This window comes from Moorena sp. SIO3I6, assembly GCF_010672095.1.
Genome location: NZ_JAAHHU010000013.1, coordinates 1 through 57671 on the forward strand (window position 1 = coordinate 1; position 57671 = coordinate 57671).

A 57671-nucleotide genomic window follows, 5' to 3' on the forward strand; every position below is an offset into this window, starting at 1 on the left:
AACTCCTCAGTTTGATAACTGATACAATTGTTTCAACTGTAACTCCCAAACCAACTACGAACAAAGGATCTTTTCCACATCTGCTCATCCTTTTGTAAACAAATATTAATTTCGCCAGCCGTATCAACTTTGGGGGACTTTAAGAGTTTTGTTCCCCCCAAAATTGGGGGGCTAGGGGGGCTCAATCATACCCAGAATCAGCAACACCGAAAATTGAATGGGTAACTAAGTAGTCAGGGGTCAGCTATCAGCTATCAGCCAAAGGCCAATGACTGACCGCTGACCGCTGACCGCTGACTGCTTTAGGTTTGTTATGATCACCTTTTGGACAAATGTTGTTGAAACGGAAACCAGATGAGTGACTTGGATTCAGGGAAGTATCGAGAGCTACTAGTAGAAGTCAAGCAGCGCATTCGCCAGGCCCAGTACCAATCCCTCAAAGCAGTAAACAAAGAATTAATTACTCTTTATTGGGATATTGGACGGTTAATTGTTACCCGTCAACAGGGAGAAACCTGGGGTAAATCAGTCGTAGAACAATTAGCAAAAGACTTACAAGCTGAGTTTCCAGGTATCAGTGGCTTTTCGGTTCGTAATATCTGGAATATGCGCAATTTATATCTCACATACTTTCAAAATGAAAAACTGCAACCATTGGTGGCAGAAATTGCTTGGAGTCATAATTTGGTTATTATTCAAAAGTGTAAAGATGACTTAGAGCGAGAGTTTTATAGTAAGCCGTCAGCCGTCAGCCGTCAGCCGTCAGCCGTCAGCCGTCAGCTTAAAATAAACCTCTAACGGGAGAATTGAATCTTGATAGATTAATGATAATTGAAAGTCTGAAAAAAAGTCCATTGCGCATTAGCTGATAGCTGATAGCTGATAGCTGACTCGCTTATAAATTAGCAACAAAGAGTATTTTATTGATTTGCTGTTATTTCATCGCCATCTCAAATGTTTGGTAGCCATCGATTTAAAAATCGGGGAGTTTTTGCCGGAATATATAGGCAAGATGCAGTTTTATTTGGCAGCGTTAGATGACAAAGTGAGGCTAGAAGAGGAGAATTCTGCCATAGGAATTATTCTTTGCAAGTCTAAGGATAAGACCATTGTGGAATATGCCTTGAAGGAGTCAAACAAACCGATTGGTTTTGCTACTTATCGAATAGTTTCAACGTTACCACAACAATTGCAGAATCAACTTCCTGCACCTGAACAAGTAGCTCTGTTATTGGAGGGTGTGGAGTAAGCTCATAAGGGTAGGTTTTTTACTTTGACCTCAGGTGTGGGGTGTAGGGGGTGGGGTGTGGGGTGTGGGGCATAAGAAAGCGATGCATCGCTTTGCGTCAATTCTTGTCCACTGTTCCCTGTTCCCTGTTCCCTGTTCCCTGTTCCCGACTTCTGCAAGAAGTCTAGTAAAAAGGTTCAATCCTCCAAAAATCCACTTTCTCTAAAGTAGCAGAGGTAAGTTTTAAATAAATCCTGATTAACCTCCGGTAACTGGATACCACTTTCCCTTAAACCATCAATCACATTGCGACAATCGTACTCAATTAAGTTTGTTATGTTCGACGGTGATTCCGGGAAGTTAGGTAAGTAAGGGTAGAGAGGATTTTCCATATCCTCTATCAACTTAGAACGCCAATGAGTATAGTCAATTTCTTGTAAGCTATAGCCCAGGGAGCGCACCCAGTCAAAAATCTCCCTCAGATGCACCGATTTGGGATTAATTAAATGGAATGCCTTCCCAAATAAACTCTTTTGTTGAGACAGACAAACAATAGCTCGGCTGACATAATCTACTGGGACAAGGTTTTCTGCTAAACCACTCCAGCTGGGAAAACATTTGAGTCGAATACATCCTTTCACCCGTCGCGAGAGTAAGTCATCGAAACTAGACACACCGGTTTGACTGTGACCACTAATCCTCGAAGGTCGATAGATAGTTATGGGCAAACCGCGCTTGGCAGCTTCCCAAACTAACTGCTCTGCTACCCACTTGGTCTGAACATAGCCTACTTTTGGTAAATCATAATAATTGGCAGTAGCTGACTCGAGAATGGGTTGATCAGTTTGGGATGTTGATAACACGCTGATGGTAGAAACGTAATGAACCGGTTTGAGCTTCCCTAGACTGGCCAGTCTCAACACGTCTTGGGTTCCCAAAACATTCGCATCTTTTAAAATAGGGTAAGACCACACATGATTAACATAGGCTCCAGCGTGATAAACAACATCAATTTCTTGGCATAAATTATTATACTCAGTTGCTGAGAGTCCAAAACGACTGCTTCCTAAATCTCCGATGATGGGAATAATTCGAGATGTAAAATTCTCACTCCATAATCCAGTTGCTTCTAACTTGCTCAATAGTCTTTCTTTGCCAGCATCACGATTATCAGCCCGAACCAAGCAATAGACAATAGCATCCGTTGTGGTCAATATTTCAGAAAGTAAATGAATTCCCAAGAAACCTGTGGCACCGGTTAGGAAAATTCGTTCCATTGGACTGACGATTGGCGCGATCGCAGTTAATGGCTGAATATCTGGATCTAAAGCAGCTTCTGCTTCTAAATCCCAAGTCTGGGATTGATAGTCTCCAGTCACTAAAGCTTGGTCGATTGCACTAGCCAAATCAGAAACAGAGGGATAATCAAACAATGCCCTTAGGGATAAATTAATCTCGAAGGCTTCACGAATCCGAAACATCAGTTGAGTGGCCAATAGGGAATGACCACCTAACTCAAAGAAACTATCATCAAGGCTAATGCTCTGAGGGTGCAGGGAGAGAATTTCGGCAAAAAGACTAGCGATCCGAATTTGACTCTCTGTCTTTGGTGCAACGAAGTCACTACTTTGGCTGAAGGCAGCAGAGGGGGCAGGTAATGCTTTGCGGTCTATTTTACCACTGGGAGACAGGGGTAATGACGTCAGGGGCACCACTACACTGGGAACCATGTAGTCTGGTAAGTGCTGTCTGGCATACTCTTTCAGGGCGCTGATGTCAAGATCATCATCCCCAACTACATAGGCTACCAGGCGCTTGTTTCCTGGGGTATCTTCCCGGCAGATAACGACGCATTCCTGCACGTGCTGGTAGTCACTGAGCACCGATTCAATTTCCCCGAGTTCGATACGGAAGCCTCGGATTTTGACTTGATGGTCAATGCGACCGAGGAATTCAATAGTGCCATCTGGTAAATACCGAGCTAAGTCCCCAGTTTTGTAGAGTCGAGCCGATGGATTATCAGTGACATACTCCCACACTGACTCTTTGAGTTCAGTGTGGGCTTCTTACCAACTCCACCCAACGGTATCGGCTTTCGCCGACGCTGCGCGAACGGATACTCGGTAAGCTTTATTAACGACACGGGATGCCCCTCCGCGCCGGAACAATACAATAAGTTGTATTTTTGATTAGTAGGTGGCTGACAAACCAGCATTTAAGGCCTTTGGCCACGCTTCGCGAACGGCTTTGTTTATCAGTAAATATATTATAGCAATTTTTTAATACCCTGTGCAAAATTCATCCCACACCTATGCTACGCATATTTGTGTGGGGCTTCTTTTGCCGGACAGCTAAATGGATGCTGAATAAATCGCTCTGCCGTTAGCTCAGGGCGATTAAAATAACCCCGAGCAAGCCCCACCCCGCCAATGTATAGCTCACCGGCAACCCCAATCGGAACTGGCTGGAAAGCTTGGTTTAGCAAATAGATTTGACAATTAGAGATGGGTTTTCCAATCGGGGGCAGGGCTGGCCATTGAGCAACGTCTTCTGGCAGGGTAAAGGCTGTCACCACATGACTCTCAGAAGGCCCATAGTGGTTATGGAGAGTACATCCTGGCAAACGCTCCATCAAATTGCGAATGGCATTAGAGATTTGTAATTGTTCTCCTGCGGTAATGATGTCTTGCAAGTGGATGGGCAGTGATGGTGATGTTTTCGCTACAGTTGCTAACTGTTGTAACCCAACAAAGGGTAAGAATAAACGAGCAATGTTTTCCTGGTTGAGTTTGGACAACAGTGCCATGGGGTCAGTGCGTATGTCCTCTGAGATTAAAACTAAGGTTCCTCCAGCACACAAGGTCGAGAAGATTTCCTGGAAGGAAACATCAAAGCTAATCGGGGCAAATTGGAGGGTGCGACCAGTGTTAGATGCTAAGGTCTGCTGAAGTTGCCAAGCAATCAGATTCAGTGACATACTCCCACACGCTCATCAGAGATTACAGTGTGGGCTTCTTGCCAACTCCACCCAACGGTATCGGCTTTCGCCGACGCTGCGCGAACGGATACTCGGCAAGCTTTATTGACGACACGGGATGCCCCTCCGCACCGGAACAATACAATAAGTTCTATTTTTTAGGAACGTAGGTGGCTGACAAACCAGCATTTAAGGCCTTTGGCCACGCTTCGCGAACGGCTTTGTTTATCAGTAGATATATTATAGCAATTTTATAATACCCTGTGCAAAATTCATCCCACACCTAATGCTACGCATTAGGTGTGGGATGAATTTTGCCGGACAGCTAAAGCTTGGTGGGGCATGGCAACCCCTTTCGGTTGCCCAGTTGAGCCAGAAGTATAGATAATATAAGCCAGGTGATCTGGTGTAGTCTGGCCATTGAGGTTGGTGGGTAGATGTTGGGCAATGGTTGGCCAATCCTTATCTAGACAAAGGGTATGCTCTGCCATTAGCTGCACCTGGGATATTAAACACTCTTGGGTGAGTAGAATGGAAACTTGAGCAGTTTTCATCATGTAGGCCAGCCGTTTCTGGGGATAGCCAGGGTCTAGGGGAACATAAGCTCCCCCGGCTTTGAGAATTGCTAGCAGCGCGATCACCATCTCCAAGGAGCGCTCCAGACAAATTCCCACCGGAACATCTCGGCCAACACCCAAAGAAAGCAAGTAATGGGCAAGTTGGTTAGCCTTTTGATTCAACTGGTGATAGGTCAGAGCTTGTTCGGCAAAACGTAATGCTACTGCATCTGGTGTCTTTTGGACTTGGGTTTCAAATAACTGGTGAACACAGGCATTACGAGGATAATCGGTTTGGGTTTGATTCCACTCCACTAATAATTGCTGTTGTTCAGCAGCACTCAAAATCGGCAATTGAGCAATGGTTTGTTCTGGAAATACAGTGATCCCCTCTACAAAAATTTGGAAATTTCTTGTCATCCGCTCAATCGTTGCGGAATCAAACAGGTTGGCATTGTATTCAAAAGCGCCAATCAGTTCTGTATCGCTTTGAGTCAGGGATAAGGTTAAATCAAAGGTAGCCCCAGCAGTGGGTTTATCTAAAGACTTAGCACTGACAGTCAGCCCCGACAACTCTAGGGTTTCCTTCGGGAGATTTTGCAAGGTAAACATCACCTGAAAGAGGGGACTAACCCCTGGCAGCCGTTCCGGTTTCAGTTGCTCTACCAGCAGGTCAAAGGGGATATCGCCATGAGCATAAGCATCTAAGGCCACTTGACGAACTTGGGAAAGCAACTCAATGAAGGTATGCTGTTGCTTCGGTCGAGTGCGTAAGACTAAGGTATTAACGAAGAAGCCAATCAAAGCCTCTGTTATGGCTGGGTTTCGGTTGGCGATGGGAGTCCCCACCACAATATCGTCTTGATGGCAATAGCGAGACAGAAAACCGGAAAAGGCCGCAAAAAGGGTAATGAATAGGGTTGTTCCCTTACCCTGGCTTAAGACATTGAGTTGATCAGTTAGGTCAGCATTGAGGCCAAATGGCACCCGGCCAGATTTGAAGGGTTGAGTTGTGCGGGGGCGATCCAGGGGGAGGTTAAGCACTGGGGGAGCATCCGCTAATTGCTCTTGCCAGTATTTAATTTGGCTATCTCTAAACTCCCCGGTGAATCGGCGGCGTTGCCAAGTCGCATAATCAACATACTGAATGGGCAGAGGGGGTAATGATGGCGATGTTTGAGTTAAACCAGCCGTATAAAGCCATGAGAGTTCTCTGAGCAAAACTTGTATTGACCAGTCATCACTAATGATGTGGTGCATGGTCAGTAGTAAAATTTGCTTTTCCTGTGAATTGCAAATTAGCGTAAATCGCAGCAGAGGGCCAACAGTTACATCGAAGGGGCGATTTTGTTCTTGGAAAATCACTTCCTCAATCCCATCCAACCCCTCAGTGGTCAAGTCTACCATAGATAGGGGTAACCGAATCTGGGATGAAATCCTTTGGTTTGGTATGCCCTCGCCAGCTGAAAAGGTGGTTCGTAGGATTTCGTGGCGGTCTATGAGGGTTGCGATCGCATTTTCTAAACTCGTTCTGTCTAATGACCCGGTAATCACAAACGCTCTCACCAAGTTATAGGCAGCACGATTGTCTTCCAGTTGAGCCAGAAACCAGAGACCTTGTTGGGTTAAGGATAGAGGAATTTCTGCCTCTCTTGCCGTGGGGGTGGGAACTAAGGGATAGTCACCAGTGCTACAAGTGCTAGTGTTTACGGATTCTAGGTATTCTGAGAGCAGGCTAATTGTTGGTGCTTCAAAAATCTGCTTCAATGGGATTTCAATGCCTAGTCTCTGGGAAATACGAGCCACAACTTGGCTGGCATGAAGGGAGTGTCCCCCTAATTCAAAGAAATTATGCTCAATGCCAATCGGCTCAATTTTTAGGACTTCAGACCAAATTTTGACTAAGGTTTCTTCTATTTCCGTACGGGGGGCAATAACGTTTAATTCTAATTGTGATGTTGATAGAATTGATTCCGGTTTTGGTAAAGCCCGTCGGTCAATTTTACCAGTTACAGTTAAAGGTAATGACTCTAGCCAAATAAAACAAGCGGGAACCATGTAACTGGGTAATTTGTCTCCCAACGCAGCTTTTAATTCGTTGGCTGTCGGTTTGTTTTGGGAATTTACCGGAGTCAGATAAGCCACTAGCTGTTGATCCCCAACTGCTCCCCCTGCTTCTGTCTGGGCGACTACAACCGCCTCTTGAACAGCGTCTAAGTTCAACAAACTGGCTTCCACTTCACTGGTTTCAACCCGATAACCTCGGATCTTGACCTGAAAATCTTTACGACCCAGGTGCAGCAAACAACCATCCGGTAATAACTTACCTAAATCACCGGTTTTGAAATATCGATGCTCCCCATCTGTGATAAACACTTGCTCGGTTCGCTCAGGCTGTTGCCAGTAGCCATTAGCCACTTGGCGAGAACGAACCACAATTTCACCAACCTCTCCCGGAGGCACCTCCTGCCCCGATTCATCCCAAAGGAAAACCTCGGTGCCCTCAACACCATAGCCCGCAGGCACGGTGGCACCAGTGAGCACGGTTTTTTTGGTAATGGGAAATTGTCGGACTGGACTAATCTCTGTACCTCCAAGATTCACCATTAAGGTGCATTGGTCGGAAAAGTTTTCCTGGAAAAGTTCCGCATCCTGTCGGTAAACCGTTTCACTGCCAATTTGGATCAGTCGTAACTTAGGAAAATTTCCAAGCCCATCTAATTTTGAAACAAAGTGACGAAACAATGTCGCCACCGCAAACATAATGGTGATTTCGTTATCTCGCAACCATCGGCCTAACTGATGTAACCCAATTTGCTTGACATCCAAGGGGAATAGGGCTGCTCCATTCAACAGGGCACAGTAAATATCTCGCACTGCACCACCAAAAGCGGCTGAGTACAACAGTGAAAAGCGATCGCAAAAGCTAATCTTACTGCTGTTAGTATAGTTCCGGCATAGATTCAGGACATACCGATGGTTTTGGATCACACCCTTGGGGCGTCCTGTAGAACCAGAAGTGTAAAGAATATAGGCTTTATCGTCAGGATGATACTGAATTTCTAAGTTCTCGTCTGAAATCCCTGGTTCTAGGCTGTCAATCCTTAAAATATCTTGGCTCAAAACATCTTGGCTCAAAATCCTCTGCTCAAACCCTGAAGCATCGAGATGGTAGCGATCGCTTAAAATTAACCTAGCCTTTGAGTCCTTAAGAATCAGGCTAAGGCGAGACTCTGGCAACGATATATCTATCGGAACATAAAATTTCCCAGCCTTGAGTACCCCCAACATCCCTGCAATCATGCTTGGTCCGGTCTCAAATAACAGAGCAACCGGTTCAGACCCAGCCCCAAGCTTGGTTAAGATTGCTCGTGCAATCCGGTTAGCCCATTGGTTTAAGGCGTTGTAGGTTAGCTCTTGTCCAGGAAAACCGATGGCAAGACGATTCCCATGACGTGAAACCTGTTGTTCAAATTGCTCTACAATTGACCGTTCAACATTTTCTAAGGGGAAAGGCTTAAAGGTCTGGTTGGGACTATCGTTGTCGTTCAGGGTCAGGGGTTTTACAGAGGGATTCATCGTTTGAGCTTTGGTGTTTGAGCTTTGGTGTTTGAGCTTTGGTGGTTTGGGCTGACATCAATGGGATATAGCAGTAGGTACTAAGGTTAGGACAACTCTTACTTCTAAAACCTTTTTAGAGTCAACTTCTGCCTTCTGCCCTCAGCATAGCTGCCTTGCGCGTAGCGCTATAAAACCTGTCTCGTCACAGGTTCAGTTCCATGGCTGCCATCGGCTGAAGGGTTTCAGCGGCATGGTTCAAAGCCAGTTGAACCGGATTAATCACCTCGATCGCCGACAAAAACTGCCCGACAGCACCGGTACTTCTTCCTTGCAGCAACTCCAGCAAACAGGGAATTTCACTACAGCCTGCGATGATACAGTCCAGGTCAGGTTGGGTTTTGAGCAGCTCAACAAAGAAGCGTTCCCCTAAGAAGCAGGTGATATCCTGATTAGAGGCTTTTACCCCCTGATAAATGCAGTCCATCAGGGTTAACTGCAAAGCATCGTTTGGTTCGATCAGGTCAATTCCATTGGCTTGAAGGGGATGGGCGTAGACCTTTCCCCATCGCGTGGCACTGGTGCATAGGAGTAACGGTCGCTGCCAATGCCCATCTCTGAGATGCTTCACCACAGATTCAATTAATGAAATCCACTGGAGTTTAATCGCCATTTGGGGATGATTGTTCAAGAGCCGTTGCCAGGCAAAAGGAAGGAAGTAATGGGCAGCATTACACAGGACAATCACTTGGATCGGAGTATGGCGTGTATAACATTGTGCAACTCCCACTCGAATTGCCATCTCTAGCATCGCCACTAACTCCTCTTCGGCCAAGGTTTTCCTCAAGGTTTTGCTGCCAGCTTGCCTTTTCTCGGTCATAACTGTTGTTCGATTCGGCACTGCACAGGCCTGTAACAACACAATTTCCCGAGTGTTTTGAAACATCTCACAGGCTTGCTCAAATCCCTCCACCCCTGGGATAGGACCCATCCCACCAATTAAGAGTAAGGGGGGAGCTTTGGTGTGCTGAGGCCGGAGTACCATCACCTCTGTGGGATAGTCTTGATCCGCAATCACTTCTCCCAAGTCATAGTGGAGCCTGGCGATGTCAGCTAATTTTCGCCGATAGCCTGGGAGCGCCGTAATCGCCTGTTGAGCTGTTTGAAAAACGTACTGATGCTCTGGGTTAAGACGCGCAGATAAGGGGTTCGTTGGCATGAATTTCTTGACTCATACTGTTAGTTAATTCTACCATTAAACTACCTAAACGAGTCAAATATTCCACAAATAAGTTCCGATCCTGTTCGTAATCAATGGATGTGTTTGTCCCTTGACAATAGGCATTCAAGGCTTTGACCACTACCAAAAAGTGATCCACTTCCGTCTCATCAGCCACATGGGCGTGGATATAGGTCAGGGCTTGCTCTTTTTCTGGAGCCGAGAAGGAGTAATGACGATCAATGAGATCACTAAAAGCTTTTAGGGCGATGGTATACTCACCGTGGTTATAGATCTCAGAAAACATATTGGTGAACAATCCCTTGGGGATATCATTCACTACCATGTTCTGATAAATCCATTGTTTAAACTCTCTGGCTTTCGGTAAGCAATACTGCTCTAATTGCCAGGAATCGTTATCCAAAAACACCCCAGCCGGTGATACAGCTCAGCATGGGTTTGACATCCATAGTCTAAACCGAGGTCTTCATAACTGGTCTCAGCGTTGAAGGCTCCCGCCATGAATAACTGTTCCCTGACTGAATAGGGATTTGCCAAAGCCAGCCGTTGTAAGCGACAAGATAGACCATAGATCGCCAACATCTTGAGGTGAGTCGCCTTCCAGGAGTTAAAGAAATGAGCCAGAAATGACTTAGACCAACGATGGGTAGGAACCAGTGCAAAGAAATTATCAATCTTGCTTACTGCCTCCGTTGCTTCCGAGAAACCTTGAGTCAATTACTGCCTCAACTGGGCGTCATCCACCATATTGATTAGAGGATTTACCGTCTCTAACAAGGAAATAGTCATACCAAAAATTGCTACCCACAATTGCCTGTTATTTATAATACCTCATCCGGCTCGCGTGTCAACATTTAATTTTATTTTTAAAGTGATTTTAATGTGAATTTAAGAAACCAGATTTTGCAATTCAAGTTGTAGTATTTTTTTAAAAAATGTAGTATGTTGCGATAAATTATTTGGGCAGGATTAGGGCTGGTGGGACGGTTAGGCTTTCCTTCTGAGGCTGTAGTCTGGAATCTACCGGATTCTGTATTAATCGCGCACATTGATCCCAACCCATAAGGGTTATAATTCCCTCAAATGTTAGACAATGCAGCCTTACGGTTTGGTTCCCTTGACTCTCCTAATCCTAGAAATGAGGTCACATCAACCGTTCATAGTTCCAGTCGTTCTCTAAGTCCGTGTTCTCTAGGTTTCCTGATCTTCTTAGTTAACTACCTTAACTAGCAGAACACAGCTTATTCATAGCATAGCTGATTTACCTAAAACTTGACATTATTCAATTATTTCCACCGCTTATATCATAAAATGCCAATTTTTTTTTAACTTGTTATCAAATTTTATATAAGTAATACTTAATCAACTTAATTAATGTATAAGGCTTTATTATAAATATAGTTATTATAGTTATAGCGGTTTTAATAGTAATGAGTTATTAAGAATTTTTTCCCATTGTTCCTCTAGGAAATAGGTCAGCAGTCAGCAGTCAGCAGTCAGCTTGAAATAAATGTCAGCTTAATGAGCGATCGCAAACTGCTGCAGCAATACGGACTCCTGCAATTGCCCAATTGGACAGCATATCTCCAAAAAACTCAGTACGTGCAGGAGTTAAGTGCCAACGCCTCTTCTCAATCCAAGCTTTTGATTCAGCCAGCCTATTCTCAGTATTTAGATCAGATCACCGATGATGGCTGGCTAGCTGTTGGTGATGCAGCTTGTACCCTAGATCCCCTATCGTCGGCTGGTATTCACAAGGCGTTGCAATCGGCAATTAAAGCAGCTGATGCGATCGCAAATTATGTTAAAGGTAAATCTCAAGCTTTGATCACCTACGAATCTCAAGCACTTCACCAGTTTGAACTGTATTTATAAGACCGGCGCAAATACTATTCTTATTCAAGGACAGATTGGGTTTGAACTACTTGTGTCAGGCAGTCAGGACTGTATCTTGGAGCTGGCTAGGTGGTCAGCAATCACCTTGTGATAGATCTTGATCATGTGATCTACCTTAACTTCCCAATCAAAATGTTGCATAACTTTCTTTTGGCCCATTCTTCCCATATCAAGGCGTTTTTGGGGTGAGTGGGCCAGGGTCAGCATTGCATTGGCAAGACTATCAATAAACTCCTCTCGAGAGGAGGGTTCTACAAGAATTCCACAAGAAGTATCGAGATAATCTGCTGGGCCTCCCCAATTACTGGCAATCACTGGAAGTCCCTTTGCCATTGCCTCAAGCACCACTGCCCCACCACACTCTAAAAGACTCGGTAAAACAAACACATCAGACTGCTGTAATTGCTCTGAACACTTTTCCTGAGAAAGCCAACCAGCAAAAAATACTTTACCAGTATTGTGGATAGTTGTGGATAAAATATTGAGTTCTTGTGCTTGTTTCTCTAATTTATCCCGCTCTGTACCATCACCAATAATAGTTAAGCTAATCGGAAAGTTTAGGGATGCTTTTTTAAATGAAAGCAGCAATAAATCAACGCTTTTCCAGTCCACAAGCCTACCGATAAAAACATCTTATGTTTTTATCGGTAGGCTTGTGGACGCAGATTTCAGAGGTTTAAATATAGATAAATTTACACCGTTTTCTACTATTTCAATGACTTGTTTACAGGCGACTTGAGGTAGTGCTTTTCGGGTTCGCTCATTTGCCACTATTAGTAATGCTGCCTGTTTCTTTCCAGGTATCAATTGGTTCATAATATTCGAAAACTTCCGTCCCAAAAATATGGTAAAGTTGACAGTTTTATTTGGGAGTTTCTGAAAACCTGGAGGATAGTCCATACCACCATTCATAGGACCAATAATTATCGGTACACCCATTCCAAACAGCATAGATGGTTCTTTGGGGGATACTGGAATCGGTTGATGAATTATATTGATCTGCTCCTGCTTAACAATACGGCGAATGATTTGTCGCTGGGTCAGCTGGGTCAAAAGACGCATAACCAGCCCTAGCGTAAAGTAGGATAAACGGGTAGGCAGTAGACGACCTAACTGCCACAACATACGATGCCAAATGGTGTCAGGAACATAAGCAATATGTTGATCTTGGGGAAATAATGCCTCTAATTCTGCACGAGTGCGTTCGTGTACGACTAACCAGGTAGGAATTCCTCGTTGGCGCAAAATTCGATAGTAATGTAATGGAAGAGCTGCTTCACCACCAAACTTTGCAGATGCATGTTCCGCTGCAATCAATACTCGAAGGTTCATCTTATATACCCTATGTTCTGTGATCTGTTTATGCACTAGCACCCGGGATTGACCTTTGGTCACGCTACGCGATGCGACCTAGGAGCCGCTAAAAGCGATCGACTACGCTTACTTTGTCACTCTAATTACCTATACAGGGTAAATCTATATTGTCAATAAACTACTAATATTTCTTAATAAACCCGGCCTTATTGTGCTTGTTGACAATGGATTTTCCACATATAGTGTTTATTTAATTACAAAAAAACTAAGCTGTTGCAGATTTAAATTGGATATTATTCAGTTATCAAAAAAAACCGTCAAACCCTCTCCCGTGCTCCCATTCCCCCCTTACTAAGCAGGGCGGTTTTTTGCGTCCTGCTAAAATTTAATTGGTGGGGAAGTGGGCAGATAGGGAGATCGGGAGATAGCGGTGCGCGTGAACGCGCACCGTGGGGAATTTTTATTAATAAAAAGTATTGCATAACCTGAAAAAAACCCTCTCCCCATTACCTATTACCTATTACCTATTACCTATTACCTATTACCTATTACCTATCTCCAAAGTAAAAAACCTACCCCTGTGAGCTACTCCCTACTCCCTACTCCCTACTCCCTACTCCCTTTTCCCTTTCCTAAAACCACCTTTAATACCACGGTTTGGATCGCGAAGTTGGATATTATCTTCTAGTTCAAATGCACAAGGTAGTTTGGCAGACCAGCATAGCTCATAGTCTTCTGGAGAGATATCTTGTGGAGAAAAATAATTAATACCATTGACTTGTTTTTTTACTAAATCTGACGTCATCAGATGGGGAGTTATAATCAGTCTAAAGGTCGCCATTTTGCCTTGATTTTTGCCTTGAAGTAGCTGAGCAAAATAACCAGACTGTTAATGATGCCTAGATTCGATAGGGTGTTAAAGATTGAGAGGGGATAGTCGTAGAATTTACCCTGGTAATAAATGCGTGACATGCGGGGAACTTTGATAAAGTCTTGCCCTAAAACCTCTTGCCAACGTTGATGCGCTGCTTCTACTTTGGTATAGAAGCGATGACCACCAATATCGAAGCGATAGCCTTTGTAGACTTCGGTGCGAGCAATACCACCGACTTTATTGGATTTTTCTAGAACGATAGGTTTAATGCCTTGTTTAACCAGGTCATAGGCAGCAGTAAGACCAGCCGGTCCTGCGCCTGTAATCACTACGGGATAATGTTCCATTGATTAAAAATAGTGCGTCAGTGGTGAGTGTTGAGTGCTTAGTAGGAGAATATCGATTTTTATTCCATAGCGATCGCAATTCTAGGTTAACCCTAAAATTAAACCTTATATTTAACGTTATTTTAGATTAATGATTCAGCAATATATCAGGCTTCAATAATGATTTAAGCCTGATATATTAGGCAAGTCGATCAGAGTTTTTATGTACTTTTTAAACCAATAACGAACTATACCAATGGCAAACGCAAGTCCGCTGTAAAAGTAATACAGCCAGTGCCATGGAACGGTTCGTATAGTGAATAGTAGACCACGCTTTTGATAAAAGAATTGGTAGACAGGTCTGTTGAGTACTAGCAGGGCGAGACTAAACACACAGGTAGCCATAGCAATCAGAGTACTAGACCACCAATAAGCTGTAACTAAAACACCTAGTAGAGCATAGACCAACACCACACTAATACGACTAGACAGTTTTAGGTTCAAGTCACTGATAAACTCACGACAGTTTTCCGGACTTGCGTCGTGAACCTTGAGAATTACGGCAGTCCAGGGCAAGGCGCGGTAGAAAAAGTCAGCTCTAAGCAGAGAAATTATGCCCCAGCGCTTGAGATGTTTCACCCGTAGAGTCTTACACAGCTTAATCCTGTAACCTTTTTCCTTGAGTCGATAGCCTAACTCAATATCTTCAATACAGGGTTGACGATAATTTTCCTCAAAGCCACCCATGGCAATAAAGATGTCACGACGGATTGCGCCACAGGCACCCCAGAAGGTCGATGCTTGTTCAGATGCGGTTTGGTGAGTGTAGTGGTGGAGTAAATTTTTGTACTGGGAAAGGAAATTAGCAGCACCGGGAGCATCGTCATAGGAACCAATTAAAGCGGTTAAATTAGGTTCATTGTTAAAGATTTTCAGCACTTGAGCAATAGTATCCCGATAGATTGCTACATCAGCATCTATAAAGAACAGGATATCGCTCTGTGCTACTTTCGCTCCCAGGTTTCGGGCTTTAGCCGGACCCCCTGCTGTGGGCAATCGAATTACCGTGGCTCCAAAGTCTTGGGCTAGACGCCATGAGCCATCAGTATCGCCGTCAGCTACTACAATCACTTGATCGGGAGGGGATGCAGCTTGAGATAGTCTGGCAAGACATTGGTGAAAGTCTTCCCCTCCGTTGTATACGGGGATAATGACGGAGATAGTTAGTCTAGCAGAGTCAACCATTCTTTAGAAAATTTACCTTCAATTACTGATTGATATTTTGAGATTAAATCGTTACTCTGCATCTCAATAATACCCTCCAATAGTTTAACATTAGTTTAGTTAAAATTATCAGTTGATAATAAATTAAACTAACTCGTTGATTGGCTTTAACAAAACTACCGAATAATCCCTAGTAGGGATTTTTTTTTCAAAAAGTCCTGAATTGACTGAGTAACTCTGTACTTGTAATAGAGGTTGTGTCTACAGGTTGAGCAGTCAGCAATCCGGTATCAGCAGTCAGCGGATAGTCAGCCCATTTGATATAGCTAAACGCTGATAGCTAAATTAAAAACTCAGTTTATCTCTGTGAAAAGTATAGATATAAAATTTAAATCACCAAATGTCGGTTGTTAAAACAGTTGATAGCTTACCACTGGTTTCAGTGATTATCCCTGCCTATAATACAGAGCAGTTTATTGAAATCACATTACAGTTTGTTCTTTCTCAGACCTATAAAAACCTGGAAGTGATAGTGGTAGATGACGGTTCTCAAGACCGCACAGCTGAGAGGTTGTCTGAGAAGTCCCATTTGCTACATCCAAGCCCCCTAAATCCCCCAATTTTGGGGGACTTTTAGAAGCAAATGGACTCTTCCCCCAAAGTTGGGGGGCTAGGGGGGCAAAATTCAGTATCAAAAAACTTTTCAGATATCCTCTGAGATTGTTCAATCTATTGCTGAGGACGATCAGCGTGTTATTTTACTACAACAACCAAATTTAGGGGTGGCTGCTGCTCGTAATTTAGGGATTAAAAACGCGAAGGGAGATTATATTGCTCCCCTGGATGCTGATGATATTTGGTATCCGCAAAATTTAGAAAAGCAAGTTAAACGCTTTTTGGCAACAAAGCCATCGGTAGGGTTGGTTTATGCTTGGTCGGTGGATATTAATGAAGAAAATTCACTGACTGGAGATTTCCGTGCTTCAACTATAGAGGGAAAGGTTTATAAAACTCTGGTATGTCATAACTTTTTAGGCAATGCTAGTGCATCTGTGATTCGCGCCTGTTGTTTTGAAACCGTGGGTGGCTACAACTGTCAATTGAAGGCACAACAGGCTCAGGGGTGTGAGGATTGGGAGCTTTATCTGGGCATTGCAGAACATTATGAATTTGCTGTTGTGCCAGAATTTATGATTGGCTATCGCAAGATTGTTAGTAGTATGTCTCGCGACTACAGCCAAATGGCTAAGTCTCATGGTTTGATGCTACGTGAGGTTCAACAAAGGCATCCAGAGATTCCAGCAGCACTTTATCGATTGTCTAAGAGTAGTTTTTATATGTATTGGGCACGACAAAGTAGTCAGTGTAGTAGCGATCGCAGTACGTTATTTTGGCTATCTCAAGCTTTGAAAGCGGATTTTATTACGCCTATTTTTCGCTATGGGTTGTATATCTTGTTCATTAAAAGCGTATTTAGAATGATCACTAAGCTTAAATCTGATAATTATGTTAATAAACCGGGTTTATCAGTCAGTTATGCGGATTTAACGAAACGCCGAGGTAGTCTATATTTCAAGCTCTTGCTTGGAAATTTATTACACCGTTCACTGCTGATGATATAAGAGATTTTTGGTTATGCTTTATCCAATCAAAATAGTGGACATTGAGTTGAGCCGCCCCCTGACTACTCTTGATGGTTTGGATGGCTATATGGGAGTCCTTGGACTGGTTCGCTTCCATGGTGCGCCCATTGGATATGTTAAAGCACCGATTACTAATGGTCACTGCACAGCACAAACCTTAAGTAAACGTATTCTGGAAGACCATAGTGAGACGATTATCAATCGTCTTTTGTACAATGGATTATCCTTACCCCTCGGACGGGAAAGCTTGTGTCTTGAGGATTTGTTTGATGTGCCACCACCGGAGTATAAGGGCAAGTTGCCGTTAGTAACGGTTGCGGTTTGTACTCGCGATCGCACTCCTAATCTTTCTCTATGTTTAGATGCTATCAATCAACTCGATTATCCTTACTTAGATATTATAGTTGTTGATAATGCCCCTACCAATGATAGCACAAAAAAACTAGTAGAAACTTATGCTAATATTCGTTATATCTGTGAACCTCGTCCGGGTTTAGATTGGGCGAGGAACAGAGCTGTTCTTGAAGCTAAAGGAGACATTATTGCCTATACTGATGATGATGTAGTAGTTGATTCAGCATGGGTAAAAGCCTTAGCCCTAGTGTTTATTAAACATCCTGACGTTATGGCAGTGACTGGGTTAGTTGTGCCTTATGAATTGGAAACCGAAACACAAGTGCTGTTTGAAATGTATGGTGGCTTCGGGCGAGGCATGAGCCGTAAATGGTATCAGGTTAATCGAGGCAACAAAATCCATTGGAGACTCCTAGGTACTGGAGAATTCGGTACAGGGGCAAACATGGCTTATCGCCGCTCAGTCTTTGATGATATTGGTTTCTTTGACCCTGCCTTGGATGTGGGTACTGTGACTAATGGTGGTGGTGATTTAGAAATGTTTTTCCGGGTGGTGAAGGAAGGACATACCCTGGTCTATGAGCCTAGTGCCATAGTGCGCCATCGACATCGACGGGATTATGCTAAGTTGCGCACGCAAATTACTAATAACAGTATTGGTCTGTTTTCTTACTGTATCCGTAGCCTCTTTGCCTATCCAGATGAGTGTCTTTCTTTCTTGTGGATTTTGCTCTGGTGGATAGTGTATTGGAATTTAAGACGTCTGTGGCTTGGTTTCAAAAATCCCACTCGCTTCCCACAGGATTTAATTCTGGCTGAATTCAAAGGCTGCTTCACTGGTTTAACTCGCTATCACAAAGCTCGCCACACTGCTGCTGAGATTACTCAATCTTTCGGTAACCAAGAACGAAAAACAGAAGTTGATATAAATAGTGTTCCCTACCCGATTTTTTCTGACCATATATTTCCTGCTCTGACTAAGGAAGAAATCCCAAGGATTAAAACCAATCCAGGTATAGCAGTGCGGACTGTCGATCTACGGGAACCTTTACAGGCATTAACTGATGTCAAAGAGTACTCATCAGTACGAGTCTTTGTAAAATGGCATGATCACCTTTTAGGTAGCGTTGATATTGCTAACCCTGATCGAGGGATTAGCAAGAATCGCTTAATTGAAGTTATTGTCAATCAGTTTGGTCATAAGCTGCTGCAAGTAGACGTTAACTTCAGCAGGGATTACTATCATAATAAAGCACTATCTATCTTAAGTAATCACTATAAATCCAAGGATAACGAGACTGATTTACTAACCTCTTTACCAAAGACTATACCAGTTTCTATTATCATCGCTACCTATGACCGACCCCAAGATTTGCGGAAGTGTTTGTCGAGCCTAGTTGCCCAAGAGTCTACTCGACAATTGGAAATTATTGTAGTTGATAATCATCCCGCTTCTGGTTGGACTCCACCAGTGGTTGCTGAGTTTCCTGATGTTGTCTTAGTTAATGAATCCCGTCAGGGATCAGCTTATGCTCGCAATGTTGGCGTTGTTGCTAGTACCGGGGATATCGTGGTTACGATAGATGATGATGTTACTGTACCACCAGATTGGTTAGAAAAGCTGATCACTCCTTTTGCTAGACCGGATGTAATGATTGTCACAGGTAATGTTTTGCCCTTACAGTTGGAAAGCAATGCCCAGCAGTGTTTTGAAAATTATGGCGGCTTGGGACGGGGCTTTGAACAGGTGGAGGTTAATGGAGATTGGTTTGAATCCTTTTTCTACAAGCCTGTACCAACTTGGACTTTAGGAGCAACGGCTAATGTTGCTTTTCGTAGCAGTATCTTTCGCCATCCCAAGATTGGCCTGATGAACGAAGTCCTCGGTGCTGGTATGCCTTCAGGAGTTGGTGAAGATACTTACTTATTTTATAAGGTACTTAAAGCTGGCTACACCCTGGTCTATGAGCCAAACGCTTATGTCTGGCATAAGCATCGCACTGAGATGGCAGAGCTACATCGTCAGCTTTACAACTACAGTAAAGGTCATGTTGCTTACAATCTCACCACATTACTAGAAGATGGGGATTGGCGAGGATTGGTGCAAATAGTGCTGGGATTGCCACTTGCTCATTTATGGCGCATCTTTGAACGGCTAAAAGGTTCGAGCAATTATCCGATCTCCCTAATCTGCTTGGAAATTACAGGTAATCTGGCTGGAGTTTGGTCTTTGTGGCAATCTCATCTACGGGTTAAACGTGAAGGTCGTATAGCAATGGGAACAGGGAGTAGGGAATAGGGAACAGGGAATCGGGAACAGGGAATCGGGAACAGGGAACAGGGAACAGGGAACAGGGAACAGGGAACAGGGAACAGGGAACAGGGAACAGGGAACAGGGAGTAGGGAACAAAAATTATCACAATATTTTTTCACTCTCGTAAAACAATAATCTCAGCCAAAGACTGAAACTTTTATTTAATCAAGGTTTGACTATTTTTTGAATAACTAAAAATTTAAATCACAATGGGTTAAAAAAAGCCCGATCAAGCTTTAATTTACTGCTTGATTACAGTCGAAAAAAAAATAGGGCTATAGCATTTTAAAATAGATCATAAAATAATTGGATATATTTCCTACTATTCCCGATTACCGATTACCGATTACCGATTACCGATTCCCGATTCCCGATTCCCGATTCCCGATTACCGATTCCCGATTCCCGATTCCCTTTTATCAAAAATTTACCAAATCTAAAACTAGTGAAAAAAACAGTATATAGATTATTAAAACTGATTCAATCACTAAGTTTAGCTATCTTGATTGTTAGTGTTTCTGTACTTCCCGTATTTGCTGAGGAATCCTTGAGTGTATCTAACCGGGATTTGCCGATGGTATCTACAACCGATGATTCCCAGGTAGAACTAACTAAATTCCAGGATATAGAAGAATTTAGTGACAATTTTTTTGTCAATCAAATGACAGAAAATAATATTCCTGGAGCGGTATTTACCTTAGTAAAAGATGACAAGATTATATTCTCGAAAGGCTACGGCTACGCCAACCTTGAGGATAAGATACCGGTTATTCCTAACAAAACTCTGTTTCGTGTAGGCTCTGTCTCTAAACTAGTTACCTCTACAGCAGTAATGCAACTAGTCGAGCAAGGCAAGCTTAAGCTACATGAAGATATTAACCAGTATCTTAAGGAATTTCAAATCAAGACTAATAAATTTAAGCCAATCACAGTTGATCATCTCTTAACTCATACTCATGGATTTGATGTAGCTTGGGCGATTGGCGGAGCCACTCTTTGCCAGTCTCAGCTGCCATCCTTAGAAAAATTTCTCACAGAAAATTTACCAGAGCGAGTGCGACCACCAGGTCAATTATATGTTTATAGTGATGTGGGATTAGCATTGGCAGGTTACTTAGTCGAAGTAGTTGCTGGAATTCCTTTCAGTCAATATATTGACCAAAGTATCCTACAACCTTTGGATATGAGTCAAAGTAGTTTTCAGCAACCATTACCGTCTGAGCTGGCAGCTAACTTAGCTGTGGGATATCGGTACCAAAATGACAATTATATAAAGCAACCCTTTACCTGTAATAAAAGTGTTCCTACTACAGCTTTAACTACTACTGCTGAAGACATGGCTCACTTTATGATTGCTAATTTACAGGGAGGTCGTTATGGTACACAGCGTATCCTGAATCACACTACAGTACAGGAGATGCACCGCCAACACTATACTAATTTTCCGAACATTCCTCAAGCCGCAGGATCTACTTATGGTTTTTTTGAGCGCTTTGTGAATAATCAACGGATAATTGAACATGGCGGTAGCATGTCAGGGTATACTAATTTGGTGTTTTTAATCCCAGAACAAAAATTAGGTTTCTATATTGCTTACAATCGTAACAGTCTTAATGAAAATTTGCGAGACGACTTGGTTCAACAGTTTTTAGATCGTTATTCTCCTGTACAGGAGACCATTGCATCACCTACCGAAATTATTACTAAAGCTATCCCTGAAGCTATCCCTGAAGCTAATATTACCCAGCAATATAAACAGCAAGATCAACAAATTAATGGCGGCTATCGCTTTATTCGATATCCTCGAAAATCCCTGGTTAAGTTAGCAATTTTTTTGCTGGAATCTGGACGATTATTTACTATTAAAACTAATCAAGACCACACCTTAACTATATTTCCAGGAAGAAGTAAATGGTAAGAATTCGAGCCACTCCTATTTCGCGCTACTGATAGCAATATGTATATAAATTTTCGGCCAGATAGTCAGGGTAAAATTACTGGTATGTCTATGAGTAGTCATGTCCATTTAACCTATGAAAAGTTACCCTGGTACGAAGCTCCTGTTTTACAGGTTGGACTGGCAGGATTTTCTGTAATAATCTTCCTATGGGGATGTTTAGTTTGGCTAATTAGACCATTAATGAGCCGCAAAAATAAAACTTTAGCTCTAGTTTCACGACATACTCGTCTAGTGGAGTTGAACATTGGTCTGATTAGTGTTTTAAATTTATGCTTTTTGATGGGAATGGGGATAGCTATTAGTACAATAGATTTCTGGGAATTTTTCTTCGGAATGCCCCCTGTGATGATTGCGTTACTTTATCTACCCATTGTGACCACAGGCTTGACTACTCTAGTATCGATTATTGGTTTACTGGCTTGGAGAGACAAAAACTGGTCTGTGGTCAGACGAGGGTATTATTGTTTGAGTATGCTAGCGGCATGGCTATTTATCTGGCTCCTAAATTCTTGGAATTTATTAGGATTTAAATTTTAGGTGAACTGTAAGGTCTGACTTACCACTGTAACTGCTGCTTGTCAACTAAAGATTACTAACCATCAGCTTCAGCCGCCAAAGCCTGATCAATGCAAGTTTTTAACCTCTCTGCTAACACCCGCACATGAGGTTCAGTTCGCATACTATAATGGTCCCCAGGAACTCTGATTAGATCGACAACGTGTTCCTCCCAACCCATTAACGGAAACAGCCAACGCTGAATTTTAATGTGGTGGCGACCAGCAACCCGAGCCAGGAAGAGTGTAATTTTACCCGAGTAGCCTTGCATCAGATACTCTCCTTGATTAGCTCCCACAGCAGACATAGACTTTTGTGCTGTTAAATTGTTTTTTACTTCCCAGAGCAACGAGCCTAACTGTTGAGCAAAACTCAGCAACGAACCACGTAATAATTTCTTTTTCATTGCCACCAGAGCTGACTGTATTGTTTGGACATAGTAGCGATACATCTGTCCCGAACCCGAAGTATCTAATATAGCTATAAAAGCCACTTTCTTTCCGCGCTCTTGTAGTTGCTTGGCGACTTCATAAGCTACATTTTTACCAAAAGAATATCCGGTTAACAGTATTGGTCCAGTGGGATATACCTCCAGGATATCGCGAACGTGACTAGCGGCGATCGCTTTAATATTAGCCTCTGTCGGTTGGCCTTTTTTCCCGATAACCACGTAACCAGATTCTAGGAAATAAACTGGTTGCTCCTCACCTAAATAGCGGGCAAGAGTAGATATTTCCCCGACACCATTAGCGCAATAAAACAGCGGTGGCTTCACCCCTGTGGGACGGATAGTAACCATTAGAGAATCCGGTCTGGGTCGTGCTCCTTCTCGACCAGCTACAATAGTTAACAAGGCGCGAAGGTCATCTGTATCCAGTGGTAACAACTCTGGAGATAGATTAGGGTTAGGGTTATCTGCTACTTCTGGTTCTTTGAGAAGACTGGCAATTTCCTCAATGGTTGTAAATTGAAATAGGGCAGCCAACGGCAGTTTGGTCTGAGTAACTTTTTCTATTTCTGCAACTAAGCGCACTGCCAGCAAGGAGTGACCGCCCAACTCAAAGAAGTTATCTGTTACTCCTATGGGTTGGATACCAAGAACTTGTGACCAGATTTGGGCTAGTTGCAGTTCAATTGAGTCTCTGGGTGCAACAAAGGTTTCAGTTCCCGACTGCCTGGAAGTATCCGGTGCGGGTAGGCCACGCCGATCTACTTTGCCGTTGGGTGTTAGAGGCAAAGCATCTAATACTACAAAGGCATTGGGTATCATGTATTGAGGTAATTTTTGTTTGAGAAAGCCCCGTAGCTTGGTGGTGAGAATGTCGGCCTTTTCCCCAGGAGAAACAACGTAGGCTACTAGGCGTTTGTCACCAGGTAGAGCTTCCCTTACTATGACTACAGCTTCTTGGATTTGGGGGTGTTGAGTTAGAGTTGCTTCAATTTCTGATAGTTCGATGCGGAAGCCACGAATTTTGACTTGGTTGTCGATGCGACCAAGGAATTCGATATTACCATCAGGGAGGTAGCGGGCTAAGTCACCTGTTTTGTATAATTTTGAATTACCAAAGGGATTAGTAATAAATCTTTCTGAAGTTAATTCAGGACGGTTGAGATAACCTCTGGCAACACCAGCACCACCGATATACAATTCACCTATAACTCCAATAGTTACTGGTTGTAAATATTTATCTAAAATATATAATTTGGTGTTATAAATTGGACGACCAATAGGAATATTTGTTAGATGATATAATGTGTTTTTTTTTACTTCATAAATACAACATCCCACCACCGTTTCGGTGGGGCCATATTCGTTAATTAATCTAATATTAGGCGCGTATTGTTGCCAAAATAAAGTATGTTTTTCTGATAAGGCTTCTCCACCGATAATAAATGCTTGGGTTTTAATTTCTACTTGTTCTTGAGCGAGTAAATTACTGAGTATTTCTAAATGTGATGGAGTTATTTTAACCAAGCTAAATTTAGTATCACAACACAAAGCTTTTTTAAGTGATTGTATTTCTGTTTGTTCTGGCAAAAATACTACTTTTTTCCCTACAAATATAGGAGAAAATAAACTGGTAATAGTCGCATCAAAACCAATAGAAGAATTGACAGTAGAACCTTCAAATTCAGCAACATTATAAGCTTTTGTACACCAATTTAAATAATTCACAAGACCACTGTGGACAATCATTGTTCCTTTGGGTTTTCCTGTAGAACCGGAGGTATAAATGATGTAAGCTAAGTTTTCAGATGTAACTGCACTGTAGGGATTATCTTGAGATTGTTCTGCGAATTCTTGCCAATTTTTATCTAAATAAATTGTTTGTGCTTGGTGCACTGGAAGTTGTTTAATTAAGTGTTGTTGAGTAAGTAGTATTTTTAAGTTGGAATCTGAGAACATATAAGCCAGACGTTGTTGAGGATAATTGGGATCAAGAGGTACATATGCACCACCAGCCTTGAGTATTCCCAAAAGTCCCACCAACATCTCAACAGAACGCTCTACACAAATCCCCACCAAAACTTCGGGGCCTACTCCTAGAGAACATAAATAATGGGCTAGTTGATTCGCCCGACTATTTAACTGCCGGTAAGTCAATTGCTCATTTTCAAACACTACTGCTACTGCATCGGGAGTGAGTTCTACTTGTTCTTCAAATAACTGATGAATACACTTGTCTTGGGGATAATCTGTCGCGGTATTGTTCCATTCAACTAATAATTGATGGCGTTCTGCTTCACTCAGTAGAGGTAATTGTGATATGCGCTGCTCTTGATTTGCCACAATCCCTGACAACAAGGTCTGGAAATGACCAGCCATCCGCTCAATAGTTGACCCATCAAACAAATCCCGATTGTATTCAAATACACAACATAGCCCTTCGGTTCTATCAACAATATCCAGGGTTAAATCAAACTGTGTAATACCTCTATCAAACTGGAAGTCTTGAAATTTTAAACCTTGTACTTCTACTACCTCACTTGGGAAATTTCTCAGTTGGAATAACACCTGAAATATGGGAGTATGACTTAAGTCTCGCTCTGGTTGCAATTCTTCCACCAACTTCTCGAAGGGAATATCCTGGTGAGCATATGCTCCTAAAGCTACCTCGCGCACCTGAGCCAACAATTCTGAAAAAGTGAAGTTGCCATTTAGTTGAGTACGTAAGACTAAGGTGTTTATAAACACACCAATTAGTTGTTCTATTTCTATGCGATCGCGACCTGCTATCGGAGTTCCAACTATAATATCTTCCTCACCCGTATAGCGATAAAGTAATATTTGGAAAGCCGCTAACAAGGTCATAAACAGCGTCACCCCTGCCCTCAGACTCAGTTCCTTGAGAGAGTTACTCAGGTTTTGGGGTAACAATAAATTTTGCTTAGCTCCCTGGAAAGTTTGCACCGGCCTTCGCGGTCGATCTGTGGGTAACTCCAGCACTGGCAAGCTGCCGCCTAATTGTTTTTTCCAATAGGCAAGCTGAGACTCTAACTTTTCCCCTTGCAGTCGCTGTCGCTGCCAAATGGCAAAGTCGGCATATTGAATCGGTAGTGGTGGGAGAGGTGATGACTTTCCAGTAGCAAAAGCTTCATAATGTACTGCGAGTTCTTTGAGCAAAACTCCTGCTGACCAACCATCAAAAATAATGTGGTGCATCGTCAGGAGCAGGATATTTTCTTCCTCACTCAGTCGCAGTAACTTGGCTTGAATTAGGGGTAATTTAGATAAGTCGAATCTCTGTTGTGCTTCCTCAACGGCGATGCGTTCGACCTCTATTTCTTGTTCGTTGCTCGGTAAATGACTCAATTCTATGATCAGCAACTTTACAGTCAAACTGGGAGCGATCGCCTGTATTGGTTGGCCATCTACTGGGATAAAACTGGTGCGAAACACTTCATGGCGACCCACGATTTCGTTAATCGCTCTTTCTAATGCCTCTACATTCAGCGAACCTGTGAGACGAATATTTGTAGGACGATTGTAAGCGGGATTTCCCGGTTCTAACCGATCTAATATCCACATCCGTTCCTCAGAAAAGGACAGAGGTATCGACTGTGGATTTTCTCTCGGAGTAATTGTCGGTTGGTAGTTAGTATTTTTGAGGTTTTGCTTGAGTTGATGCTCTAGTAATTTCCGTTTAGCTGGTGAAAGTTTAGCAATTCGTTGATTAATGTCACTCATCATGATTAGGAAAAATATTTTTACTAAAACTATGAGATACACCCTGAAAAGTAGTTGTTAGCGTTTATTTCTCAAAGCCAGATTTTCCTGCAAAAGAGCAGTACATTCAGGCACACCCACTTGTTGTTTTAGTAATAATCCATCTTTTTCTTTCAGGGATTGCATGTACCGTTCAATTCCCTCTTGCGCCGTAAACAAACAAGGAGTACTGTAGTTCACCAGAGAAACCCCTGCATCCTTCAGTTCTGTCAGACTGCAAGCTGGAGATTTTCCTCCAGCTATTTGATTAAATACTAATGGTTTATCTACTTTAGTCTTTAAAGTTCTGATTACCTCTAAATCCTTGATACCATCAGCCAATATCGCATCAGCACCCACTTCCGCAAATGCCTGAGCTCTTCTGATAATTTCATCGAGTTCGCTGGCATCGGTTCGCGCCACTACAAATAACTCTTTTCGAGTTGCCAAAACTTTTTTTAGTTTATCGATAAACTCCTCTAAATCCATCAAGAGTTTACCCTCAAAATGACCGCATCTTCTCGGTCTTTTTTGGTCTTCAATAATTACCCCAGCTGCCCCGATGGACTCCAACATAGTAACGACATGACAAGCCACTTCAGTATCGACATAGCCATCATCAATATCGACGAGAATATAGGCATGGGGAAGGACAGTTTTTATCCTTTGAACAAAAGCAATAATATCAGACCAGGCAATAAATCCAATATCTGGTAACCCATAAAAACTGGCCGCAAAACTAAAACCGCTGATAAATATACCGTCGTAATATTTGGCGGCGATTGAGGCGGAAAAAACATCGTAAACTCCTATAAAGGGAAAGATGTCTCTTTGTTTCAATTGTTCTTGTAAGCTTTGGCCGTTATTGGTTCCCATTTTTATATATAAAAAAGCTAATTTTTTATTTTTTTTTAAAGCAGATCTTCGGCTTCTGAATCCGACAGAGATTCTAGTTGGTATAACATGGCATATATCTCGGTATCCTCAACTATTTCTGCCTGCTGTTCAGTAATTAAATCTGCCATTATCGCCAGAGTAGGTTCCTGAAAAAAGAAGAGAAACGATAATTCAACCTTAGTGACTTTTCTGACCTGATTTACGATTCTTGTCGCCAAAATAGAATCTCCTCCTAATTGGAAGAAGTGGTCATAAATGCCAACCCGATCTACTCCTAAAATCTCCGACCAAATTTGCACCAACTCTTTTTGTATTGGTGTCTTTGGTGGGGCATAGTCTGCCCTTGGCATTGTCGGGTCGGAAGCAGTTAAGCATAATTTTTGGGCTAAACCTATCCGTTGCCGTTTGCCAGTGGGACCTTTGGGAATTTCATCGATAAAAACCACCACACGCGGAACTTTAAAATCAGCCAATCGAGTAGCAGCAAACTCTTTAATTTCTTGCTCTGTTACTGATGCTCCTTCCTGCAAAACCACCGCAACAGCCACATCTTCCCCTAATAAAGTATGGGGTGTGGCAAAAGTGACAACCTGCGCGATCGCTGGATGGTCTAAAAGCACTTCATCTACTTCTCGCGGGGAAATTTTCTCGCCCCCACGATTGATAATTTCTTTAATCCGACCTTTGAGGAAAAGATAGTTGTCCCTATCTAAATAACCCAGGTCTCCCGTGCGAAACCAGCCGTTGGTAAAAGCACTTTGGTTGGCATCAGGATTGTTGTGATAGCCAGAAGTGACATTCTCACCCCGGATCACGACTTCTCCTACCTCACCAACTGGTAGTAAGTTGCCCTGTTCATCCATAATCGCGACTTCCGGTCCTGCAGCGACTCCCACCGAACCGGGTTTGCGAGTTTTAGGCGGCAGGGGATTACTTGCCATCTGATGGGAAGCTTCAGTCATGCCATAGGATTCGATCACCGGGGCGTTGAATTCTGCTTCTAACGAAGCCATGACCTGGGGTGGCAAGGGAGCAGATGAAGAGCGAATCAAGCGAATTGGGCATTGGGAAATGATCTGGCGATTTTCTGTGACTCTGGCTAGAATCCCTTGGTGCATGGTGGGTACGGCTGAATACCAGGTGGGATGAAATTCTACTAACCAGTCAAAGAATTTGGGCCCGTCAAAACCGGGAGTACAAACCACACTCGCTCCTGCACTTAGGGATGAAAGTAAGGCCCCGATCAGTCCGTGAATATGGAATAGGGGCATCACGTTCAGACAGCGATCGCTCTCGACTAAATTCAAAGCCACGCCAATATTTTGGGCTGAGGTGCAGAGGTTTTTGCCTGTGAGCGGCACCATTTTAGGGCGGGAGGTAGTCCCAGAAGTATGCAGCACTAAAGCCACATCTTCGGGTTGAGCGATGCCAGCCATGGCTGGACTTTTCCCATCCCCACCTGTAAGGTTGAAAATACCTGCTGCTTCTGGGATGGGGGTAAGTTCGACCAGGGGGATACCTCTTTTTTGAGCCACCTCTAGGGCAGGTTCGGCAACTCCTGACTGAAAAATCAGGGCTTTAGCATCGAGATCCGATAGATAAAAATCGTATTCCGATTGGCGATAACCAGGATTTAGAGGGGCACAGGTGGCAAAACAGGCGATGGCCAAAAAAGCTACAGCCATTTCTGGGCCGTTGGGTAATGCGATCGCCACTCGGTCGTTACGACCTACACCCATTGCATTTAATTTGCTTCCCACATCGGTGACAGCATCAAACAAACGACTGTAGGTGAGGGCAGACCGACCGGCAGCAACAATGGCTATGTCTTGGGGATTTTTCTTTGCCCTGGCCTCAAGTAGATTGTATATACTTGAATTGAGTCCAGAGCCGGTTTTGGCAATCGTCATCTTTTGTTAACTATAGGACAGTAAATAACTGGTAATTTCTCGGAAAAACTTTAACTATATCCAAATTTTTGGTTATGTATTCTGAGCTTTCGTCCTGGTCATATGTATAGACTGACTACTCAAGAAGTATAGCTCTGCTCAGAGGTTGCACCTAAGCGTAAAAACCTAGACAAAGTAAAAATAGCTGCTACCCTAACTAATTTTAAAAACCAATAGGAACTATAATCAGCTTTGTCCTTCGACCTGTTGGTTTTATCTTCAGAGTAAAATCAAGAGTTAACGATTTAATTATACCGTCAAATTCAACCAGATCCGGAGATTTGATTTTTCCTTTTTTAATTAATATTGAACAGTTAGGGGTAAAGCCGAAATAAGTGCCAAATAGGACACCATTTTCAGTAATTTAAAAATTGCTTTACAATTGATGAGTTATGTGTAGGAACTTGAGAGGGATTAGCCCGAAGGGCTAGGGCCTTCAAGGGTACCCAAAAAAGACAATCCATTGAGGATATCAAGCCCACAGGTGATGGGAGCAAGACCGTGAAGTTTTGGTAAGAGGGCTTGACAAATTGCTGTCTTTGCTATAAACATCACAAATATACAACACTCTGGATAAGAATTAATTAATCAAAATCCTCTTGGAATAAGAAAAGTATATCGTCAGCTGTCAGCCGTCAGCTTAAAATAAACCTGTTTGGCCTATGGCCACGCTACGGGAACGGGAGAATTTAATATTGATAGATGAATGAGAATTGAAAGTCAACAGAAAAATCCTTGGCCATTCACGTAGCTTGGCCACGCTACGGGAACAGCTTTGTGGCACAGGCTTTGGCCTTGGCCTAAAGGCCACGCGGGGCGCGTTTGGCCACGCTGTGCGAACGACGCTGGGACTTAACGTAGCCCATAAACTGATAGCTGAATGCTTACACTAGATTAATTATAATTTGGTTTTTTCCAGATAGTTTGGTTTGTAGATATAGCATTTACAAATAAATAAAATTCTAATTTATGAGGTTATAATTTTTACGATCAGCTAAAATAACTATTCTGTATAGATGTATTTTTTTTAGAATTTGTTTCTTACTCGTCTAGGATATCTAAATACCCAAAATCCTTGGCCAGCATTAGATTTAGAGTTGCTCTGTGCTCAATTAGCATCATTTTGTCCGGAAGACCCAAAGTTAGACTGTATAGTAGTAGGTAAGGTCTAAAGCCAACTACCTCGTAATGAAGCAACTAATTCTGGGTACTTTCCTTGGGAAACTGGCAATGGCAACCCGTGATAAAATAGATAGGGTAAAAGGGGCAGTCACTAAATCGGAAAGTTTAGGAACTATAATTAACGATCAGATCGCTACACGTTTGGTCACTCAATTATGTGATCACAACAAGACTTTTATTGATGTTGGGGCAGCTGTATGGAGTAATCAATAAAGATTTTAGGGAACAGGGAACAGGGAACAGGGAACAGGGAACAGGGAAAAGGGAACAGGGAACAGGGAACAGGGAACAGGGAACAGGGAACAGGGAACAGGGAACAGGGAACAGGGAACAGGGAACAGGGAACAGGGAACAGGGAACGGGAAATAACCAATTTAAATGCAAATCAGCTTAAATATTTATTTTCTTGACTGTCAACCTTCAACCTTGGCCAATAGGCCACGCTACGCGAACAACCTTCAACCTTGGCCAATAGGCCACGCTACGCGAACAACCTTCAACCGACCACCTTCAACCTTGGCCAATAGGCCACGCTACGCGAACAACCTTCAACCGACCACCTTCAACCTCCAAGCTCCAACCTTCAACCTTCCATTTCCCGATTAGCAGCATAAACACCTTGAACGTTATACCAGTTAAGGAAAATTCGGGCAATTTCTAAGGCTAGCTGGGATTTACCTCGGTCAATTAGCCATTGTAAAAAGGGAGCCATGGTGCGTTCGTTGAGTCGTCCACCTAAAGACAGAATCCCCCAGAGTAATCGGTGTAGCCAGGTCATCTGAATCATCATCCTGACTTCCCAGGTAGGGTGTTTTCGATAAAACAATACACCCATACGCCCCCGTTGAATTTCCCGGTCAATCATCCGGGGAATTTGGTCGAGGCTAAAGGGAGGATGCCAATGATAACCTACAGCTTGGGGACATTTAATCAGTTTTAAGCCCAGTTGTTTGAGTCGGACACCTAGTTCTAAGTCTTCCCAGCCATAGAGTTGGAAGCGAGTATCAAAGAGTCCAGCTTCTAAGAGCCATTTTCGTGCGATCGCAACATTCCCCGTCGCAAAATAGGCAGCAGAGAAATCGGTAATTTTATAGGGTTCGCTGGTAGGGTCCTCGAAATTACAGGTATTGATCACCCAACCGTAAGTGAATAAGCGATCGCATCCCAGACGCTGCTGTGCCTGTACCAAAGCATCAGCATGAGACTGGAGGAAATGCTCAGTAACTACTAAATCACTATCAATAAAGATAATTATTTCACCCTTAGCCTCCTTCACCCCTAGATTCCGGGCTGCAGCCGGTCCAGCATGGTTTTGAGCAAATGAGCGTACATGGGGAAACTGATCCCCGTGTGCTGCCAACCAATCTAAAGTGCCATCCGTTGAGCCATCATCCACTAAAACAACTTCATAATCCCAGATCTGGCTATCTTGTCTAAGTTGCTGATGTTCTAACGCGATTAGGCACTTTTTTAGAATCGGTAAGCGATTGTAAGTGGGAATGACAATGCTTAAAAACAAGGGAACCTTATGAATTTGATATCATTGTGAACTTAAACAGCGATCGCGTGGAAAACTTTATGCAAATTGACTGGCAAACTGCCAAAACTTACGAAGACATTCTATACCATAAAACCGACGGTATTGCTAAAATTACCATCAATCGTCCCCACAAACGCAATGCCTTTCGTCCCAAAACCGTCTTTGAACTTTATGATGCTTTCTGTGATGCCCGTGAAGATCACAGTATTGGTGTTGTCCTATTGACTGGTGCTGGTCCCCACACCGATGGCAAATACGCCTTTTGTGCTGGTGGTGACCAAAGTGTACGAGGCAAGGCTGGATATATTGGAGAAGATGGCGTTCCTCGCTTGAACGTATTGGATTTGCAACGCCTGATTCGTTCCATACCCAAAGTAGTGATTGCCCTAGTTGCTGGATATGCTATTGGTGGTGGTCATGTCCTACATCTGATTTGTGACCTAACTATTGCCGCTGATAATGCTATCTTTGGTCAAACTGGCCCGAAAGTGGGTAGTTTTGATGGTGGGTTTGGCGCTAGCTATCTTGCCCGAATTGTTGGTCAAAAAAAAGCCCGAGAAATTTGGTTTCTTTGTCGTCAATACACCGCATCTCAAGCCCTAGAAATGGGTTTAGTTAACTGTGTAGTTCCAGTGGAGCAGTTGGAAGCGGAAGGCCTACAGTGGGCAAAGGAAATTTTGACAAAGAGCCCTATTGCCATTCGTTGCTTGAAAGCTGCATTTAACGCCGATTGCGACGGTCAAGCTGGTCTACAAGAGCTAGCTGGTAATGCTACCTTACTCTATTACATGACAGAAGAAGGAGCCGAAGGTAAACAAGCTTTCCTAGAAAAGCGTCCACCAGATTTTCGTCAATATCCTTGGTTACCTTAGATAATAGCAGTTATCAATTGGTGAGGTACAAATTTCTGGGGAGTAGGGAGTAGGGAGTAGGGAGTAGGGAGTAGGGATTAGGGAGTAGGGCACAATTACCGCTGTCTTGATGCAAAGCACGAGTGTGGAGGGGCTGCATCAAGACAGAGTCAAATTTTATCACTGATCCGAAGTTCCCCGTTCCCTGTTCCCTACCTTTACAGATTAATTTTAAACAATTTTAAACTTGGTGCAAAATTTGATTATCAACAAAAAACGCACCTTATGTTGAATCAAAGTGCGACGAAAGCTATTTTAATAGCAAATATCAGGTGCCGATTTTTATGAAATTATTTGGCTTTTTAAGCTGACACCTTTGAGCAGGTAACTACTAGAACTAGAAGATTTGGTTTAAACTGGTTTTTGTGAAATTTGTTTATTTGAATTATTGATTGTATTAAGGTGGAAGTTACTAGTAAGATACTGCTAATCTTGCTAATAAGCTGCTCTTGCTGATCAAACGAAGAATTTACATCAACAATTTACACCAGCATGATGTCTGTTGACGAATTCTTAGAGGTGATGGTCTCACCTTCAACGGTCATGTCTGACCCAGAGGAGTTTTCAGAACACTTTACCGATAGCTCCTCTGTGAGCATCATTTCTTCATCTTGCCAAATCTCTTCTAGTTTCTCCCAAGAAGAAGAAGAAGAAGAAAAGGTAGGCAGAGCAAAAGCACAAGCTTTCCAGGTAGCTCTGACAGGCACCCCAAGTTGTTGACACACACCCCCTCGGCGTCCTTCTGACTGATAATACCGACAGAATCGACAACTAGATATAGGTAAATTCAATGTTTTCATGATAACTCTTTTTTCCGGAAAAATTTATATCCTCTTCACATTTAATTCTGCTACCCCTTACCTCAGCTTGTTATAGATAGCAAGCTGTTGACCAGCCTAGGTTATAGCCATATCCTTAACCACTGAGGCTTTAATATTTTATTAATTATTTTGTTACAAATAGATACAAATTATTTTACAAAAAGTAACAAAAACCGATAGCTTCTGAAAGAATTGACTTGTTTTATACCAAAACCCCATAGGGATCAAGCAAAAAAACACACCAAAAGTGTATTTAGATACTGAAGTTATTCGGATTAACTTATGCAAAAGTATCAGTTCAGTGTTATAAAAATCAAGGGAACAGCAGATCCCGGAACAGGGAATTGGGAATAGGCAACAGCCAAGAGCCAAGAGCCAAGAGGGAACAGGAATGCCCTATACTCCCAACTCCCAACTCCCAACTCCCAACTCCCAACTCCCAACTCCCTACCTCCCAACTCCCAACTCCCAACTAAAACCTTGCTCTAAATTTGCCATTGCTTAATAGCACAAAGACCACAGACATCCCAACGCTGGAGTTCTCCTGGTGGAGTCGGACACTGACACTGAGGACAAAGTGGGAAATTTTGCGATCGCATCTGCATCATCTTTGCCCAACGTTTAAACGCTGCTTGGGGTACCTGAGTTTTGTCAGTAGTTTTGTCAGTAGTTTTGTCAGTGGCTTCACTACTTTCTCTGTTTTCTGTGTGATCCAACTGCTCAGAAACCAGTGATGAAGACATTGGCAAAATGGTGCTAGGATGTCTATGGCTTGGGGTCTCAGATTGTGAATAGCCATTGCCCAAAACTTGTGTTTTCTGCCACTGAGCTGGAGAAAAGTGGATGTCAACTAGGGGCTCAGACCAACGAGCATTAAGCCGTTTCAACAACATCCGGCGCTGAAATTTTAGTTCTTGTGCCCAAACAGAGCTAGACGTAGCCACATATAAGATATCCCTGGAGATAGCATAGGGTCTGGTATGATTAGCTATGTTCACTCCTACTATTTCAGACCAACACTTAATTAGGTATGATAAGCGTTGTACACCTTGCCACTCGGGCTGATTTGTAATCCTATCTAAGATCTGATTGAGAGATTTAAGCATATCGCCTTACTATAATTAATTAATTTCTTCAGGACTTAGGTAACAGCGTCGAAGCCTGTGCCACGCTAGAAGCCTGTGCCACACTGGGCAAAAAACTAGCTTAGAGTTAGTAGGGTGACCCTCAAGATAGAATGGCTGCGTAAGTCCTGTTGCTTGTTCTGTAGCACAAACTACCGATAGAGTCCGCTATGAGCCAAAACTCCTCAGTTAATTCTTCCCCTAGCTCGACCGGTAACTACAACCTCAACTCAGTTTTACAAGCTGCTCTGAGTAGCCTTGATGTACAACTAGAGGAAGAATTAGCGCGCTACCGACGTCGAAGAGTAGGACGCCCAGTAATGACTAACCGTGGTCTTGGTCGTAACCGGGTCCGTAAACCCCTAGAGTTAATTTCTGTCGGTGAGGTACAACAGAAACCCTCACCATCACCGACAAACCAGACCATCCCTCGACTAAACCAGCCATCAACCATTGCACTGCCAAACCTAACTGCCAAAGGGAAAACTTCTCTCAAACAACCACAACAGCCATTGGTTGAGACTGAATCCCTAAATTCCCTGTCATCACAGTCCCCGAAACCTACTCAGCCACCAGTTGTATCCCAGCATAATAATGGGGAAAGTGCTAGCCTAGCAATTCAGAAAGAGGCTACCGAGCAACTTAACCCTCCTGAAAAATTGCCTGAAGACTCAGGTAGTTTGATCAAGTTAGGGGCTAACCAAACCCAGCCAGAAGATTATCTCGAATCATCAGAAAAACTACTACAGAGTCTGGCAGAAGACGAAGAAGAATTTGACAACCAAAAGCAGGTTTCCTACCAACTGTTGACTCCGTTGAATGTCGGTTTCATGGTACTTTTGCTGTTGTTAAGCGCTACCCTACCCTATATCTTCTCCAATCCATCGGTGTTAAGTAATCTGGATCTGTCGCGGCTGATCAGCTTCATCATCCCCAAGATCTCCAAAACCCCTCAGGAAATTACACCACATCAACCACAACAGACTGAGTCGGTTCCCCATTCTCCCCTACAGGGTGGTCCTAATTTGGCATCTGAGGAATTTGTAGACTTGAACTTACATACCCTTTCTCAAGTAGAAGGTACTCCAAGACCGCAGCAAACACCTTTTTATACAAAAGATCTCCCTTTACCTAAGGTGGTTGAATCAGCTCCTAAGGTGGTAAATAGACCGATGCCTCCTAAAGGGTCTTCCTTATCTTCAGTACTTTTGCCTTCTGTTCAACCACTGCAAAAGGTTCCCCTGTCATCATTACCAACAACTTCAGGCTCTTTAGTACCGCCAGAAAGACGGGTACAGTCGGGATTACTTCAACCAGCTATATCTGAAACACTCCAAAATCAAGCCGCATCTCTAAGAACAGTGGCAGAGGATTCTTTACCTGCTCGCGATCCTTTCTACTATGTGCTGATCAACTACGATGGTAAACGTTCCCTACAGCAAGCTAGGACAATTGTTCCTGATGCCTATGTGCGCAAATTATCTCAAGGTACCCGCATTCAGATGGGAGCCTTCAAATTTGAACATGAAGCACAAGGTTTGCTAGAAAAACTCCAGCAACAGGGAATTTCTGCTTCGATTTATCGTCCTTGACTTAAGTGTTAAGTGTCAGGTTCAATCTGAATAACATCAGTTTTCATTCCCTAAGCCCTGATCATGATGGAAAGCTGCCATAGGATTACTAGATCGTATGTTTAGAATCATTCGCGCTAGCCTTAATAGTCTGATTAACCAACCTGAAGATCCTGAGAAAATCCTGGAACAGGCTGTAGATGATATGCAGCAGGATTTGATTCAAATGCGTCAGGCTGTAGCTCAAGCGATCGCTACCCAAAAACGCACGGAGCGACAAGCCTCTCAGGCTCAAGCCGCTGCTGAGCAATGGTACCGTCGCGCTCAGTTAGCCTTGTCAGCAGGAGACGACCAGTTGGCACGGGATGCCCTGACACGGCGGAAATCTCATCAGGTGACCGTCACAACTATGAAAGCTCAGCTGTCCCAGCAAGCTGATATTGTGTCCAAGCTCAAGGAAGATCTGCGTACCCTAGAACATAAAATCTCAGAGGCGAAAACCAAAAAGAACTTGTATATTGCTCGGGCTCAATCAGCTAAGGCATCCATGAAAATTAATGAGATGCTCGGTAATGTAGGTACCAGTAGTGCCTTGAGTGCTTTTGAGCAGATGGAAGATAAGGTAATGGAGCTTGAAGCCCGGTCTGAGGCAATGGCTGAGTTAGGTAGCAATCAACTGGATCAGAAATTTGCCGCTCTCGAAGCTAACGATGATGTGGAAGCTGAGTTAGCCGCCATGAAAGCTAATCTGATTCAAGGAACCGAAACTCCCAAATTACCCTCAACTCAGGCATAATAACCGAAAAATTTGGGAAAATTGGATAAATAGCTGGAAAAAGTAATTAGTGTCCCTGTGGTCAGCTCAATTGCAGGTTGGAAACGTTGTATCAAAACACCTTAGAGCCTTGACCCAAGGGGTTACTATACAGGCAAACATCCCTTTATCTATCTTCTTTCTGAATACTCACAAAGCAAATAGGTAGAATAAGACAAGGACGTTTTCTGCTGAAGATGGCACTATTATATCATAAGCGCCTGTGGAAACCAGTTTTTAACCCCTCGAACAGCAATCCCGATAAATCCCCCATGGTTCAGCCGCCAGAGAGTTCAAACCTTAGCTTGTTGTCTAGCACTTTTTCCCAAGAAGTTTTTACACTGGATCAAAGGCTCCCTGTCTTAATGGCTAGGGTATGGGTCAAGCCCGCGAATTTTTCAGCTACCCAACCAGACTTGAGACTCGACAGCAACAATTGCTTGTCCCTCAAGACAACTTAACTAGGCTTACGCACCAGCAAGCCAGTTTTTTACCTACAATGTACACTCCTAGAGGATAAACAGTGTTATGGGATTATTTGATCGCCTGAGCAGAGTGGTCAGAGCTAATCTGAACGATATGGTCAGCAAGGCTGAGGATCCAGAAAAGATTCTTGATCAAGCTATTGTTGATATGCAAGAGGATCTGGTTCAATTGCGTCAAGCAGTTGCCAGGTCAATTGCTGAACAAAAACGCACAGAGCAGCAATACAACAAAAACCAAACAGAAGCTAACAACTGGCAGAAGAGAGCTCAGCTGGCTCTGACCAAAGGGGATGAAAACCTAGCTCGTGAGGCTCTGGTGCGTAAGAAGAGCAATGCTGATACTGCTGCTACCCTGAAAACTCAGTTGGATCAGCAAACTGAGCAGGTCAATACTCTTAAGCGTAATCTGGTTGCTCTCGAAGGCAAAATTTCCGAAGCCAAGACCAAAAAGAATATGCTCAAAGCACGAGCTCAGGCGGCTAAGGCTAATGAAAAGTTACAACAAACCATGGGGTCTCTCAATACTAGTGGCTCCTTAGCAGCGTTTGAGCGTATGGAACAGAAAGTCTTGGAGATGGAGGCTCGTTCTCAAGCTGCCCATGAGCTGGGTGGTGCTGACTTGGAAAGTCAATTTAGACTCTTGGAAGGCAATGATGTTGATGATGAGTTGGCCTCAATGAAAGCTCAGTTGGCTGGTGGTTCTGTATCTCAAGAAGCTTTACCAGCTTCAGAGGAGAAAAAATCTACTTCCTCAGATTCACCCGTTGACAAAGAGTTGGAAGACCTTCGTAAACAAATTGATAATCTGTAGTCAGATCAAATCCGGTTAATCACTTTGGCTTCAGGGAAATTGTTAATTTTTAATGTTTAAGGGTTAATTGGTAATTGTTAATTGGTTATTAGCTAATTGGTTACTAGCTAATTGGTTACTAGCCAATTTACAATTTTTAAGTTTTAGTTGACTAATTAATCACTTTGTGTTAAAGAAAATGGTTAATGGTCAATAGGCAATTTCCGACCAATGACCAATGATTTAAGTTAGTTGCCCCATTAAACCGGCAACTTGTGGTATAATGAGGGTTCGCCGCCTAGAGTCTTTCTAAGTAACAGTAACTTCCAAGCAATGGGTGAGAAAGCAATCGGTGAAAAACACTCAGGAAACAATAACTTAGCGGCACTGAGGAACTTACCTCGTTTAAGAGCTACTAAGCCCCAATGTAATCTCAGATAAGCTCCCAGCTCCCACAGTAATGGCACTTTACCTTGGTATTTATTACTGATTTGTGCATAGATTTTTTCCTTAATGGAAATATGGGTCTTCAGACGTTTCCCGAACGAAAACTTTTGATTATAAGCACCAGACCAAACCGTCCGGTAAGCTAAACACTTATTGATAAATATAGCATCCCCAAACTGAGCAATTTTAATCCAGGAATCAATATCATCAAAGTTGGTATCTAAGCTAGAATCCCAACCACCGGAACTGAGAAACCCATCACGGGAGAAAGCGACTTGTACTGGGGTCCCAAACGGTACCATTTCCAGAAGCATTCCATAATGAATGTCTTCTTGGGCAATATATAACCTTTGCAGTGAACCCACTCGCCGTGTTATACTTAGTTCGGCTCCTAAGGTATCTACTTGAGCCGATTGGCAAGAGCAAATCACTGCTTTCGGATGTAATGCGATCGCATCAGCCATTTCTTCAATACAGTTCCTGGCTAAGTAGTCATCATCATCCAACAGCTTGATCCAATCACCAGTTGCCAACTCTACCCCTTGATTTACCGCTTCCGCGTGACCTTTATTGTAAGCATTTCGGTGATAAACTAAGCTTTGCTCACCACCACGTGCTAAGGCTTCGCTGCGCTCTTTGACATAACCTTCGGTCCCATCAGACGAACCGTTGTCAACGATAACAATTTCACAGGCAAATGTCTGAGCAAGTGCGCTTTCTATCGCACGCTTGAGTAAATCTAGGCGATTATAAGTCGTGATGACAACGCTGAATTTCATCTGGCACCCCTGAGGAAAATTCTGCTATTAGCTTAGCTTTAACTATCAAAGCTCCAACCCTATAATTCCCCTGCAAGCTTAATAACTAATAAGTTTAGCTCAATTATCTCCTCATGTTGGTTAAAACTTTAAAAAACCTGATTCAACCTTGGCCTATTGGCCACGCAATCGCGTTCAACCAACTAACCTTCAACCTTCAACCAACTAACCTTCAACCTTCAACCAACTAACCTTCAACCTTCAACCCAACTCCCAACAACTCACAACTCCAGCTACCATGTAAGCCGTAAGGAATATGATGCTTCAAGTGGAGTGTTGCTACCGGTCCACTAGTTAAATCACGACCATCTAATATTACTAGATCCGATCGGTGATGACTAGCATCATATACTAAGGTCAATACCCAACCATCATCTTCTCGTTCAGCATTGGGTCGTGGCACAAACATTGGTTCATTTACAAAACCCTTAGGCGCAGCACTCCAGAATTGTTGTGTCTTTGTTGCCGTATCTATTTTGAGAATTCCTTGTAATGGAGCATTACCGGTGGGATGATCAGTAGCTCCGATAAATAAGTAGCGATAGGGATGTCCTACATAATTAGGGTTAATGCTGGGAAACTCGCAACAGCGCTCTTCTAACAACTTACTCGCTACGGTTTTCTCCGTTAAGTTTAAACTAAAGCGCCAGAGTTGCCCTGGTGCGATCGCATTAAAATCAACCTCCCGAAAATCACTACCTACGTCTAGTGCTGATAATGACTCGTAGCAAATGGAATCCACATAAATCTTGCCATCTTCCTCAAAAGCATTAGCGTGATGGAAGATAAAGCCCGATTGGGTTTCTAGGATTTTGACTCCCTCTGTATTCTGTTTACGAGGAATCACTATAATCCGGGTCGGTTGCTCAGGCTGATATGCCACACACTCACCAGCTCCTCGGTATCCCAACAGGAACGGAATAGGATTATAGCTAACAGGATTTTGGAAGAAAATACAGTAGTTTGGGGTAATCGCAAAATCGTGGATAAAGGCAAAACCAGGAACAATATAAGCTTGGCGTCGTAATAGTTTACCGGTTGGGTCGAATTCGTAAATAGTAATTTTGGTAGACAGACCTGGCTGAATCCCGAAATTCACCAGACAGGGTTGACCACCATCAAGCTTACTACTAGGGTCAATCCAAGGATGAGCAGCAAAGAATTCACCCCCTGCTAATACTCCATCCAAGTTATCTTCACCCAAGGTTTCAAGGGTATGGGGGTCCAAACCGTAAGGTTTAGCTGCTTCCCATAAGGCTAAGAGCTTGCCACCCCAGTAGATTACATTGGTATTAGCAATATTTTTGAGTTGGACATCAAATAGATTCGCTAACCAACCCCCAGGCTTCTGAGTGCCAAACACTCCTCGATAAAGGGGTTTCCCCGCTTTCTGTTCCGCTAAGAAGCCCTCTGTGCGTACAAACCGATTGCGAAAATGGGCTCGACCGTGATCAAATGCGAACGCACAAATCATCCCATCCCCATCAAACGGATGATGCACCGGGTAACCATTAATATCCAGCAAACCAGGACCATTCCTTAACCAAGTCCCCTGCAACTCCCCAGGAATTTCCCCTTCTACCTGATCAATCCAATAATCGTATTCGCCCGGTTGGGACTCATAACCCCTTGCCCAATATTCCTGGCTATAGGACATCCCAGGATTAGAATCCCCATTGGCTTCTTTGTATAACACATTTTTCATTGCTTGTCAAGTCTTTATCCAGATTATTTTATAAATAGTTTTTAACTTTATTTACATTTTATTACTTTATCAGACTGTCTATAGCAAAGGGAATAGGGAGTAGGGAATAGGGAATAGGGAATAGGGAATAGGGAGTAGGGAACAGCAAACAAAAATTCTCATAATTCATTTGGGAGCCCTATATCCATTACCCATCTCTGTAGCCCTGGCTAACGTTATTTAACAAAACTTTACATCCATGGCTAGCAAGTATAGGAATAATAATATATATTATTATTCCCAGCAGTAATAATTAGTATTTATAGTAAAAATAACGGCATCAAGCCACTATTAATCAAGCATCAGTTGTCAGCAATCAGCCGTGAGCTTTTAGCTCACGCTACTTACTTGTTCACTTAATTTTCAACACTTTAGCCATTGGGAAATATCCCGACCAATTAAATCTTGAAGCTGGAGGATATCCTCGCGATAGAATTCAATCAATTGCTTCCGCACTGCTGGTGATAACTTAGGTTTCCCACGATTTAAATATCTAATCTTGTTAACTAGTTTATCCCTGAGGCTAGTAGGAAGCAATGGACTCAGAATTGATTTAACTGGGTGCGGTTGGCTCAAAAATGATTCCAACGCTTTGTTCTTGGGAAGGCGAGGAGCTTGCCTAACTTTTTCAGATATATCTGGGGTAAAGGTATCGTCTATCTCCAAAAAACCAAACATATCTTTCAGCATACCTAGAGGATTATTATTCAAATCTTCGTATAGATAAACCTTAATCTGGCTTTTTTCAAACACATCATAATAACGCTTCATTTGGACATAGTAAAGTCCCTGGTGTTTATAGTGCCAGAAAGACCACCAGTTATTTTGAATGCGCTCCTCTTCTTGGGCAAGAGCCTCAGCAAAATCCAATGGTTCGCGCTCTTGCTTGAGTAAATGTAAATAGTTGGAATAGGCTCTTTCTGCTGGATCTCGAAGAATGGCGATCAGTTTGGCTTTAGGAATGTAGTACTTTATGCGTTCAACAGATTTCGCAATGTAGAGATAACTTGTAGATGCTTCACCAATAGCTACTTGATTAGTTACCTTTTTAAAGAGGGCACGATAGGCGTCAATATCAGTGACCATGAAATCAGCTTCTTTTTCATCTCCTAACCCACGAAAATCTAAATTTTCCCCTTCAAAAGCAAAAAACCTAGGTTCCTTGGCAGGACTCATGTAGATTTGCGGATGCTGCTTTAGATATCGATAAATTGAAGTAGTTCCAGCCTTAGCTGCACCTAGGATTAAAAAGTTGGGCATTTTCATGAGTCTATCTATTTATAGCAAGTCTTATACCCATGAGGTACAAATCTCTGGGTTTGAGGGAACAGGGAGCAGGGAGCAGGGAGCAGGGAGCACAGAGCAGGGAGCACAGAGCAGGGAGCAGGGAGCAGGGAAGAGGGAGCAGGGAGTAGAGAAGAGGGAAGAAGGATAAAATCCAGTGTACTTGATAGTGATGCAAACTGCCGTAGCAGACTGTCTATAGCAAAGGGAATCGGGAATCGGGAATCGGGAACAAAAATTATTACTATTGATTTCGGCTCCCTATATCCCTTGGTTATCTCTATTATCTAGTAGAACCCTTACCCATCTCTGTAACCCTAGCTAACATTATTTCACAAAACTTTACATCAATGGCGAGAAAGTATAGGTATAATAAATTCTGTTATTATTATTCCGTGCAGTAATAATTAGTATTGCTACTAGCAATAGCAGCTTCAAGCGACTATTAATCAAAAGTCAGTTGTCAGCAATCAGCAGTCAGCTGTTAGCTTAAAATAAACCCCACGTAGCGTACGCCAATGGGCAAGCTGATAACTGATAACTGATAGCTGAAGCTAACTAACCCTCCCCAAGATCAAGAGAACAAATCCCATGGCATTAGATGTCTTAAAACGCAATAACACTCAGTTAGGTTTAGCCCTATGCTTAGCCATTAGTGGAGCGTACGCATTTTCAGTAAACCAAGCTAATGCTCAGATTACTCCTGATACTACCTTGCCCCAGGGGGAAAGGTCTTTGCTAGACCTGGGCTCGGGTCAGGTAAATGGGGAAATTGTTGATCTCATTAAGGGAGGAGCAATCCGAGATATCAATTTGTTCCACAGTTTCCTAGAATTTAATGTGGGAAACGGACAAAGCGTTTATTTTGCTAATCCAGCTGGGATTGAAAATATTATTTCTCGGGTAACTGGTGGGAAGGCCTCTAATATTTTTGGCACCTTGGGTGTCAATGGTGGCGCGAATTTGTTCTTGATTAATCCCAAGGGGATTTTGTTTGGGCAGAATGCCAAGCTGGATGTATCGGGTTCCTTTGTGGGCACCACTGCTGATGGGATTGGGTTTGGAAATCAAGGAGTGTTTAGTGCGTCTAATCCAGAGCCTCCCTCACCATTATTGACGGTTAATCCTAATGTGTTCTTCTTTAATCAAATTCCCGGTAATATGAATCGTGGTAGTATTACCAGTCAAGCTAAGTTAGAGAAGCTAGCCGTTGATAACCTGTTGTTGCTTGGTGGTGATGTTGAGGTTATCGAAGATAGTAAGATATCCACCAATCAAGGTGGGAATATTCTATTAGCGGGATTGAGCGCAGCAGAAGGACAAGTAGCATTAACTAGAGACGGTAACAAGCTGGGTTTAGATTTTCCCGATGGCGTCAAGAAAGGGAATGTTGTAGTTAAGGATAGCGCTATAGAAACCTTGGTGCCAGAAGATAGCAATGTTGATGGTGGTGAGATTAGGATTATTGCTGATTCTGTGGAAGTAGAAACTTCCAACAATGATCAGGGGATTGTTACGATAACTGATAAGAATGGCAATAAAAGTGGTGATATAATAATAACAGCTGATAACTCAGTATCGATTAATTCTACTCCTGAGCAAGACCGTCAGGGAATCTTTACGATCACAAAGGAAGAAGGTGGAGAAGCAGGTCAAATCACTATCGATGCTGGCTCGTTGACACTAAACAATTCTCAAATAGCTCAGGGAATCTCCACTATCAATGATGTAAATGATCAGAATGCAGGTGGGATTTCTATAACAACTGATTCACTTGTGATTATTGATCCTATTCAGGGAAGTCAGGATGGAGGCTTGACCTTAACTGATGACGGAACAGGTGAACCAGGAGGAAGTATAATAACAAGCGTAGATGCTGTTGGCGGAAACATTACCATCACTACGACTAACATTGTAGTATCGGAAAACGAACCTACCATTCAAACAGACCAAGCTAATCAGGGACAAGATAGCAGTGCTGGGGATGTATCATTAGAGGTTAATGGTAATGTTACTCTCGCTGATAATACCAGACTTGATATCGAAGCTGAAAAGGATCAGGATATCCCCTCGGACGATGAAAAGATTAATGATATCTTTGCCAATACTGAAACAGCCAAAGATGGAAACATCGCTATCACCCTGCAAGGCTTATTGATAAATTTCAGGTTACAGGAAGGTCGGACTCCATTTAATGATATTTCTGCTATTAGTTTTACGGGGGATTTGTCTTTATCTGGGTTGTTGGAGATCAATGGTAAGCTTAATTCTACTCAGGATCCTGGCAACTTACCAATATCACTAGTTAACCCCTCGTAATTAATTGTTGCTAACTGTCCCAGGAGTGGAAAAGTAGCGCTAACTGAACCAAACAGGATCGACAAAGTTACTTCTACTCCTACCTCTGAAGTCAGTTACTTGCCCATGAGAGGAAAACGCCCCACTGCCAATACTCCTACTGCTTCTCGTCCCAAGAAAATAGTGGAAGCTCAAGGTTGGACTGTTGATGAAGATGGTACAATTATCCTGACGGTTGAACCGAATACTGTTATTCCTAACTATTGTATTGATAAGGATTGAGGCATCCGATAGTTTAGCTTGATGTTGAAAATTGCAGCAATTGTCAGCAATTAGATTACTGTTGGATAAGTATAGCGCGCTAGTTTAAATAGCTTCGGTGGAATCCTGTCACTATCGAAAATTACAGCAATTTCGGAAATAAAGCGATTCGTGCAAAGCCCGACGCTACGCTCCGGAAGCTGAGGCCTTTGGCCACGCTACGGGAACGCTTCCGCGCTTATGCGATCGCTTCCGCGCTTATGCGATCGCTTCCGCGCTTATGCGATCGCTTTCCACAAAAGAGCCTTGCTAAATCAATAGTTCAGCTCTTAAACACCCTGATCATACTTGACTAGGTACCTTCACCTTGCCGTTACTCTGTTGTGTCTGACTCTCTTCTTTTTGTTATATAGGGTTATTCTCGATGAACTCTTCAATTGCCTCTATAGGATTATGGGATTCGTCTTTTCCTACCCTAGCTTTACCCTTTTTAAGGTAGTTGTCCGCAGCGTCAACAAAATCACTATATAGATCAGGATTATCAATAGCTCCCAATTTAGAATCTTTTTCCGAATCTTTTATATCAAAATCAAGGCGTAACACACGCTTGGCATTATCCTCATTTCCTTGTCTAATTATTTGCCAGCAAACGTCCGCATTAACTTGATTGGGGGCAGGCATAAATAGATTACCTAGCTGTTGTGCCCAACCTACCATTCCCCAACTGTTAACTTCCTTGTAGCTGTATGGCTTTTTTACGTTACCTGTGCCAATAGAAACAATGGCTATATCATCGAGTTTAAGTTGCTTTTTATGCTTTGGATTAGAGGGATGATATGGAAGAAGTAGGGCATGAGCTATGGCAATCAGAGCCGGATTATTAACTGCAATACCCCCATCGATAAACGTTTTTTCTGGCACTTTTTCATTATCTAAATTATAAGGTTGAAAAAAAGTTGGAGCCGAGGCGGAGCAAACACATAGTTTCCAAATTTCAATATTGTCATACCATTGACGTTCTGATTTAGGGTTATTACTACAAAACCACATGGTTCTCCGTTTTTGAGTCCAATAAGCAGGAATTAATAAAACCGGTTTATTCTCAGAGATGTCACTGATTTTAGTAGAGCCAAATTGACCTTTTAATACAGCCTCTAGTCCCTGATGAGGGTATCGACCAACATTAAAAAAATTCCTAAGTATAGAAATATCACGCCAAACTTTCGTGTTATTTGGGAATATTTTTTCACCATTTTATTCATAAAGGTTTAGTAACTCATCAGCAGTTTTTCCTAGACAAATCCCAGCAGCTAGAAGAGAACCTGTAGACGTTCCAGCTACTAAATCAAAGTATTCATGCAATGGCTTGTCAAGTTTTTCTTCAAATTTTTGGATAATTCGAGCAGATATTACTCCCCGAAAACCACCACCATCTAAGCTTAAAATCTTGTAAGTCATAACTAATCTATCCCAATGATAAGATATCCCTGAGCAATTTAACGTAAGTACTCAGCACTTATATAGCATAGCGCTACGCGCAAGGCAAGAGGCAAGAGGCAAAAGGCAAAAGACAAAAGTTTACTACAACTGCTTTTTAGCTTTTATCAACGTCAAACACCTTAATGCTTAGTGCTATACCAACTTGCAACGATAAGCGTAATATTAAAAACTGACTACTTACGAAAAAAACTAAAATTTGGCGTGACTCAAACTTATGGATACGGATTGGTACGCAAGTTGGTATTACGAACAAATACCTGATATGGAGGGAGTAGACTTCAATTCTTTGTTATTGAAGTCTCCCTTTTTCAGTATACACCGAATTTAGCGACGTTTTTATTGAATGACTTCAGTAAATTTACTAGATTGAACTATTTATATACTCCTTTAGAGGAAAAACAAGGCTGTGAAAAAAACTCCCAACTCCATAATCCCCCTAAGTTTCTTCATCCATAGACTCGGGCAAATCAAAAATAATCACAAATTCCCCATCAGGCATCAGGCGTTTAAGCACCTGCAAATGCCCCTCGGCATCAGACCGGTTCCGGTACCGACCAACAACGACTCGTTGCATTTGTGGCAATAGGCGGATGATTGCCCAGGGGTATAGGCGTTCAGAGTAAGTCATACTTTAGGTATCTCCTTAACTGGGGGTCTAGAGCCAGCCTTCGGCCTTGGGAAAACTTCAGGCTGGCTCTTAACGCTTTCACGTCGATGTTTATATTATAACATAAAAAACTTTAATTATAACATATTTTGCAAATTTTTGTAACAAAGTCTTGAGGGAGTCGGGAGTCGGGAGTCGGGAGTCGGGAGTCGGGAATCGGGAATCGGGAATCGGGAGTCGGGAATCGGGAATCGGGAATCGGGAATCGGGAGTCGGGAGTCGGGAATCGGGAATCGGGAGTCGGGAGTCGGGAATCGGGTAAAAAAATTAGCGCTAGATAAATTTGGCTAAAGTATAGCGCTATTTTAAGCTCATCACTTAATTAACCCAAACAACCCTTAGCATGCATAAAGACTAGCGCTAAATAAAATGTAAAGTTTTGCAAAAAACCTAACACAACCTGAAATTCATGTGTTATATTAGATATAAGGTTAGCGCGATAGTAAAGGATCACAAAAAATGAACCAACAAACCAAGATAGTCGGAACTACCCAAGCAGCTTTTCTTCTAGGGATTTGCGTCCAACGAGTTCGCCAACTTCTCAAAAATGGCAGAATTAAGGGCGCTCAAAAAGTAGGCAGATTTTGGCAAATTCCCCTATTTAACGGCTTGCCTAGGGTCAGTCCTGGTCGCCGTGGACCCAAGGGAACCTGGAGAAGAGGTTTCCAGAAGGTGGCGACTTACATCCACGTCAACCAGAACGTGATTAAGCAAAATAAAAAGTACGACACCTATAAGCCTGTGCTCACTGTCAAACAAGGCAATCGCAACACCTACGGTCATTATGTAGAAATCAAGGGTCCATCTCGGTTAGTCTATCAACCCAATTGTCCCAAGGATTGTGGGGCTACGGTGTGGCTGGAAGTTGACCCTTGTGTAGAAATTCTCACTAAAGTCTTTAGTTAATTGCAAGATCAGTATTAGCTTGGGGTCATCCCAGCTGGAAGCTACTTGTTTGCGTAGCTTAAGAATCAAAAAAACAAGGTGTTAACTTGAAGGTTAAAACCTTAATGTTATTGGTCAAGGGTTCAAATCAAACAGCAGAAATGCTTCACTCGGAGTAGCGGACGCAAAAGTTATCCCTAGATGATTAGTAGATATACTTACTAGTCACATTCAGCGGACGCAAAAGTTATCCCTAAATACACTGATATATCTACAGATATATTACATTAGTTCTCAATTTATTCCCTTACCCTTGACTACTGTTCGTGTTATTTGTCACTCTAGCACCAGGAAAACTAATTAATAGTTCTTACCTACTAAAAACAATTGCGATCTGGTAAGTAATGTTTAGATTTGTTGCGGTAGTCAGGAGTTCATCTCTGTTAACCTTGGGTGCATTAGCAGTCGTTAGTAGCCTAATCTTGAAACCTTTAGAAGCTGGAGCTGCTGTTAATGATCAGAGTCTAATCTTCGTAAAGGATTCATGGCCACAGGAGCCAGTGCCAATTCCAGAGAACTTGAACAAAAGGGATAATCAAGTTTTAGGGAGCGACACTGTAACAAATCTCAACGCCATCGATATTAACCAACTACCGAGTCCTCCAGCCTCGGCAAAAATTAGTCAAGCCTTACCTCCAAACCTACCTCCGGGTATAGAGCTACCCGAGGATCGGCGGCGAATCCCTTTCCCCGAGCCTAGACGACCTCCCTCTCTGGAACCAGCACCAGAACCTCAACCTCCCCAGAAACTTCCTCCTGTGGACGAACTTCTTGACCCATCTGCTCCTAGCCCTGATCTACCGGACGAAATTCTGGAGGACATTCCAAAACGAATTGTCATTAAACGCTTTAATATTATTGGCTCAACGGTATTCAGCCAGGAAAAATTAGCGGAAATTACCGATCCTTTCCTCAATCAACCCATATCTTTCCCAGCATTATTTAAAATCCGGTCTGAGATCACGGAGTTATATGATAAAGAAGGATACGTTAACTCTGGAGCCTATATCCCACCTCAGCAACTTGAAGATGGGGTAGTTAGAATTGACATTATCGAAGGGGAATTAGAAGATATTATTGTCAAGGGTCTGAGTCGGCTTAATCCTAATTACATCAAAAGCCGTCTTGCGATCGCTACCAAGAAGCCTCTGAATGTAAGGCGCTTACTGAACGGCTTACAAATGCTGCGACTCGACCCTCTAATTGCCAACATCTCAGCTGAATTGTCGGCGGGTATTGAGCCTGGGGAGAGTTTGCTAGAAGTAAAAGTAACTGAAGCCGATACCTTCAGCACCCAAATAACATTAGATAATGGGCGCTCTCCCAGTGTCGGAAGCTTTCGGCGTCGTCCCCAAATTCGAGAAGGCAATTTACTGGGATTGGGAGATGCCTTAGAATTAAACTATACTAACACTGATGGTAGTGATACCTTTGATGTTAGCTATACCTTACCGATTAATCCTCGTAATGGTACTCTGCGCTTGGCTTATGGGACAACAGCTAGTGAAGTAATTGAGCCTCCTTTTGATAGGATAGATATTGACTCAGAATCACGGTTTTATGAAATAACCCTGCGCCAGCCTGTATTCCAAACTCCTACGGAAGAAGTAGCTATTGGTATCACCGGCTCACGCCAGGAAAGTGAAACATCTATATTAGATACGCCCTTTCCTTTATCAGCAGGAGCTGATGATGAAGGGCGTACGCGGATTAATGCCATCCGGTTATTCCAAGAGTGGACGAAGCGCAGTGAGCAACAAGTGTTAGCAGCTCGTTCCCAGTTAAGTATCGGGATTAGTTCAGGAGATACTACCATTAACAGGGATGAACCAGATAGCAATTTCTTCGCGTGGCGTGGTCAAGGGCAATGGGTAAGGCTACTGGCACCAAACACTATCTTATTAATCCGAGGGGATGTGCAACTAGCAGACCGAGGCTTGGTACCATTAGAACAGATAGGGATTGGGGGTTTACAGAGTGTACGGGGCTATCGCCAGGATCTAATTTTATCAGACAATGGTGCCTTTATTTCTGCGGAGCTGCGTCTGCCAATTATTCAGAATCATGATAGCGGAACTCTAGTGCAGTTAACTCCTTTTCTTGATTTTGGTACTGGCTGGAATAAAGACGATGAAAATGATATTGATGATAACACGATCGCATCCCTTGGTCTAGGTTTGCGATGGCAGCAAGGAGATTTACTAGAGGCTAATATCGGCTGGGGCTTGCAGTTGGTGGATGTTGAAACTAGAGATAGAACCTTACAGGAAGATGGATTCTACTTTTCGGTGATTTTTAGACCATTTTGAACAGAAAAAAAAATTCTAGATTCTAATGAATATAGCGTTTTTGATAGCGATGAGGTGCAGTAAGGGAGAAAATCAGCCATGGTAAAAAAAAAGATATATTGTGGTAGTATAGGTAGAGTAAATCGTAAATCCTTAGGGTTGAGGATAAAGAGGTGGATAAGGTTGCCTCTGATTGCTCTGCTAACAGCATTACTGTGCAATTTAGTACCTCCGGTTTTAGCAAAAATCCCACAAACCTTTAAGGTTGAAGGGTTGGAGGTTGAAGGGGTTGAAGGGTTGAAGGTTGAAAGGTTGAATGTTGAAGGGGATATTGCTCTTAAAGGGACAAACCTGAAACCGGCTAACCTACCCTACTCGAACGCCAAAGGCGAACAAGCTGTTAACTTTAAACCTGATAACTTTAAACCGGCTAACTTTAAACCTGATAACTTTAAACCTGCTAACCTTCAACCTGCTAACTTTAAAATTTCCACGTTACTTAAACAGGGCAAAGGTCTCTACGATTCAGGTAGATTCGCCGAAGCAGTAGATGTTTTAGAACAAGCTCTTGAGAGTAATCAAACTCAGGGAGATCAACTCTCAGAAGCGATGGTGTTAAGTAATCTCTCGTTGGCTTATCAGCAACTGGGGTTATGGACTCAAGCCAAGAATGCGATCGCTAATAGTGAAAAAATATTGCGCTCTCTAAAAGCCACCGATAAGTCTACAGGATACTTACAAGTGCTGGCTCAATCCCTAATGATAAAAGGAAGTATTGAGCTTGGTTCATCAGAAGCAAAAGCAGCAATGGAAAGTTGGGAGCAAGCTGCGGTAACTTATGGTGAATTAGGGGATGAAGCCGGTCAGATTCGGAGTCGGATTAATATAGCGCAAGCCCTACAAGAATTAGGAATGTATAAGCGGGCGTTGAATCTACTCAATCAGGTCGAGGAATCGTTAACTGCTCAACCTGACTCTTTGAACAAAGCGATAGGATTGCGATCGCTTGGAAATATGCGTCAATTAGTAGGAGAGCTGAGTCAATCCCGGGAAACCTTAGAAAAAAGCTTAGAGATTGCCCGAAACTTACCATCGTCTGAAGAGATTAGCGCTACATTATTTAGCTTAGGGAATACAGCACGGGCTCAGCAAGAATTAGACGAAGCTATTGATTACTATCAACAAGCATTCGATGAGTCATTAGATCCAATCACTAAGCTTGAAGCCCAATTAAATCAACTTAGCTTATTGATTGACAATAAAAGGATTGCGCAAGCACAAGCATTAATTCCTCAAATCTGGCCTCAACTGGAATCCTTACCTCTGAGCCGCCGCAGTATCTATCTGAGGATTAATTTTGCTCAAAGCCTAATGAAGGATGAAGTCAGAAGTATCAAGGATGAAAGAAATGTTCAGACTTCAGCCAAGAGACTTCAGCTTTCGGCTAAGACTGGGGTTGAGCCTTCTTATGAAATTGCGAAAATCCTAGCTACTGCAGTACAACAGGCTAAAGCATTGGGAGATAAGCGAGCGGAAGCTTATGCTCTTGGTAGTCTAGGTCAACTCTATCAGAAGAATCAGCAGTTACCAGAGTCTCAAGACCTGACTCAACAAGCCTTAAAGTTAGCTCAAGAAATCAATGCTCCAGATATTAGCTATCGCTGGCAATGGCAACTAGGACGTATTTTGAAACAGCAGGGGGAAGAGCAAAATGCGATCGCAGCTTACACCGAAGCAGTTAACACTCTCAAGTCTCTACGGAGTGACCTAGTAGCTGTTAACCAAGAGGTCAGGTTTACATTTCGAGAGAGTGTAGAGCCAGTCTATCGAGAATTCGTGCAATTACTGCTGCAATCAGACAGCAGGAATTCCAATCCCGACAACTTGGAAAAAGCCCGTGAGATCATTGAGTCACTGCAGCTAGCCGAACTAGATAACTATTTTCGCTCAGCCTGTTTAAACGCTACTCCTGTAGTGATTGATCAAGTCATCGACCAAGTTGATACTAAAGCAGCATTAATTTATCCTATCATATTACCAGAAAGCGTGGATATCATTATCCGCTTACCCCAACAACAACTGCGCCACTATAGAACAGAGCTTGCCCAAGACCAAACTGAATCTACTCTGGAAGAACTGCGTAAGTTTTTACAGCAGGTTCATCGACGGGCATTTTTACCAATGTCGCAGCAGGTATACAATTGGGTAATCCGACCGATTGAAGAGGATTTAGCTAACTCTCAAGTAGACACCCTAGTATTTGTTCTTGATGGAGCCTTGCGCAATATTCCCATGGCAGCACTTCACGACGGTAAGCAGTATTTAGTCGAGAAGTATAGTATAGCGCTAACCCCTGGACTAGATTTAATGAATCCCGAGCGCTTAGTCAGGGAAGATATCAAAGTCCTAACGGCTGGGTTGTCTGAATCCCGTCGGGGATCTGTACCTTTGCCGTTTGTAGAAGTAGAGCTAGAGAAAATTAAGGCTCAAGTTCCTAGTGAAATCCTCCTCAATCAGGACTTTACTGAAACCAGGTTGGAAAATTCTTTGGAAGCAGCTACTTTCCCAGTAGTACACATTGCTTCCCATGGTCAATTTAGCTCTGAAGCCCAGAAGACTTTCATTATGACCTGGGATAGTAATATCAATGTTACTGAATTGAAGGAATTACTGCAAACTACAGACCTACGGCAACCCACTCCGATCGAATTACTGGTGCTGAGTGCATGCCAAACAGCAACTGGGGACAAGAGAGCGGCTCTGGGTATAGCTGGTGTAGCGATAGAAGCAGGAGCACGTAGTACCCTTGCTACTATTTGGTTAGTAGATGATGAAGTCACAGCTGTGTTAATGAATCGGTTTTACCAGGAACTTACTGACAAATCAATCTCAAAAGCTGAAGCCCTCAATCGCGCCCAAAAATCAATTTTACAAGACCCAAGCTATGAACACCCTTATTTCTGGGCTCCTTATATCATGGTAGGGAATTGGTTGTAATAACGTAAGCTATCAGCAGTCAGCGGTCAGTGGTCAGCTGATGGCTGATGGCTGATAGCTGATAGCTGATAGCTGATAGCTGATAGCTGATAGCTGATAGCTGATAGCTGATGGCTGATAGCTGATGACTGATAGCTGATGACTGATAGCTGATAGCTGATAGCTGATGGCTTAAAGAAGAGCAAGCTATCACCAAGGATTACCAACTAAAGTAAAAGCCGCCCAATAATAGGGATGGGATAAATCTTCAGAGTTGAGAGATGCTAATTCTGGAGGCAAGGACACATTTGGTCGATCAGTAAGACTAGCCAAACTTACCTTTTGTTTCAACATCCCGATCTGAGCTTGTCGCAACGCTTCAGCCTTAATTGGTACAGTTTTAAGAGACTGATAAAATTCATTCATCAGCACTAGGGTTCCACCATCGCTGACAGACCACAAACTAGCTACTGCTGACTTGACATTGGCGCGAACCGCTAATCCCGCAAAGCCTAACTCAGCCTCTTTATCCCCGATGGCAGTTTGACAAGAACTCAGCACCAATAATTCTACCACTGGTGAGTGCCAACGCAATTCAGTGAATATATCTAAAGTCAGTTTACTATTCCAAAACTGAATATAAGACTTGTTTGGTTTTCCCGCCTGGAAGTCTGAATGAGTTGCCAGGTGCAGGATTTGAAAATTCTTATGATATCCCAGTTGCCACTGTAGATTAGTTAGGGTAAAATCTTTATTGAGGAAAGATTTTCCTTGCCAGGGATATTGGGTGATAACAGATAACTCTACTGGCACAGCAGGTAAAGGATTGTGATCATTAAATTCTGATGCTCCCATAGCCAAAACTTGGGAATTTTTCAGGTCGGTATAGACAGTATCTGTTAATTTGAAGGCAGGAATCAGGGCTAAACTATACTTTTCCACCAGAAACTCTTGGCCATCATGTAAGGCAGCAAAGGGCAAGTGGCGTAACCCCCCACCTAGACAAAAAATTAGATTGTTGATGCCTTGAGCTTTAAGGTCTGGTTCCACAGGCTCAATGATCCACTGATAGAGTTGTTGAGCTACTGGTAGATAATGTTTAGAGTGCCTACGAATAGGATTAGTAATAGTTTGGATAAACTCTTGCACTAGACTCAACAGAGCTTCCTTATTGGCTGCGGAGACACGCTTGTGAATGGGCTTACCTTCTGGTGTAATTAATACCAGCTCTAGTTGCTGGGGTCGCGGAACCATGTAGATAAGACCAGGCTTTTGACCAGTTTGATTGGTGATTTTGCCAAGAGTATCAGCAATTTCTTCCACAGTGATGGATTGGTCAGGGAAATTGATGTCTAGGTGATTCTGATATTGTTTTTCCCAAGTTTGTTCAATTAAAGGTACTGCTTCTACTACTTGGTTATTGTCCAGGGCTGTTCCAAAGTTGGGGGGATTAACAGCTGGTGATTGAGCAATAGTTTGAGTAAGAGCATTGGAGCCAATATTGTTAGACATTGGCTTAGTGACTTGTGCTTGCACCGAAAAAGCACTGATAGTTCCGGTGAAGTGTAGTGTCGCTAGGAACCAGCTAAAGCTAGTCGCTATTCCTTTCATAGTTACCTCACGGATAAAAGCAAAGGTAAGTAGTAAACGTAAGTATTTAGCGAACGCGCCCCGCGTGACCTACGGTCAATCGCGCTACGCGCACTTTACACGAAGGCACTTACCCAGTCAGCTTTGGAATCAAGCAAAACTTAGGAATTTGGCTGAAACTGGCCAGTAGATAAGTTTTTCTTGACAAATCTCCGTTTTTCGGATTATCCTGATTAGGATTAGCTGAAAGCTAAACGCTAAACGCTGAATACTTACGATTAGAAAGAGCAAAACTGACAGCAGATGGATTTTTGCTCCATCTGTCAGAATAGTCAATCTTTCTTAAAGCAATGAGTAATAGCAATCCTATTTAATGGGAATTAGGATTGCTGATTAGACTTGCTCTATAGTACTTATCCGCCTTGAGTTAACTATTTATGCAAGAAAGAAAATTAATTATTTAAGAAAGGTATTGCGCTATAGTAACTCAATCTTCTTCAGCTGCTTCAACCCCAAAAACACGGTTAAAGGATTTGAGAACCTTATATCCTGAATCAATCGACTCCAGGGGGTCTTTACGCAAGCGGTGCCGTAAACATAAGGTAATCACCCGGCGGATATCATCCACTGTAACTTCAGTTCGTCCTTCAAATGCAGCCAGAGCCTNCTCTTCTAGGGGTCGGGTTTGCACCGCCATCCGGATGAATAGTTGTAATCTTTCGGGGTTGTCCCCGCGAATTACCTAAGTCTTACCCCTCCTGGTAAAGGAGGCTCTTACTTAGAACAAGCCGCACATCCTGATTTAGTGGAGATATTGAAAGAACCCGATTTTCGAGTTGCGACTCTCCCCACGTAAGTACCTATTTTTTTACCTTTAGTTACCACAGCACGAACAATGTCCCCTGTTTGGAACCCTTTATGCACTTTGGTTCTTGAGCAGTAACGAATGGGGAATCCGTACTTGTTGGTTCGACAAAGTTGACGAGTGCCGTGACCTTTGGCGGTAATTATCAAAGGATGGGTTACTTCGATAACCAATGTTTCAATTTTTCCGACGTTTGCAGCATCTAACCAATGAGTCTTAGGGAGGTTTTGGCGACATCGGTTAAACTTAGTCAATCCGCCGCTACCAACTTCGACAGGCAACCCAATAGATTTTAGTTCATGGTACAACTTCCAGCGAGTCGCATTAACAGATGCCGCATCAGCTAAAGGTCGTTTTGCTTGAGCTTTAACCCGCCTCAAGACATCAGGCTTTCCAGACAAGAAATGCTCAACCTCCTGATTAGACTTAGCTTGATTACATGAATGACACGCGATAGCTAAATTATAAACTCTATCAGAACCGCCTTTAGATAATGGCTTGATATGCTCAATCTCTAACTGAGTATCTGTTGTCCCACAGTAAGCACATTTACGATTCCATTTTTCAAGTAGATACTCTCGAAGCTCGTAACCGTAAAGCGTACCTTGCTGATACTCGATCCCAGATATTTCAGGATTTTGCAGTTTCTGAGTATCAAATCTAACCAACTCTTGAGAGAACCCTGTAATGGGACATAAACGAGTTAGTTTTTTGACCCAAGTTAAAATGTTGTAAACTCTAGACATCAGACTAGGAGCTAACCAGCCTTCTGACCATGGTCGGTTAAGAAACCTGGGCTTGCGATACCGAGTTTTACGATTGCGACGGGCGCGCCTTAACTGTCTACGAGAAGTCAAAGCGTCTCTAATTTGAAAGCCTCTATGGGTAAGTTCACCTCCCCAAACCACTCTGCTATTTTGAACAATGGCCAAACCACTTGTTTTTGCACCAGGGTCTATTTTGAGCTGATGAGTATGAGTTATTGGCTCTTCTATTTCCTCCGTTAAAATTATAGTAAATGGGTAACGACGATAGACCTTAGCTTTGCCTGTCGAAAGTATAATTCTAGCTCTCGCCGGTTTGCAGGGGTCTAAAGGTTGTCGATTTTTATTTAGTACAAATACACGCATAATTGTGTTTCCTCCTATTGCTAGGGTAAAGTTAGCTTAGTCAAAGTTATTTCTCGGTACTTTCCTGATCGCACTGACTTAACTCAACTAGGTCTGTTTAACGACCGGGTTCTAGAGCTGGGGACTAGCTACGCATCCCCAGGTAGGACTTTAACTCTTGGAAATAACGGAGTTCTTATAGAACTTAGACTGGTCAACTATGAGCTTTTCACAAGCTCCCGCTATAGTCTTTTCGCGCAGCGGAGGCCGTAGGCCACGCGGGGCGCGTTCGGCTACGCCGAAAGACTTAGCGGTGAGTTATTGACTTTAGATAGCTCCTCAGGCAGCAAGGGTAATTGATTATGGGTGTAGGCAGTTTTCCCCTATGTTACACTTTTAACCTTCAGGGGGCTAACCGACACGAAGAAAATCACGAAGAAAGTATGGCAAGCTACACTGGTTAAAGATAGTGCCATTATTGCAGCCCCAAATATCATGAAACGACCCATCCAGGCTGTTCAATCCACCTACTATGGTAGACCTGCCCAGCGGACACCGCCACCAGAC

Annotated in this window: 50 protein-coding genes and 3 pseudogenes (1 of these 53 running past the window's edge); 23 read left to right on the forward strand and 30 right to left on the reverse strand. The window is 42.9% G+C overall.

What is annotated here, in order from left to right:
• Positions 1–354 precede the first annotated feature (354 nt).
• Together F6K49_RS07180 and F6K49_RS07185 are read left to right on the forward strand one after the other, a co-directional pair.
• Entirely contained in the window at positions 355–798 is a 444-nt protein-coding gene (locus F6K49_RS07180; RefSeq protein WP_293095422.1) for a DUF1016 N-terminal domain-containing protein, read from the forward strand.
• Between the two features lie 103 nt (positions 799–901).
• The gene (locus F6K49_RS07185; RefSeq protein ID WP_293095518.1) at positions 902–1249 is read left to right on the forward strand and encodes a PDDEXK nuclease domain-containing protein; all 348 of its coding nucleotides are present in this window, start codon (positions 902–904) and stop codon (positions 1247–1249) included.
• Positions 1250–1425: 176 nt separating this feature from the next.
• Here F6K49_RS07185 and F6K49_RS07190 read toward each other — a convergent pair whose 3' ends face one another.
• The 7 genes from F6K49_RS07190 to F6K49_RS07220 all read right to left on the reverse strand — a co-directional run bounded on the left by F6K49_RS07190 (position 1426) and on the right by F6K49_RS07220 (position 10277).
• Complete coding sequence (locus F6K49_RS07190) at positions 1426–3267, reverse strand: thioester reductase domain-containing protein (RefSeq protein WP_293095425.1); 1842 nt, start codon at positions 3265–3267, stop codon at positions 1426–1428.
• 275 nt (positions 3268–3542) lie between these two features.
• On the reverse strand, positions 3543–4205 hold the full coding sequence (locus F6K49_RS07195; RefSeq protein ID WP_293095428.1) for an AMP-binding protein: 663 nt from the start codon (positions 4203–4205) through the stop codon (positions 3543–3545).
• Positions 4196–4345: a hypothetical protein gene (locus tag F6K49_RS07200; RefSeq protein ID WP_293095432.1), complete on the reverse strand. Its 150-nt coding sequence runs from the start codon at positions 4343–4345 to the stop codon at positions 4196–4198. The genes F6K49_RS07195 and F6K49_RS07200 overlap by 10 nt, the downstream gene beginning before the upstream one ends.
• Before the next feature lie 156 nt (positions 4346–4501).
• Positions 4502–8341 carry an AMP-binding protein gene (locus F6K49_RS07205; protein ID WP_293095437.1) on the reverse strand — a complete coding sequence of 1280 codons (3840 nt, stop codon included), beginning with the start codon at positions 8339–8341 and terminating at the stop codon, positions 4502–4504.
• A 184-nt stretch (positions 8342–8525) separates the two neighbouring features.
• Positions 8526–9539 carry an aspartate/glutamate racemase family protein gene (locus F6K49_RS07210; protein WP_293022211.1) on the reverse strand — a complete coding sequence of 338 codons (1014 nt, stop codon included), beginning with the start codon at positions 9537–9539 and terminating at the stop codon, positions 8526–8528.
• A complete protein-coding gene (locus F6K49_RS07215) occupies positions 9508–9963 on the reverse strand; it encodes a hypothetical protein (RefSeq protein WP_293095440.1) in 456 nt (151 codons plus the stop codon). The genes F6K49_RS07210 and F6K49_RS07215 overlap by 32 nt, the downstream gene beginning before the upstream one ends.
• A complete protein-coding gene (locus F6K49_RS07220) occupies positions 9939–10277 on the reverse strand; it encodes a hypothetical protein (RefSeq protein WP_293095443.1) in 339 nt (112 codons plus the stop codon). Before F6K49_RS07220 ends, F6K49_RS07215 begins: the two co-directional genes overlap by 25 nt.
• Positions 10278–11081: 804 nt before the next feature.
• On the opposite strand from F6K49_RS07220, the gene F6K49_RS07225 reads away from it, so the two are divergent.
• Entirely contained in the window at positions 11082–11435 is a 354-nt protein-coding gene (locus tag F6K49_RS07225) for a tryptophan 7-halogenase (RefSeq protein ID WP_075899345.1), read from the forward strand.
• Between the two features lie 63 nt (positions 11436–11498).
• Here the strand turns inward: F6K49_RS07225 and F6K49_RS07230 are convergent, their stop codons facing one another.
• The 4 genes and pseudogenes from F6K49_RS07230 to F6K49_RS07245 all read right to left on the reverse strand — a co-directional run bounded on the left by F6K49_RS07230 (position 11499) and on the right by F6K49_RS07245 (position 15215).
• Positions 11499–12080 carry a glycosyltransferase family 4 protein gene (locus F6K49_RS07230; RefSeq protein ID WP_293095521.1) on the reverse strand — a complete coding sequence of 194 codons (582 nt, stop codon included), beginning with the start codon at positions 12078–12080 and terminating at the stop codon, positions 11499–11501.
• A 9-nt stretch (positions 12081–12089) separates the two neighbouring features.
• Positions 12090–12788: a hypothetical protein gene (locus F6K49_RS07235; protein WP_293095446.1), complete on the reverse strand. Its 699-nt coding sequence runs from the start codon at positions 12786–12788 to the stop codon at positions 12090–12092.
• 831 nt (positions 12789–13619) lie between these two features.
• Positions 13620–13991: pseudogene (locus tag F6K49_RS07240) on the reverse strand (NAD(P)-binding protein); the annotation flags it as partial.
• A gap of 153 nt (positions 13992–14144) precedes the next feature.
• Complete coding sequence (locus F6K49_RS07245; RefSeq protein WP_293022201.1) at positions 14145–15215, reverse strand: glycosyltransferase; 1071 nt, start codon at positions 15213–15215, stop codon at positions 14145–14147.
• Between the two features lie 379 nt (positions 15216–15594).
• Here F6K49_RS07245 and F6K49_RS07250 point away from each other — a divergent pair, with 379 nt between their 5' ends.
• From F6K49_RS07250 to F6K49_RS07260, 3 genes are all read left to right on the forward strand, one after another.
• The gene (locus tag F6K49_RS07250) at positions 15595–15831 is read left to right on the forward strand and encodes a glycosyltransferase family A protein (protein ID WP_366514140.1); all 237 of its coding nucleotides are present in this window, start codon (positions 15595–15597) and stop codon (positions 15829–15831) included.
• A gap of 118 nt (positions 15832–15949) precedes the next feature.
• The gene (locus tag F6K49_RS07255; RefSeq protein WP_293095524.1) at positions 15950–16816 is read left to right on the forward strand and encodes a glycosyltransferase; all 867 of its coding nucleotides are present in this window, start codon (positions 15950–15952) and stop codon (positions 16814–16816) included.
• A 13-nt stretch (positions 16817–16829) separates the two neighbouring features.
• Entirely contained in the window at positions 16830–19490 is a 2661-nt protein-coding gene (locus F6K49_RS07260; RefSeq protein WP_293095449.1) for a glycosyltransferase, read from the forward strand.
• On the opposite strand, the gene F6K49_RS07265 is transcribed toward F6K49_RS07260, so the two are convergent.
• Positions 19433–19612 (reverse strand): hypothetical protein, encoded by a 180-nt coding sequence (locus tag F6K49_RS07265; protein WP_293095452.1) that lies wholly within the window; start codon positions 19610–19612, stop codon positions 19433–19435. The two genes, F6K49_RS07260 and F6K49_RS07265, sit on opposite strands and share 58 nt — an antisense overlap.
• 200 nt (positions 19613–19812) lie before the next feature.
• On the opposite strand from F6K49_RS07265, the gene F6K49_RS07270 reads away from it, so the two are divergent.
• Genes F6K49_RS07270 through F6K49_RS07280 form a run of 3 tightly spaced genes read left to right on the forward strand, consistent with a single transcriptional unit; the run spans position 19813 to position 22003 of the window.
• Positions 19813–19971: a hypothetical protein gene (locus tag F6K49_RS07270; protein WP_293095455.1), complete on the forward strand. Its 159-nt coding sequence runs from the start codon at positions 19813–19815 to the stop codon at positions 19969–19971.
• Complete coding sequence (locus tag F6K49_RS07275; RefSeq protein ID WP_293095458.1) at positions 19952–21424, forward strand: serine hydrolase domain-containing protein; 1473 nt, start codon at positions 19952–19954, stop codon at positions 21422–21424. Before F6K49_RS07270 ends, F6K49_RS07275 begins: the two co-directional genes overlap by 20 nt.
• Before the next feature lie 39 nt (positions 21425–21463).
• Positions 21464–22003, forward strand: a complete 540-nt coding sequence (locus F6K49_RS07280; protein ID WP_293095461.1) for a hypothetical protein — start codon at positions 21464–21466, stop codon at positions 22001–22003.
• Positions 22004–22058: 55 nt separating this feature from the next.
• On the opposite strand, the gene F6K49_RS07285 is transcribed toward F6K49_RS07280, so the two are convergent.
• From F6K49_RS07285 to F6K49_RS07295, 3 genes are read right to left on the reverse strand one after another with little or no spacing between them, the layout of a single operon-like run.
• Positions 22059–26213 carry a non-ribosomal peptide synthetase gene (locus F6K49_RS07285; RefSeq protein WP_293095465.1) on the reverse strand — a complete coding sequence of 1385 codons (4155 nt, stop codon included), beginning with the start codon at positions 26211–26213 and terminating at the stop codon, positions 22059–22061.
• A gap of 54 nt (positions 26214–26267) precedes the next feature.
• On the reverse strand, positions 26268–27104 hold the full coding sequence (locus F6K49_RS07290) for an isocitrate lyase/PEP mutase family protein (protein ID WP_293071909.1): 837 nt from the start codon (positions 27102–27104) through the stop codon (positions 26268–26270).
• Between the two features lie 35 nt (positions 27105–27139).
• On the reverse strand, positions 27140–29035 hold the full coding sequence (locus F6K49_RS07295; RefSeq protein WP_293071908.1) for an AMP-binding protein: 1896 nt from the start codon (positions 29033–29035) through the stop codon (positions 27140–27142).
• Positions 29036–29787: 752 nt separating this feature from the next.
• On the opposite strand from F6K49_RS07295, the gene F6K49_RS07300 reads away from it, so the two are divergent.
• Entirely contained in the window at positions 29788–29967 is a 180-nt protein-coding gene (locus tag F6K49_RS07300) for a hypothetical protein (protein WP_293071907.1), read from the forward strand.
• A 464-nt stretch (positions 29968–30431) separates the two neighbouring features.
• Here F6K49_RS07300 and F6K49_RS07305 read toward each other — a convergent pair whose 3' ends face one another.
• Positions 30432–30629, reverse strand: coding sequence for a hypothetical protein (locus F6K49_RS07305; RefSeq protein ID WP_293095470.1), 198 nt, complete (start codon positions 30627–30629; stop codon positions 30432–30434).
• A 5-nt stretch (positions 30630–30634) separates the two neighbouring features.
• Here F6K49_RS07305 and F6K49_RS07310 point away from each other — a divergent pair, with 5 nt between their 5' ends.
• A complete protein-coding gene (locus F6K49_RS07310) occupies positions 30635–30862 on the forward strand; it encodes a hypothetical protein (RefSeq protein WP_293095473.1) in 228 nt (75 codons plus the stop codon).
• On the opposite strand, the gene F6K49_RS07315 is transcribed toward F6K49_RS07310, so the two are convergent.
• Positions 30840–31775, reverse strand: a complete 936-nt coding sequence (locus tag F6K49_RS07315; protein WP_293027630.1) for a glycosyltransferase — start codon at positions 31773–31775, stop codon at positions 30840–30842. The two genes, F6K49_RS07310 and F6K49_RS07315, sit on opposite strands and share 23 nt — an antisense overlap.
• A gap of 59 nt (positions 31776–31834) precedes the next feature.
• On the opposite strand from F6K49_RS07315, the gene menB reads away from it, so the two are divergent.
• Positions 31835–32668, forward strand: a complete 834-nt coding sequence (gene menB, locus F6K49_RS07320; protein ID WP_293027652.1) for a 1,4-dihydroxy-2-naphthoyl-CoA synthase — start codon at positions 31835–31837, stop codon at positions 32666–32668.
• 13 nt (positions 32669–32681) lie between these two features.
• On the opposite strand, the gene F6K49_RS07325 is transcribed toward menB, so the two are convergent.
• The 4 genes from F6K49_RS07325 to F6K49_RS07340 all read right to left on the reverse strand — a co-directional run bounded on the left by F6K49_RS07325 (position 32682) and on the right by F6K49_RS07340 (position 34634).
• On the reverse strand, positions 32682–32831 hold the full coding sequence (locus F6K49_RS07325; RefSeq protein WP_293027632.1) for a hypothetical protein: 150 nt from the start codon (positions 32829–32831) through the stop codon (positions 32682–32684).
• A gap of 358 nt (positions 32832–33189) precedes the next feature.
• Entirely contained in the window at positions 33190–33507 is a 318-nt protein-coding gene (locus tag F6K49_RS07330; protein WP_293067107.1) for a hypothetical protein, read from the reverse strand.
• 334 nt (positions 33508–33841) lie between these two features.
• The gene (locus F6K49_RS07335) at positions 33842–33964 is read right to left on the reverse strand and encodes a hypothetical protein (RefSeq protein ID WP_293067110.1); all 123 of its coding nucleotides are present in this window, start codon (positions 33962–33964) and stop codon (positions 33842–33844) included.
• A 49-nt stretch (positions 33965–34013) separates the two neighbouring features.
• On the reverse strand, positions 34014–34634 hold the full coding sequence (locus F6K49_RS07340; RefSeq protein ID WP_293067113.1) for a DciA family protein: 621 nt from the start codon (positions 34632–34634) through the stop codon (positions 34014–34016).
• 188 nt (positions 34635–34822) lie between these two features.
• Here F6K49_RS07340 and F6K49_RS07345 point away from each other — a divergent pair, with 188 nt between their 5' ends.
• The 3 genes from F6K49_RS07345 to F6K49_RS07355 all read left to right on the forward strand — a co-directional run bounded on the left by F6K49_RS07345 (position 34823) and on the right by F6K49_RS07355 (position 38333).
• Positions 34823–36244, forward strand: coding sequence for a hypothetical protein (locus F6K49_RS07345; protein ID WP_293095478.1), 1422 nt, complete (start codon positions 34823–34825; stop codon positions 36242–36244).
• A gap of 79 nt (positions 36245–36323) precedes the next feature.
• The gene (locus F6K49_RS07350) at positions 36324–37019 is read left to right on the forward strand and encodes a PspA/IM30 family protein (RefSeq protein WP_293039019.1); all 696 of its coding nucleotides are present in this window, start codon (positions 36324–36326) and stop codon (positions 37017–37019) included.
• Between the two features lie 546 nt (positions 37020–37565).
• Positions 37566–38333, forward strand: a complete 768-nt coding sequence (locus F6K49_RS07355) for a PspA/IM30 family protein (RefSeq protein ID WP_293027643.1) — start codon at positions 37566–37568, stop codon at positions 38331–38333.
• 239 nt (positions 38334–38572) lie between these two features.
• Here F6K49_RS07355 and F6K49_RS07360 read toward each other — a convergent pair whose 3' ends face one another.
• The 4 genes from F6K49_RS07360 to F6K49_RS07375 form a co-directional block, all read right to left on the reverse strand.
• A complete protein-coding gene (locus tag F6K49_RS07360; RefSeq protein ID WP_293027646.1) occupies positions 38573–39538 on the reverse strand; it encodes a glycosyltransferase family 2 protein in 966 nt (321 codons plus the stop codon).
• A 226-nt stretch (positions 39539–39764) separates the two neighbouring features.
• Positions 39765–41282, reverse strand: coding sequence for a carotenoid oxygenase family protein (locus tag F6K49_RS07365; protein WP_293095481.1), 1518 nt, complete (start codon positions 41280–41282; stop codon positions 39765–39767).
• A gap of 402 nt (positions 41283–41684) precedes the next feature.
• Positions 41685–42587 (reverse strand): sulfotransferase, encoded by a 903-nt coding sequence (locus F6K49_RS07370; RefSeq protein ID WP_293095484.1) that lies wholly within the window; start codon positions 42585–42587, stop codon positions 41685–41687.
• A gap of 4 nt (positions 42588–42591) precedes the next feature.
• On the reverse strand, positions 42592–42783 hold the full coding sequence (locus tag F6K49_RS07375; protein ID WP_293045128.1) for a hypothetical protein: 192 nt from the start codon (positions 42781–42783) through the stop codon (positions 42592–42594).
• A gap of 413 nt (positions 42784–43196) precedes the next feature.
• Between F6K49_RS07375 and F6K49_RS07380 the strand changes: the two genes are divergently transcribed.
• From F6K49_RS07380 to F6K49_RS07390, 3 genes are all read left to right on the forward strand, one after another.
• Positions 43197–44924 carry a filamentous hemagglutinin N-terminal domain-containing protein gene (locus tag F6K49_RS07380; protein WP_293095487.1) on the forward strand — a complete coding sequence of 576 codons (1728 nt, stop codon included), beginning with the start codon at positions 43197–43199 and terminating at the stop codon, positions 44922–44924.
• Positions 44925–45029: 105 nt separating this feature from the next.
• Positions 45030–45185: a hypothetical protein gene (locus tag F6K49_RS07385; protein ID WP_293029854.1), complete on the forward strand. Its 156-nt coding sequence runs from the start codon at positions 45030–45032 to the stop codon at positions 45183–45185.
• 188 nt (positions 45186–45373) lie between these two features.
• Positions 45374–45520 carry a hypothetical protein gene (locus F6K49_RS07390; RefSeq protein ID WP_293095490.1) on the forward strand — a complete coding sequence of 49 codons (147 nt, stop codon included), beginning with the start codon at positions 45374–45376 and terminating at the stop codon, positions 45518–45520.
• Positions 45521–45569: 49 nt separating this feature from the next.
• Here the strand turns inward: F6K49_RS07390 and F6K49_RS07395 are convergent.
• A pseudogene (locus F6K49_RS07395) lies at positions 45570–46622 on the reverse strand (patatin-like phospholipase family protein).
• 478 nt (positions 46623–47100) lie between these two features.
• Entirely contained in the window at positions 47101–47292 is a 192-nt protein-coding gene (locus F6K49_RS07400) for a hypothetical protein (RefSeq protein WP_293030337.1), read from the reverse strand.
• Between the two features lie 151 nt (positions 47293–47443).
• Here F6K49_RS07400 and F6K49_RS07405 point away from each other — a divergent pair, with 151 nt between their 5' ends.
• The 4 genes from F6K49_RS07405 to F6K49_RS07420 all read left to right on the forward strand — a co-directional run bounded on the left by F6K49_RS07405 (position 47444) and on the right by F6K49_RS07420 (position 53561).
• The gene (locus F6K49_RS07405) at positions 47444–47593 is read left to right on the forward strand and encodes a hypothetical protein (protein WP_293030340.1); all 150 of its coding nucleotides are present in this window, start codon (positions 47444–47446) and stop codon (positions 47591–47593) included.
• A 197-nt stretch (positions 47594–47790) separates the two neighbouring features.
• Positions 47791–48237, forward strand: a complete 447-nt coding sequence (locus F6K49_RS07410) for a helix-turn-helix domain-containing protein (protein WP_293030343.1) — start codon at positions 47791–47793, stop codon at positions 48235–48237.
• Between the two features lie 383 nt (positions 48238–48620).
• Positions 48621–50585, forward strand: coding sequence for a ShlB/FhaC/HecB family hemolysin secretion/activation protein (locus tag F6K49_RS07415; protein ID WP_293095495.1), 1965 nt, complete (start codon positions 48621–48623; stop codon positions 50583–50585).
• Positions 50586–50747: 162 nt separating this feature from the next.
• Complete coding sequence (locus tag F6K49_RS07420; RefSeq protein ID WP_293095499.1) at positions 50748–53561, forward strand: CHAT domain-containing protein; 2814 nt, start codon at positions 50748–50750, stop codon at positions 53559–53561.
• A gap of 189 nt (positions 53562–53750) precedes the next feature.
• Here F6K49_RS07420 and F6K49_RS07425 read toward each other — a convergent pair whose 3' ends face one another.
• The 3 genes and pseudogenes from F6K49_RS07425 to iscB form a co-directional block, all read right to left on the reverse strand.
• Positions 53751–55151, reverse strand: coding sequence for a CHAT domain-containing protein (locus tag F6K49_RS07425; protein WP_293081622.1), 1401 nt, complete (start codon positions 55149–55151; stop codon positions 53751–53753).
• 466 nt (positions 55152–55617) lie between these two features.
• Positions 55618–55794: pseudogene (locus F6K49_RS07430) on the reverse strand (magnesium chelatase ATPase subunit I); the annotation flags it as partial.
• 110 nt (positions 55795–55904) lie between these two features.
• The gene (iscB, locus tag F6K49_RS07435) at positions 55905–57125 is read right to left on the reverse strand and encodes an RNA-guided endonuclease IscB (protein WP_293095503.1); all 1221 of its coding nucleotides are present in this window, start codon (positions 57123–57125) and stop codon (positions 55905–55907) included.
• A 474-nt stretch (positions 57126–57599) separates the two neighbouring features.
• On the opposite strand from iscB, the gene F6K49_RS07440 reads away from it, so the two are divergent.
• A protein-coding gene (locus F6K49_RS07440) for an ATP-dependent Clp protease proteolytic subunit (protein WP_070396724.1) crosses the window boundary here: on the forward strand, positions 57600–57671 show its 5' end (the start). It continues 585 nt past the right edge of the window; only the first 72 of its 657 coding nucleotides appear in the window; it begins with the start codon at positions 57600–57602; its stop codon lies off the right edge, out of view.

What these genes read in the sequence shown, in the direction of transcription:
- F6K49_RS07380 (WP_293095487.1), top strand. Translation starts at nt 43,197, where the DNA reads ATGGCATTAGATGTCTTAAAACGCAATAACACTCAGTTAGGTTTAGCC.
- F6K49_RS07180 (WP_293095422.1), top strand. Translation starts at nt 355, where the DNA reads ATGAGTGACTTGGATTCAGGGAAGTATCGAGAGCTACTAGTAGAAGTC.
- F6K49_RS07355 (WP_293027643.1), top strand. Translation starts at nt 37,566, where the DNA reads ATGGGATTATTTGATCGCCTGAGCAGAGTGGTCAGAGCTAATCTGAAC.
- F6K49_RS07250 (WP_366514140.1), top strand. Translation starts at nt 15,595, where the DNA reads ATGTCGGTTGTTAAAACAGTTGATAGCTTACCACTGGTTTCAGTGATT.
- F6K49_RS07245 (WP_293022201.1), bottom strand. Translation starts at nt 15,215, where the DNA reads ATGGTTGACTCTGCTAGACTAACTATCTCCGTCATTATCCCCGTATAC.
- F6K49_RS07370 (WP_293095484.1), bottom strand. Translation starts at nt 42,587, where the DNA reads ATGAAAATGCCCAACTTTTTAATCCTAGGTGCAGCTAAGGCTGGAACT.
- F6K49_RS07400 (WP_293030337.1), bottom strand. Translation starts at nt 47,292, where the DNA reads ATGACTTACTCTGAACGCCTATACCCCTGGGCAATCATCCGCCTATTG.
- F6K49_RS07415 (WP_293095495.1), top strand. Translation starts at nt 48,621, where the DNA reads ATGTTTAGATTTGTTGCGGTAGTCAGGAGTTCATCTCTGTTAACCTTG.
- iscB (WP_293095503.1), bottom strand. Translation starts at nt 57,125, where the DNA reads ATGCGTGTATTTGTACTAAATAAAAATCGACAACCTTTAGACCCCTGC.
- F6K49_RS07210 (WP_293022211.1), bottom strand. Translation starts at nt 9,539, where the DNA reads ATGCCAACGAACCCCTTATCTGCGCGTCTTAACCCAGAGCATCAGTAC.
- F6K49_RS07340 (WP_293067113.1), bottom strand. Translation starts at nt 34,634, where the DNA reads ATGCTTAAATCTCTCAATCAGATCTTAGATAGGATTACAAATCAGCCC.
- menB (WP_293027652.1), top strand. Translation starts at nt 31,835, where the DNA reads ATGCAAATTGACTGGCAAACTGCCAAAACTTACGAAGACATTCTATAC.
- F6K49_RS07410 (WP_293030343.1), top strand. Translation starts at nt 47,791, where the DNA reads ATGAACCAACAAACCAAGATAGTCGGAACTACCCAAGCAGCTTTTCTT.
- F6K49_RS07280 (WP_293095461.1), top strand. Translation starts at nt 21,464, where the DNA reads ATGTATATAAATTTTCGGCCAGATAGTCAGGGTAAAATTACTGGTATG.
- F6K49_RS07205 (WP_293095437.1), bottom strand. Translation starts at nt 8,341, where the DNA reads ATGAATCCCTCTGTAAAACCCCTGACCCTGAACGACAACGATAGTCCC.
- F6K49_RS07310 (WP_293095473.1), top strand. Translation starts at nt 30,635, where the DNA reads ATGCAAATCAGCTTAAATATTTATTTTCTTGACTGTCAACCTTCAACC.
- F6K49_RS07385 (WP_293029854.1), top strand. Translation starts at nt 45,030, where the DNA reads ATGAGAGGAAAACGCCCCACTGCCAATACTCCTACTGCTTCTCGTCCC.
- F6K49_RS07285 (WP_293095465.1), bottom strand. Translation starts at nt 26,213, where the DNA reads ATGATGAGTGACATTAATCAACGAATTGCTAAACTTTCACCAGCTAAA.
- F6K49_RS07260 (WP_293095449.1), top strand. Translation starts at nt 16,830, where the DNA reads ATGCTTTATCCAATCAAAATAGTGGACATTGAGTTGAGCCGCCCCCTG.
- F6K49_RS07365 (WP_293095481.1), bottom strand. Translation starts at nt 41,282, where the DNA reads ATGAAAAATGTGTTATACAAAGAAGCCAATGGGGATTCTAATCCTGGG.
- F6K49_RS07235 (WP_293095446.1), bottom strand. Translation starts at nt 12,788, where the DNA reads ATGAACCTTCGAGTATTGATTGCAGCGGAACATGCATCTGCAAAGTTT.
- F6K49_RS07195 (WP_293095428.1), bottom strand. Translation starts at nt 4,205, where the DNA reads ATGTCACTGAATCTGATTGCTTGGCAACTTCAGCAGACCTTAGCATCT.
- F6K49_RS07360 (WP_293027646.1), bottom strand. Translation starts at nt 39,538, where the DNA reads ATGAAATTCAGCGTTGTCATCACGACTTATAATCGCCTAGATTTACTC.
- F6K49_RS07330 (WP_293067107.1), bottom strand. Translation starts at nt 33,507, where the DNA reads ATGAAAACATTGAATTTACCTATATCTAGTTGTCGATTCTGTCGGTAT.
- F6K49_RS07425 (WP_293081622.1), bottom strand. Translation starts at nt 55,151, where the DNA reads ATGAAAGGAATAGCGACTAGCTTTAGCTGGTTCCTAGCGACACTACAC.
- F6K49_RS07225 (WP_075899345.1), top strand. Translation starts at nt 11,082, where the DNA reads ATGAGCGATCGCAAACTGCTGCAGCAATACGGACTCCTGCAATTGCCC.
- F6K49_RS07290 (WP_293071909.1), bottom strand. Translation starts at nt 27,104, where the DNA reads ATGGGAACCAATAACGGCCAAAGCTTACAAGAACAATTGAAACAAAGA.
- F6K49_RS07345 (WP_293095478.1), top strand. Translation starts at nt 34,823, where the DNA reads ATGAGCCAAAACTCCTCAGTTAATTCTTCCCCTAGCTCGACCGGTAAC.
- F6K49_RS07295 (WP_293071908.1), bottom strand. Translation starts at nt 29,035, where the DNA reads ATGACGATTGCCAAAACCGGCTCTGGACTCAATTCAAGTATATACAAT.